The following is a 55904-nucleotide window of genomic DNA, read 5'->3' on the forward strand; positions in this document are numbered from 1 at the left end:
CGGGTTTGCAATGCTTTGAACATCAGCATCCCCGCCAGCATGGCGATGACGAATATCCAGGCCTGCCAATGCCCCGTGGGTAGCAACACCAGCGCCGGGCCGGGGCAGATGCCGGCAATGCCCCAACCGACTCCGAAGAGCAGGCTGCCCCCGATCAGACGCCGATCCAGTTCTCGGCTGATGGGCAACTGCATAGGCGCCCCCAGCAAGGACCTCGGCTGTTTCATGGCCCAATGAAACGGCCCCCAGGCCACGGCAATGGCCCCGATCATGACCAGCGCGAGGGATGGATCCCACACACCGGCAATGTCCAGGAAACCCAGCACTTTGGCCGGGTTTGCCATGCCAGCCAGCAACAGGCCGATGCCAAACAGCAGGCCAGCGAGGAATGCGATCAGTTTGCGCATGTTCAAAACCCCAGCAAATGACGCAGGACGAACACCGTCACGAAACCGGCGAACATGAAGCTCAATGTCGCCGCAATGGAGCGTGGCGACAGTCGCGAGATACCGCACACGCCGTGGCCACTGGTGCAGCCGGAGCCATAACGAGTGCCGACGCCGACGCACAATCCGGCGACGATCAGGCCCAGGGTACCGGTTTTGAATTCGATGGCCGGCCACACATGAAACAAAGCCCACAACAACGGTGCCGCCAATAGTCCGAGCAGGAACAGGGCTTTTTCGCCCCGTCCCGAATCATTGCGCTCAAACAGGCTGCCGATCAGCCCGCTGATTCCGGCCACCCGTCCGTTGGCCACAACCATGACGCTGGCCGCCAGACCGATCAGTACACCTCCGGCTAAAGCGGACCACGGGGTGAAGTGAAGCGAATCAAGCATCATGGCAACTCTCCAGACGGGCAAAGAACGGCACTAAACCACTCTTTTTTGTTTGAGCATAGGGCTGCTTTTGGGTACCCGCGTCACAAAACCGAATCCTCAATCGTCATCCTGTTGAATCCCTCAAATTACGGAGCAACACGATGTCGTCCAACACCCAACCGGTCAATCTGCTGCAGTCCATTCCTCAGGTTTTCGAAAGCCTGACCCAGGTTCATGCCACCCTTGTCAGACATGACCTGGACCCGACCCTCAAACACCTGCTGCACCTGCGTGCCTCGCAGATTAACCAATGCGGTTTCTGCGTGAAGATGCACACCCGCGAGGCGCGCGAGGCCAATGAAACCAACGAGCGCCTGGATCGCCTGATTGTCTGGCGCCATGTCAGCGATTTCAGCGCCTCGGAACGCGCAGCACTGGCCTGGACCGAAGCCCTGACCGTACTCGATGAGAAGACCGATTACGCCAGCCTGCGCGGCGACTTGCGCGAGCATTTCAACGACGCGCAGATCGGTGCCTTGACGGCCGAGATCGGCATGATCAACCTGTGGAACCGTTTGCAGGTGTCGAGGCACTGATCGATGAACTCCGCTGAAAACGCCGCCGCTGTATTCGAGCAGCGCCGGCCCTTTTTGCTTGGTCTGGCGTATCGCATTCTCGGCTCGCGCACCGAAGCCGAGGATGTGGTGCAAGAGCTGTTCATCAAATGGCTGGAGGCCGATTGGGCTTCCATTGCCACGCCAGCCGCCTGGCTCACCACAGCCTGCACCCGGCACTGCATTGACCTGCTGCGCTCGGCGCACACGTCACGAGTCGACTACATCGGCACCTGGCTGCCAGAGCCGATTCACACTACCCACCAGCATTCACCCGAACACATGCATGAACTGGCCTCGTCTTTGTCCACCGCGCTCCTGCTCTTGCTGGAACGGCTGACACCCAAGGAACGCGCCGCGTACCTGCTCTACGAAATTTTCGACATGGATTACGTGCAAGTGGCCGAGGCGATTGGGGTCCAGGAAGCGGCTTGTCGCAAACTGGTGTCCCGGGCCAAGGCTGGCCTGGGGAGCGGGCAAATCCGCTATCAGCCGGAGCTGGCGCGTCAGGATCAATTGCTGAGCGCCTTTCACAGCGCCATCGCCAGTGGCTCAACCGCATCCCTGACCGCGCTGCTGGCCGAAGACGTCGAACTCTACGCCGACGGCGGCGGCAAGGCCTCGGCCATCCGCGAAACCCTTTTGGGCACCAACAGTGTGCTGGATTTCATCGGTCAGTCGCTGCATGCCTACTGGCAGACGTATGAATGGCTGCCCACGCAAATCAATGGCGCTCAAGGCGTGATCATCAAAGCTGACGGCGAACTCGTCGCGTCGCTGAGTTTTGGTTTTGACGCAGCGGGGCAGGTGAACCGGATTTTCATCATGCGTAATCCGGATAAGTTGGCGGGGTTGGAGGATTTGTTGGATGTGCAGTGATGCAGTGAAGCATCGTTGCCAACTGATCAACCGGGTACACCCGCGATCACGCGGATACATGCAACCCCTGTAGGAGCTGGCGAAGCCTGCGATCTTTTTATCTTGTGGTCCCGGCACCCGCTTGATTCGCACTATCAGAGCCCCCAGCGGTCGTAATCTTCACAGGGCCGCGCGTAACTGCGCCCCCGCAACCGTGGAGCTCCAATGAGCCAGGACGTCCTGACCACCGAAACCAATCGCCGCCAGTTGCAGCAGATCATTGCCGGTCTGTCCGACGGGGTGATTCTGCTGGAGCTCGACCAGACGATCCTGTGGGCCAATGACGCCGCGCTGACCATGCACGGGGTCAGCCGGATCGGTGAGCTGGGCGCCAATGCCAAGGAATATGCGAAGCGGTTTGCCTTGCGCTATCGCAACCATCATCCGGTTGCGCCGCAGAATTATCCGATCAGCCGCGTTGCCCGCGGCGAGGTGTTCAGCGAAGTACTGGTTGAATTGACGCCAGTCGAAAACGACGAACGCACCTGGGTTCACAGTGTGCGCAGCATGGTACTGACCGACCGCGTCGGCGAGCCGGAGTCGTTGGTGCTGATCATGAATGACGTCACCGAATGGGCCAGCGCCGAGCAACGTTTCGAAAAGACCTTCAATGCCAACCCGGCCCCGGCGGTGATCTGTCGCCTCAGCGATTTGCGCTACATCAAAGTCAATCAGGGCTTCCTGGAAATGACCGGTTATGCCCGTGAGCAAGTAATCGGCGCTTCGACCTATGAACTGGATGTGCTGGAGCGGGCTGAAAACAAGGAACTGGCCAAGCAGCGTTTGCGTGAGGGGGCAACCATTGCGCAAATGCAGGCCGAACTGCAATTGCCCGACGGTGGCAGCAAACAGGTGATCGTTGCCGGGCAACCACTGGAGCTCAACGACGAAGCTTGCATGCTGTTTTCCTTCGTCGACATGGAGCTGCGGCACAAGGCTGAAATTGCCCTGCGCCAGAGTGAGGAACGGTTTGCCAAAGCCTTTCGCCTCACCCCGGTGCCGATCCTGATATGCAGCGCCAACGATCAAGTGGTAATGGATGTAAACGAAGCCTTTCTCGATACCCTCGCGTGCCCGAGTGAAGAGGTGCTCGGCAAAACCGTGGCGCAGCTTGGTTTCATCGATGATGCAGGCGCTCGCACGCAATTGTTTGCGGCCCTTCAGAAAAACGGCAGCGTGGATCGCGTCGATGTCCGAGTGCGCAGGACAGAGGCCGGGCTGATCGATTGCGCAATCTCGGCAGACACCGTGAAGATTCAGGACAGTCTTTGCTACCTGCTGGTGTTGATGGACATCACGGAGCGTAAACGCACCGAGCTGGAATTGGTGTCGGCCATTGAAGAGGTGATGAAAGATGCCTCCTGGTTCAGCCGCACGCTGATCGAAAAACTCGCCAACGTGAAGAATGTCAATTCACCGCAGTTGCCCACGGTGTCGTTCACCCAACTGACCGCGCGAGAGCGCGATGTGCTCGGTTTGATCTGCGAAGGCCTGGCCGACAAGGAAATCGCCGCACGCCTGAAACTGGCGCCTAATACGGTGCGCAATCATGTTTCGACGGTGTATTCCAAACTCGACGTGCACAGCCGCAGCGAAGCGATTGTATGGGCTCGCGAACGGGGTCTGTTCTCCAGCGAGAGACAGCCCAAGGGGCAACGTTAAGATGCAAATGCACTAGTTGGAATGGTGCATTTTGATGTTCTGCTCAGGGGCTGGTTTTTTTAGGCTGTGAAGGGGCGATACGTGGCTTCGGGTCGGTATCGCATCTTTTTCGATGCAGCTAAAGGAACAGCCACATGGGTGCGAACAGTTCAAGCGTGGAGTCGATTTCAGGTCGTGGCCAAGGTGAATCGGGATGAATCATCTGGCGCAATTGCGTACGCAACTGGAGCAGAGTTTTTCGCCGTTGGCCTGTGAGTGCGCGCTCACCGGGGATAATTCGTTGACAGTGAAGCTTTATCATCGGGAGACGGGGCAGGTGGATCTGGTGGTCAGCGGCTTGAACATGGCGACTCTCAGGACGCCGGAGGCGGTGACGGCGTTGATTGAAGAGTTGCAGTACGAGCTTGAGAGCATTGGCCTGCATCGGTCCAGTGCGTTGTAGGCGCAGGCTTGTTTCCCGCTGCTTTTCCTGGCATTGGCGGCTGGCTGGGCTATAAGGAATGCGAGGTATTTCTTTTCTGTGACGGGGTCGCCTTTGTGCGGTGTGGTTTTTGTGTCGCGGAAAATGTCGATTACTTACCGCGGGTCAGCCTATGAACAGTCTTGGGATACGTATTTTTTCGCCACTGTCACTCTTACTCTGCGCGGCAATTCTGGGTGGTTGCGCGAGTCCGCCGCCACCGCCACCCGCTGCGCCACCACCGCCACCGGTTCGCACCTGTCAGACCTCCGAAAACACCGATGTACAGGGCGACATGAGGGCTGAAGGTCAGGTGACGAGGACCACGACTCTCACCCGTTGCGTCACTCAGTAAGCAATGGCGTGTACCGCCAGTTGCCTATTGCGCGACTGGCGTGTGTGACCCGAGCGGCGATTCAGACTTCCTCGATCCTGACCCACCGCGACTCGCGTGCCGCCAGGCGAATCGCGGTTGCCAGGCGTTCGACTTCCCACGCTTGCTCGAAATCCGTCCCGTTCTGACCGAGGCCCGCCAGCGCCATCACCAACTCATGCACTTCCAGAGTCTTGAGTTCGTTGTAACCCAACTGATGCCCCGGCGCCGGGCTGAAAGCGGCATAACCCGGTAGATCCGGCCCTGCCAGCAGCCGTTGGAAACCACCTTGCCCTGCGCGATACATCCGCAGTTCGTTCAAGCGTTCCTGATCGAACGCCAAAGTGCCCCGGGTGCCGCTGATTTCAAAACTCAGGTGATTCTTGTAACCGTGTTTGAGCCAACTGCTGCTGAACGTCCCGCACACGCCGTTGGCGAACCGTAGCAACGCGTGGACCTGATCGTCGACCGCGACCTCGCGTCGTTCCTGGCCACCTAACGTAACGGGGCGTTGCGCATGCACGGTCTGGGTGTTCGCGCACACCGCCTCGATTTCGCCCAGCAGATGACGGGCCATGGCCAGCAAGTGACTGCCCAGGTCCGCCAAGGCACCGCCTGCGTAATCAGCGTCACAACGCCAGGACCAGGGTGAAGCGGGATCGGCCATGAAGTCTTCGCTGAATTCGCCCTGGAAACTGATGATCTGTCCCAACGCTCCGCTTTGAATCAAATCCCGAGCGAGGCCGATGATCGGGTTGTGTTGATAGTTGTAGCCGACCCGCGTCACCACGCCCGCGGCTTTAGCGGCCAGACGCATGGCGCTGGCCTGTTCGAGGTTCACCGCCAGCGGCTTCTCGCAATACACCGGCTTGCCGGCGGCGAGGGCGGCCATGGCCATGGGGTAGTGCAGATGATTGGGGGTGGTGATGGCGATCAGATTGACCTTGGGGTCATTGATCAGCTGTTGCCAGTCGCTGTGGGCGGCATCGAAGCCCCACGCGTCGGCGCAATGTCGGGCGCGCTGCGGATCGGCGTCGGCGAGGGCGGCGAGATTGAGCTTCAGCGGCAATTCAAAAACGGCGCTGACATTACGAAAGGCCAAGGCGTGGGCGCGGCCCATGAAACCTGTGCCGATAAGTCCGATACCGAGTTCGCGCATAGCCGAGTCCTTTGGATTTTTATTTTCAGGAGGGCTATTTATGGAATAAATATTCCCAATATGCAAATCATGGAATAAATATTCTTGTGTTGGCTCCGGCACTGCCTGATCCCACTGTAGGAGCTGCCGAAGGCTGCGATCTTTTGATCTTTAACGATTCAACTGACGCCATAGATCAAAAGATCGCAGCCTTCGGCAGCTCCTACACGGGGTTGGTGTGCTCACGTGAGAAGCAAAAAAGGCAGCCATTTGGCTGCCTTCGGTTTACTCGCAGAACCCAGTCAGGACAAAAACCCACCATCCACATTCAACGAAACCCCAGTCGTGTAGCTCGACGCCTCACTGGCCAGGTACAGCACCGCGCCAGCCATTTCACTCGGGTCCGCTACACGCTTGAGCGGAATCTGCTGCAGCGCCGTTTGCAATATGGCGTCGTTTTTCACCAGCGCCGAAGCGAACTTGGTGTCGGTCAGACCCGGCAGCAGGGCATTGCAACGGATGCCGAATGGCGCGCATTCCTTGGCGAAGACTTTGGTCATGTTGATCACCGCTGCCTTGGTCACCGAGTAGATGCCCTGGAAGATCCCCGGCGAAACACCATTGATCGAGGCGACGTTGATGATGCTGCCGCCGCCGTGTTCGCGCATCAGCTTGCCGGCTTCCACCGACATGAAGAAGTAGCCGCGAATGTTCACGTCGACGGTTTTCTGGAAGGCGCTGAGGTCGGTGTCCAGTACGTTGCAGAACTGCGGGTTGGTCGCCGCGTTATTGACCAGAATGTCCAGGCGCCCGAACTGTTCGCGGATGCCGGCGAAGACCTGGGTGATCTGTTCCATTTCACCAATGTGGCAAGCGATGGCGGTCGCTTTGCCGCCGGCGGCGATGATCGCATCGGCGACGTGCTGACAACCGTCGAGCTTGCGGCTCGAAACGATGACATGGGCGCCTTGTTGCGCCAGCAGTTTGGCGATGGCTTCACCGATGCCACGGCTGGCGCCGGAGACGAAAGCGATCTTGCCGTCGAGGTCGAACAACTGAGTCTTGGACATGATTTTTCCTTGTTATTGGGCCCGATCAGCGGCCGTGATCAGAGACTGGATTTATCAATGACTTGCAGGCTCATCTGCTCCAGCAGTTTGTTCATGTGAATGAACTGTGCGAAGCGTTTGTCCTGGGTCTGACCATGGAAGAAGCGGTAGTAGATCTGCTGCACGATGCCGGCCAGACGGAACAGGCCGTAGGTGTAGTAGAAGTCGAAATTGTCGATCTGGATGCCCGCGCGTTCGGCGTAGTAATCGACGAACTCACGGCGGGTCAGCATGCCGGGAGCGTGGCTCGGCTGACGGCGCATCAATTGCACCGGCGCCGGGTCGCCGGCTTCGATCCAGTAGGCGAGGGTGTTGCCCAGGTCCATCAGCGGGTCGCCGAGGGTGGTCAGCTCCCAATCCAGCACACCGATGATCTGCATCGGGTTCTCGGGGTCGAGAATCACGTTGTCGAAGCGGTAATCGTTGTGGACGATGCTCGATGTCGGGTGATCGGCCGGCATCTTGTCATTGAGCCAGGCCTTCACCGCTTCCCACTTCGGTGCATCCGGGGTCAGGGCTTTTTCGTAGCGCTCGCTCCAGCCTTTGATTTGCCGCGCGACATAACCTTCGGGCTTGCCGAGGTCGCCCAGGCCACAGGCCTTGTAATCGACCCGGTGCAGTTCCACAAATTTGTCGATAAAGCTTTTGCACAGGGCTTCGGTCTTCGCAGAATCAAGGCCCAGTTCCGGTGGCAGTTCGGAGCGCAGGATGATGCCCTTGACCCGTTCCATCACATAAAACTCGGCGCCGATCACTGACTCGTCGGTGCAGTGCACATAGGCTTTGGGGCAATAGGGAAAGCCATCTCGCAGCTGATTGAGAATGCGAAACTCGCGGCCCATGTCGTGGGCGGACTTGGCCTTGTGACCGAACGGTGGCCGACGCAGGACGAATTCCTGTTCGGGGTATTCCAGCAGGTAAGTCAGGTTCGACGCACCGCCCGGAAACTGGCTGATTTTCGGCAAGCCGCTCAGGCCCGGAATGTGCGCCTTGAGGTATGGATCGATCAGGCTGGCATCGAGTTCTTCGCCGGAGCGGATACGGGTGGACTGGTCAGTAAGCGCCATGCTTATCCCTTCTGCTTATTTTGGAGGCCAGACATCATTGGCTAATCTAATGGTGCGCCGGGATGGCCACAAGCGCGGCACGGTCTTATAGGTTAGCGTGTTGCCGGACAATCAGCGTTCCTGATGTGCGCGAACCGGCTCGGCGGACTATGGTTCAGGGAAGTCGCTTCCAGGAAGGAGATTCGACATGGGCTGTCCGCAAGTTTGCGCCACCGCGACCCTGCAATGCAGTTTCGGCGCGGCACCGGCGGTACTCAACGTGCTGCCGGTGAATCGCACGCTGACCGGGGGCATGCCGGCGGCGAACATCATGGATCACATCCCGTTGGTGAACATCATGCCGTTCGGTACATGCATGAGCATGGCCAATCCCATGGTTGCGGCCGCCACCGCCGCGGCGCTTGGCGTATTGACGCCGATGCCCTGCATTCCGGCCACCGCCACCCCGTGGATCCCCGGCGGCGCGCCGACCCTGCTGCTGGGCGGCATGCCGGCCATCGATGCCAACAGCACCCTGATGTGCAACTGGGCAGGGGTAATAAAAATCGTGATGCCGGGGCAAATGCAGATGCTCATTCCCTGACCGCAAACAATCCTTGTAGCAGCTGTCGAGCCCCAGGCGAGGCTGCGTTCGGCTGCGGAGCAGTCGTAAAACCAGAGATTGCGGTGCGTCAGGCAGACCGCATTAGCCGGGTTCACGACTGCTCCGCAGCCGAACGCAGCCTCGCTGGGGCTCGACAGCTGCTACAGGGGTCAGGTCTGCTCGGGATAACTCCAGCGCCTGAACCACCAGCGAATCCTGGAAATCGGCTTGCCCTCGGCATCCAGCGGTCGCCCATCGCTGGCAAAACCCTGTTCCGGTTCGAGCAACTGACCATTGAGGTATCGAGCCTCGACGGCGGGTTTGCCGTTGGGATGAAAGCGCTGATACCGCCCCTCGCGCACACCATCGCGGTAAAACTCCGCCTCCGCCAGTTGCCCGTCGGGAAAGTAATTGAACGCCTCCCCATGCAGCAGCCCTCGGCGGTAGGTCGCCTTGCGCTGCAACCAGCCTTGCGGCGCATAGAAACTCGCGACCCCCTGCAGCTTGTCCCGGACAAACGGCAACTGCGCCGAGACCTTGCCGTTAGGGTGATAGAGCAGGGTAGTGCCCTGCAGTTCGCCCTGGCTGTAGTGCAAATCGGCCTGCGCGCGCCCGTCATCCTTGATGTGCAACGCACCGTCGAGCTGGCCATCGAGCAAGCGACCTTTGAGCTGTTTATCGTTCTGCTGCAAATCCAGCGGCGTGATGGCCATGGGTTCTCCTTGTCAGTTGACCTGCACCAGACCACCCTTGATCGTCAGCATGCCGCCACCGTCCACGGTCTGCGACGCGGCGCCTTTGTTGGTCAGGCTGATCCCGGCATCGTTGGTCATGGTCGTGCCCGCCTTGTTCTCCAACGAAGTGCCGGCCTGATTGCTCAGGGACGTACCGGCCTTTTGGCTGATCGAGGTGCTGGCCTCGGCCGCCAGATCCGCGCCACTCTTGATCGCAAAACTGCCACCGCTTTGCAGGGTCAGGGTACCGGTCACCTTGATGGTCAAATTGCCGTCCACCGTCAGGCTGTAATCGCCGGTGACCTTGTGCGTGTAGTTGCCACCGGTGCTATGGGTCTGGTCCGCGCCCACGGTCACCGTGCGACTGTCCTTCACATCCAGAGTGTCGCTGCCCGTCTGAATGGTCACGCTGCGTTTGCCTTTCTCCAGGGTCACGGTCTCGTCGCCTTCTTTCACCGTGCGAGTGCGGGCGTTCTGTACGGTCAGGGTTTCGTCATGGCCGACCGTGGCGGTGGTGTCGTTGAGCACATTGATCTTCAGATCTTTCTGCGCCTGCAGAAACACTTCTTCAGCGTCCTTCTTGTCCTCGAATCGCAGCTCGTTGAAACCGCCACCGCCTTTGGACGATTGAGTCTTGATCCCGGACTGGGTCTGATTCGCTGGCAACGCATAGGGCAGGGCATTGTCGCCGTTGTAGACGCAACCGGTCACCAGCGGCCGATCCGGATCGCCATCGATAAACGTCACGATCACTTCCTGGCCGATCCGTGGCACGAACTGCATGCCAAAACCCTTGCCGCTCCAGGGCAACACCACCCGCACCCAGCAGGAACTGGCTTCGTCGTTCTTGCCATCGCGATCCCACGGGAACTGCAACTTGATCCGGCCGTATTCGTCGGTCCAGATTTCTTCGCCGGACTTGCCGACGACGATGGCGGTTTGCGTGTGCATTCGCGGCTTGGGTGTGGTTCTCACCGGGCGAAAAGGTGTGGCCTTGGGGATGGCTTCGAAGCGATTGCGATAGTTGTCATGGCTGGCTTCGTGAGTCACCGCCGTTACCACCCAATCGATATTCAACGTCGAATCATCGTGCCCTGCGAGCGTGAACCAGTGCCCGGGCACCAGCCAGCGGCAGTCGCTTTCGCCGACAAAACGCTTCTCCTGACTGCGCAAGCCGTCGACCCGCTGCTTGGTCAACGCATCACCCCGGGCCTTGGCGTTATAGCCGCCCGGATGCTCGTACATCGAACGCGGCCCGGCCACCGCCTCGGCCTGGCCGTAAAGCGAAGTGGTCGGCGTGGTGAACTCGTAATCCGTTGCCCGGTACACCCCGGCCACCGCCTGCACGCAGACCTGCCCGGAGCGAATGCCGTGCAGTTCTCGCTCACCCAACTGCTGGCCGAGATAGTTCACCTTGGGTCCGTTGGGGATCGGCACAAAGGCATCGTTGCTATCTCCAAGCACCAGTGTGTGCTTGCCGTCCTCGTGGGTGAAAAACCAGAAAATCCCTTCCTCTTCCAGCAACCGTGAAACGAAGGCGAAATCGGTTTCGCCGTACTGCACGCAGTACTCGCGCGGGGTGTAACTGCCGCTGAGTGATAGCTTGAAGTCGGTGAAGGCGTGGGCGTTGAAAATGGTGGTGACGATGTCTGAGGTGCTGAGGTTCTGGAACACCCGGTTGTTGCTGGCCAGGGTCAGCCACCAAAGCCATGGCCGCAGAACAAGCTGATAGCGCTCGGCAGTGGCGTCGGCGGGGAGTTGGCGGATTTCGGCGATCAGCGCGTCCATTGGACGGGTCAGGGCGTCGTTGTGCAGGGTGGCGGTGACGTGGGTGGCGACGGCGGTGGTCAGGGTGAGGGAGGCGCCGTCGTTGAGGCCGTTGAGGGTTTGCGTGCCTAGCGCATTGAGGGCTTCTTCGCCGGACAGCGACTCAGGGTAAAGCGCCGACAGCGAAGTGGCGGTGAGGGAGAGGCTGGTGTTGCTGTCGGTGGTACGGGGCATCGTTTAACCTTGGTTTTTGGTTTTTGGTTATTGAAATGCAGCCGTTGAAAAAAATGTTGGTCAGCCAAACGTGCCAAACTCATTAATCGCATGAACTTCATCGGGCTCAGTCGTTGAGATGGATGCCATTTATCCAATAGCCGTAAGTCATTCCGATCCAGGTCTGGCAGTTTGAACAGGGCGGCTTTAGATGAGGCAGATAATTATGGTGCTTCTTGTAGGGGCCGTCGTCTGGATAGAAAGCCATGAGGAACAGCCGATCTACGCGTTCGTCATAGGCCAAGGCGATAGAGACAGCATTTGCTTCCGCGCAGTTAGCCAAGGGCCTCCGCAATGGGTTGTCGCCGCTACTGATGGCTGGACTGGCAATGTATTCGCTCAATCGATGCAAACGCCGATACGCCATTTCTGTATCGAGTGTTTCGTGTTGTTTTTTTTGTTTATCAAGCCGGGTGATACCTCCTGCTTCTCCGTTGTAGCCGAAGTAATAGACTCCAGAGTCCCGTGAGTAAGCGATGCACAAATCAGCATAGGCCCTGACCCAGACGTTGCCTCTATCATTGGTTTGCTCTTTGGCAGGGTCTTCCGCTCGTTGTTGTGCCGCTATATCGATAACGTGAGCTATAAACTGTTCATCCGAATAGTCACTGTGTATAGGCATTTGCTTTCTCCAAAATAGGAGTAAAACGATCGATTTACTCCGGAAAAGGGGACAGATTTTGAGTAAAAATAAATCTGTCCCCTTTTGGTCCTTTTTGTATTTACCAATAGGCGGTAAAGGCCGGAAGCGTGGGGAAACCGGCGGGTGCATCCGCCACATCGCTGCCCGCGACCATTTTCGCTGTCCCGGCAGTGGTGCCTGGGTAATAGAAGGTGTAGGGCACCGTCACTGTTGCTACGCCCAATTTTTTCTTGTGATCCAGACTGTACGAACCTTCGTCGGCCTGAATATTGATAATGACTTTGCACGTCGCGCTATTGGCGATCAGAAAGTCATGACAGGTTTGACAGGGAAATGCGTTTTGCGCCAGGTAGATAATGTTGGCACCTCCTCTTGCATTGAAGGCCAGCATTTCAGCGTGCTCACAGGGCTTTTTTTTATTTCCCGTTCCATAGGTTGTTTTGTCCTGTTTCCAGGTGGGGGGCGTTTTATTTATAGCCGTTAACGTGTGAAGTACCACTTGAACTGTCATGTCTGCTCTCTCGAAATTCAGTGTTCGAAACAGGGGGCTTTTGACTTATTCCAAAACCCACTCCGCCAACTTCCCCGTCACCTGCGTCATCAACACATTCTCAACATCCCTCGCACCCGCCGCACTGCACTTGGCCAACACCGCCTGCACAATCCCGGCATCGAACTCAAACTGTTTCCCGGTCGCGGCCTTATATCGCCCGCGCAATTTTTCCAGTTTCGCCAGCACAATCCCTTCCAGCGTTGCCTCATCCAGCGGCCGATACGCCACCACCGTCATGCGCGCGAGAAACGCCGGGCGAAACGCTTTCAGCAGCACGTGATGCAGCGCTTCGTTGAAGGCATCGGTGCCCAGTTGCGTGGTCGGCGTATCGAGCAGCAACTCAGCGCCAACGTTGCTGGTGGCGAGCATCACAGTGTTCTTGAAGTCCACCACCAGCCCGGTGCCGTCCTCCATCACGCCTTTGTCGAAAACGTTGTAGAAGGCTTCGAGCACATCCGGGTGTGCCTTTTCTATTTCATCCAGCAGCACCACGGAATAGGGTTTGCGCCGCACCGCTTCGGTGAGCACGCCGCCGCTGCCATAACCGACGTAGCCGGGCGGGGCGCCTTTGAGTTGGCTGACGGTGTGGGCTTCCTGGTATTCAGAAAGGTTGATGCTGATCAGGTTGCGTTCGCCGCCGTAGAGCGCATCGGCCAACGCATAAGCGGTTTCGGTTTTGCCCACGCCTGTAGGGCCGACCAGCAGGAATACGCCGACCGGTTTTTGTGGGTCGGTGAGGCCGGCGCGGTAGGCTTGCAGGCGTTGGGCGATGGTGTTCAGCGCGGTGCTTTGGCCCATGACCCGTTGGCCCATGCGCTGGCCGAGGGTGCGGACGGCGTGGACTTCGTCGGCGAGCATTTTGCCCACCGGGATGCCGGTCCAGCCGGCAATCACGGCGGCGACGGTTTTGGCGTCGACCTGTTCCGGCACCAGCGGATCGTCCTGGCGAATGGCGTCCAGACCGGCCTCCAGGCGTACCAGTTCAGCGGCCAGATGATCGATGCGGCTGTCGGTGGCTTCGTCCGGTTTGTCGTTATCGGCGCGCTCGCTCAAGGTGAGCAGCTCGCGGCGGGTTTGCAGCAGTTCGCGCACGGCAATCCGTTCTTCGTTCCAACGGGTTTCCAGGTCGCGGATGGCTTGCACGTTACCGACGGATTCGGTTTCCAGCAGGGTGATGCGTTCGCGGTGATCGAGCCCGGTGGCTTGTTCGCGACGCAGGCGTTCGACTTCATCCTTGAGGCTGTTCTGGCGATGGCGCAGGCTTTCCAGCGGCGGTGGTACATCGTGCTGACCGAGGGCGACCCGGGCGCAGGCGGTGTCGAGCACGCTGATGGCCTTGTCCGGCAACTGGCGCCCGGAGATGTAGCGATGGGACAGTTTCACCGCTTCGTGAATCGCCGCGTCGAGCACCTGCACGCCGTGGTGCTGTTCCAGTTTCGCGGCCACGCCACGGAGCATTTCCACGGCGGTGGTTTCGTCCGGTTCCTCGACCTGCACCAACTGAAAACGCCGGGCGAGGGCCGGGTCTTTTTCGAAGTATTTTTTGTACTCAAGCCAGGTTGTGGCGGCGAGGGTGCGCAACTCGCCACGGGCCAGCGCTGGCTTGAGCAGATTGGCTGCGTCGCTTCCGCCTTCCGCGCCGCCCGCGCCAATCAGGGTGTGGGCTTCGTCGATAAACAGAATGATCGGTTTGTCGGCGCTGCGTACCGCATCGATCACACCTTTGAGCCGCTGTTCGAACTCGCCTTTGACTCCCGCGCCGGCCTGCAACAAACCGAGGTCGAGTACCCGCAGGCTGACGTCCTGCAGCGACGGCGGTACATCGCCAGCGGCAATGCGCAACGCCAGGCCTTCGACCACGGCCGTCTTGCCCACCCCCGGCGCGCCGACCAGGATCGGGTTGTTTTGCCGACGCCTGAGCAGGATGTCGATGCACTGGCGAATCTCGCCGTCGCGCCCGACAATGGGGTCGATGCGCCCGGCGTGGGCGTCGGCGGTCAGGTCCTGGGTGAACTGATCGAGCACCGAATCCTGTTTCGGCTGCGATCTTCCAGCGGCATTGACAGGCCGCGTGCCGCCGACGTGTTCGCGAGAGTTTTCGGTCCACTCCAGCAGGTTACTGCGCAAGGCTTCCCGCGGAATTTTCAATAGCGACGAGGCGCTATTGAGCAGCAGGCTGCGGCGTTCATCGCGGTCGAGCAAGGCCAGCAGCAGCAAGCCGGACCGGATGCTGTCCAGACCGAGCACACTGGCCTGAACCACCGCGTCTTCGAGCAGGCCGATGGTTTGCGCCGAGAGCGCCGGGGTGCGGGTGCTGCCGGATTTGAACAGTTCCAGGGCCTTGTTGATTTCCGCCGTCAGGGCATCACGCTCCAGGCCAAAGCGCGGCAGCAGCCAGGCGAAGTCACCGCCCTCGATATCCAGTAACTCAAGCAGCAGGTGTTCGATTTCGACGTAATGATGACCCCGTTGCAGGCAGCGTTGCGCGGCGCGTTCGAGGGCGCGGCGGTTGTCCGGGTTGAGGCGTCCGATCAGGCTGGCCAGTTCCATGTTCAGGTGATCTCCAGCTGACGAAGGCGGGTTTCGATCTGTTGCACGGCGAGGCTGGCCTGGCGTTGCAGGCCACCGTTCCAGCTGAGCAAGGGCGGGGCCTGGTGCCCGAGTTTCATCGGGCTGGCACCGCGCACCAACAGCACCAGGGTGCAGTCCAGATCGGGGCCGAAATACAGCGCGCTGAGGCTGGCCAGTGCCGGATGGGATTCGCCATCGGGCAGAAACCGCGCCGCCTGCGCCGAGGTCAGCGGGCCGAGGGTCAGGCGGATGCCGGCGTGTTCATCCCAGACCCGGGTGCCGGCCACGGCGCTGCGGCCCAGTTGCAGGTTGCGGCCTCCCGGTTGCAGGCGGCTGCGACTGGCAGGCGGGATTTCCCGCCAGGCACCTTCATAGGCGCTGAGTGCGACCGGCAGTTCGAAGTGCTCGCGCACGATGGCGGCGAAGCCGGCGAGGGAGCGACGACCGTCGGCAAACAGCGCGCTGCACGCCAGTACGGCGGAATCGGGAACGGCCTGCCGTTCCTGCAAGGCTTTGGGCAACAACCCGGTCAGCGCCCGCAGTTGCGCCAGCACCGGGGACGCGCCGGGGGCCGTGAAGCCAATGGCAATCCGGTGTTTGCGCATCACCTTGTACAGCAGACTGAGCAAGCGATGCTGGAACAGATCGAGGAACTCGGCCGGTGCATGGTCCTTGGCGCGGGCCCGTTGTTGCAGCCATTCCTGATAGGCGTAGGGCAGGGGACCGTCGGGTCCGCCAAGACCAAACACCGGTGTGCTGAGCATCGGTGGCTGGCCGGGTTCCTGGGTCAGGCTTTCGATTTGGCTGGCGGAAAAAAGCGCCGTCAACGGCCCGCGCAGGCGCAGGGCTTCCGCTTGAGGCGCGGTGCCGCTGCCCAGGGATTCGGCTTGCGGGTGTTCGCGTTCCAGCAGCAGCAATGCCTGCAACAATTCGAACGCCTGCGGCTCGCGCCGCAGCTTCTGACTCAGGCTCGGACTCAGAGGCTCAGTGGCATGCCGGCTTGGGGTTGCCATGTCTTGACCTCCTTGTCTGACTGGACCAAAACCGTGCGCACAAAGCGATTGGCCGTGGCATAGAGTGAAAAGAACTGCGCCAGCACCGCTGAAAACAACACGGCGCTGCTGCCGACGAAATGCTGCGGATCGAGTCGCAACTGAACTTCCAGCCCATTGCGCCAGCCGCGCCAGGCATCTTCGCCGACATGGGCGATCACCCGTTCACAGCCAAGGCCGAGCAAGCCTTCGATTTGCCGCAGAGCGCTGGCCTCATCGCGCAGGTTGTGCAACTGGAGGATTTCCTTGAGGGCATCCAGCGCCTGCGGCCCCTCGACCAATGACAAATGATTGAGGGTCAGTTGCGACACCAGCCGCCAGCGGGATTCGCCATCCAGCCGCGGCAAACTCTGTGGGCTGGGCGGATTACGCAGACGAGCCCACGCCACGGGACCGGGTCGTTCGAAGCCCAGTGGCGTTCCGGCCGGAAGGCTCTGGGCCAGGTGTCGGTTGGTGCACAGCAGTTCGGCGGTCAGGCTGTATTCGGTGGCCTCGGACACTGGGTCGAGCCGGGTGTCCACCAGGCTCACCATCAGGTCGGTGCCCAGACGATTCGCAGTCATGCCGCTGACCCGTCGTGCGTGCCAGTAGCATTGCTTTTCACCGCCGATATGCTGGCTGCCGTAATAAGCGGGAACGCGCAACACACCTTGACTGGAACTGGCACGCATCGCCCGGATACTGTGGATCTCGACGCTGTTTTCCCGATGACTGTCGGCCACTAGGCGGTACTCGCTGCGGGTGCCGTCCGGGCGCAGGGGCTCCGAGGTTCGTGGAAACAGATTGATCACCGGCGTACAGCCCAAGGCGAAATCGCTGGCCTGAAGGTGCAGGCGGTTGGCCGGGGCGCGGTCGAAGACGATGTACAGGTAAAGCGTCTGGCTGTCGCTGCTGGCGCCGGCCAAGGGGATATCGAAGAAACTGAATTTGTCCGCAAAGGCGAAATATTCGGCGAGCAGGCGCATGCCCGGATGCACGCCGTCTTCGTCCGGCAACAGCATTTCGTCGTTGGCAAAACCGACGATGCCTGGCAGCCCCGCCAACACTTTCGGCACGCTGCCGATGGGGCCGGCCAGCACCTTCACAGCGTGGGCGCCGAGCAGGTCATACAGGCAGGCGTTGATCACCGGGGAGGCGGCAAGATGCACGCGCAGCTGTTGGATCGCCAACGTTGACCATTGGCTTTCACCCAGGCAACGCAGGCTCAGGCGCAGGGCCGAGCGCGCTTGCGCCACACCGGTCAGGGCCTGGGCTTCATCGCTGCCCAGCAACAGCGCTTCATTGATTTCCAGCGGCCACAAGCGAACCGCGGCGCTGGTGCGAAAATGGATGCTTTCACCTTTGCTTGTGGTGACGAACAGCGGCGTGTCCCTGGGCAACGGGTAACCGCTGGCGAGGTTGCCTTTGCTCGGGTCCGGCTCGAACTGCACGATCGCGCAGGAGGGCAACGGCCGCATGGCCAATGGGTAAAGCTGTTCGAGCAAGGCATCGCTGAATTCGGCGTAATCGTCATCGAGCCGCCGTTGCAGGCGCGCCGCGAGCAAGGCGAAACCTTCGAGCAGGCGTTCGACATGCGGGTCGGGGCATTCCCCCGGGGACAGTTCCAGGCGTCTGGCGACCTTGGGGTAACGCTCGGCGAAAAGGCTCCCGGCGTGCCGCAGCCAAGTCAGTTCGCGCTGATAGTAATCGAGCAGTTGCGGGTCAATCGAGTCGCTCATGACGCACCTCAAGGCCATCGCCGGCCTTCTCGATGACAAATGCCACGGGCCAATGCTGCTGGCCACTGCGCAACTCGCCCAGTAGCCGAATGCTCAGTTGCTGCGGATGGCCGGGGACCGGATTGACCTGAACCTCGCCCAGTTGCAGGCGCGGTTCGAAGTGGGTGATGGCCTCGCGCACTTCCCGCGCCAACTGACGACGGTCATCGCTGCGCTGCTGTTGCAAGGCGGTCCAGTCAGCGATGCCGTAGTCGAGAATGCTCGGCGGGGAGGTCAGTGGACGTTGGCCGCGTCGGGTGTTGAACAGGCGCAGCAATTCCGTGTGCACCGACTCGAGCAGCCCCTGGCGATCGAACACCTGCACGGTGTCGACCTCGCTTGAAGCGAGGCGCTCGAACAACGGTGGGAGCATGCCGGTGCCTGCCATGGCCGACGCGTCCGCTTACTTGACGAGCTTGTTGGCGGCCATGTCCCAGGTCGAGGCGGCCGTGCCTTCCTTGGTGCCGTCGTCTTTCTGGGCAGTGAGCTCCCACTTGATCTTGGTGAAATTCAGCGACAGGGTTTCCACCGGTTTGCCACCGGTACCGCCACTGACGCTGACGTTGGACAGCACGACGTTGGTCAGGGTGTAGATGATGAATGGCATCAGCTGACCGCTGCCTTCGGCGGCGTTGCGACCAATGGTGATTTTGGCTTCCGGGATCGGTTTGCCGGCGCAGCAATATTCGTTGAGAGAGGGCGTCGAGCTGTCGACGAATTTGGTCAGGGTGAACTCGCCGATGTGCGGCTTGCCGGAGGTCCGTTCCGAGTTGCTGACGTCGTTGGTCACCTGCATCGCCACGTTGTGGCTGTAGGACATGACCTCGATCTTGTCCTTGTAACCCTCGAGCAGGCTATCGCCTTTGATGTCGCCGCCGAGGTCGAGAATGATTGCATCCATCGCATGAGACTCCTGAAAGTTAATAGTAGGCCAATGCCCTGTAGGAGCTGCCGCAGGCTGCGATCTTTTGATCTTGATCTTTCGCTCACGACTCAATTGTCCGGGGAAAGATCGCAGCCTCGTTGCACTCGGCAGCTCCTACATGGTGTTCGGCATTACATGGGGCTAGCGGTCAGGCGGCGACCGGTGGCGGCAGTGTCGCGACCAGGCGGATCGATGCGGTCAGTTCTTCGAGCTGGAAGTGCGGCCGCAGGAATACCGTGGCTTTATAGGCACCCGGTTTGCCGGCGACTTCGGTCACATCCACCCGGGCTTCACGCAACGGGTACTGCGCCTTGATCTCTTGCGGCGCGTTGTCGTTGATCAGCACGTAGTCGGCGATCCAGTTGTTGAGGTAGGTCTGCACGTTATCGCGGGTCATGAAGCTGCCGACCTTGTCGCGCATGATCACCTTCAGGTAGTGGGCGAAACGCGAGGCCGCGAGCACGTATGGCAACATCGCCGAGATCCGCGCGTTGGCGTTCGCCTCGTTGGTGTTGTAGAGCTTGGACTTGTTGGTGGTCTGGCCGCCGAAGAACACTGCCACGTCGCTGTTTTTCTTGTGGCACAGAGCGATAAAACCGAGGTCGTTGAGTTCTTTCTCGCGACGGTCGGTGATCGCCACTTCGGTCGGGCATTTGAGCGACAGATCGCCAGAGGTGGTGCGGAAGGTATGGGCCGGCAGGCCTTCCACCGCGCCACCGCCTTCGGCACCGCGAATCGCCGCGCACCAGCCATACTTGGCGAAAGCTTCGGTGATTCGCTGCGACAAGGCCCACGCGGCGTTGCCCCACAGGTATTTGCTGTGGTCGCTGCCATTGACGTCTTCGACGTAGTTGATGCCTTCCACCGGCGACGTGTCAGGGCCATAAGGCAGACGCAGCAGGAAGTGCGGCAGCACCAGCGACACATAACGCGAGTCTTCGCTTTCGCGGAACGAGCGCCACTTGATCAGCTCCTGGCTCTCGAAGACTTTCGACAGGTCACGGGGCACGGCCAGTTCGGTGAAGCTGTTCATGTCGAACAGCCGAGGGCTGGCGGCGGCAATGAACGGCGCGTGAGCGGCCGCGGCGACGTTCGAGAGTTTCTCCAGCAGGCCGATGTCTTGCGGGTGCCGGCCGAAGGTGTAGTCACCCACCAGCAGGCTGAACGGGTGGCCGCCGAAGGTGCCGTATTCCTCTTCGTAGATCTTCTTGAACAGTGCGCTCTGGTCGAACTCGACGGCTTTTTCCAGATCGTTCTGCAGCTCTTTCTGGGTCACGTTGAGCAACCGCAGTTTCAGCCGGGAACTGGTTTCGGTGTTCTGCACCAGCAAGTGCAGGCCGCGCCAGGAGGCTTCGAGTTTTTGCAGGTCCGGGTGGTGCAACACTTCGTTGAGTTGAGCACTGATCAGTTCGTCAATCTGGCTGATGCGGTCGTTGATCATCGCCACGGTGTCCTTGTCGATGGCCATGCCTTCGTCGAGTACCTGGGTGGCGAATTCCGCGAGCATGTCGCGGGCGTAATCCTGTTGGCTGTCGTCATGGGCCATGCGGCCTTTGGCGATGATTTCATCGAGCAGAGACAAGGTCTGGGCGGTACTGTCGCTGGCTTGGCTCTGGGCGGCGGATGAGGCGGGCATGGCAGATTCTCCCTAAGTGGATGAACGATCAGGCTTGCGGTTCGGCCGGTACTTCTGCATCGCCAGCGGGGGCGGGGGGAGCGGCTTCCGGGCGGGCCGACTTGATCTCTTGCAGGCCCTCGGTGTTGGCAATGACGTCGCGCAACAGCTTGTCCAGATCATCGTTGCCATCGAGCTTGGTCAGCAGATCGCGCAGACGCTGACGGGCTTCAAACAGACGCCGCAGCGGCGTGACCTGCTCAACCACCTTGACCGGATCGAAGTCGTCGATGTGTTTGAAGTTGAGCTCGATGTTGAGTTTGCTGTCGTCGCCGCTGAGGGTATTGGTGACCTGCAAGGTGGCGCGCGGGCCGATCGAGGCGAGCACTTCGTTGAAGTTGTCGCGGTCGATTTCGGTGAAGCGCCGTTCATTCAGTTTCGGGAGTGGCTCCAGAGGCTTGCCGGAGAGGTCGGCAAGAATGCCGACCACCAATGGCAATTCTTTCTTCTCGATGGCATTGCCGATTTCGACGTCGTAGGTGATTTGCACGCGGGGCGGGCGGACCCTGTCGAGCTTGTGCTGAGTACTTTCTGCCATGGTGGCTGACTCCGATGCATGAGGCGGGCGCAATGCATCGGGAGGCCCGTTTCATCGCATTCCCTTACTGGACCGTAGGTTAGAAAGGGAGGGCAGAGGACCTGTCATTCCTTTGACGAACCTTCCACATTCGTCGTGCTGACCGAACTATCCAAGACGCTAGAACAGGTCTATAAAAAAGCAAACAAAAAGCATTTTTGGACCGTATCCAGAAAAGGAAAATTCATTTTGTACACGCGTTTTTTTTCTGTGGTGCTGCTCCTGTCACTCGCCGGGTGTTCGTTGTTCGGGCCTCGTGTCGACCTCGATAACCTGACGCTGGACGTCGCGCCCCGCGCCAACGATGACACGCCGATCGCGGTGGATTTCATTGCGGTGAATGACGCGGATCTGCTCAAGCAATTGTCGGGCATTACCGCCCGCCAGTGGTTCGCCGAACGCGAGCAGTTTCAGCGCGACTATCGGCAGCTGATGACGGTCTGGGGACTGGAGCTGGTGCCCGGCCAATTCATCGACAAACAACCCTTCCCGCTGGAGGGCAAGCGGGCGGCTGGACTTTTAGTCTTCGCCAGCTATAACACTCCCGGAGCACACCGGTTAAGGCTGGACGATCAGAGCAACGCCTGGCTCAAGTTCGACAGTCGCGAGATGACGCTGGTCAGCGACCCTCCGAACTGAACACAGGATTGTGGCGAGGGGGCTCTGTGGCGAGGGGGCTTGCCCCCGTTTGAGTGCGTAGCACTCACAAGATTGTTGGTGCATCAGCGATTTTGGGGCCGCTTCGCAGCCCAACGGGGGCAAGCCCCCTCGCCACACAGCTCGCTCCCACAGGGGTTGTGGTGTTCAAGTCAGGCCGCCCATTTTTGTGCGGCAATAAGTGATGTCGAAGGGAGTCGTATGAGTCTGCTACCTGACGCGGTTTGCTGGCATGAGGGCATGCAGTTATTGCCCCAGCATTTTCAGTTGCAAGGGCTGCGGGCCGAGGCGCTGGTGGCGCATTTTGCCCAGGCCTGTAATCCATGGTTCTGGGGCGTGACTCGCGTCGAGTTCGATCCTTCGGCACTGAGCGCCGGACTGGTACGACTGATCAATTTACAGGCGACCTTGCCGGACGGTTTGCCGATCAATCTGCAGGCCGGTGTGGGGCCGATGCTGGAGCTTGACGTCAGCGAGGCGATCGACGCCACGGACAACGCCACCGTCACCGTTTACCTGGCGATCAGTCCACTGTGGCGCGCCGGGCAGTTGCTGCCGCTCAAGGGCCGATTGCAATCGGTGGTCGGCGATGCGTTGCCGGATCTCACGAGCGGCGAGTACCCCGAATCGATCACGGTCTGGCGTCCGAACCCTCGCTTGTGCACGCAACTGAACAAGGCGGATTCCATTTGTCTGCCACTGCTGAGAATTCGCAAGGAGGGCGGCGGCTTTCTTCAATTGCCTTACACCCCGCCGACCCCGTGCCTGTTGCCCGAGTCGGCACTGGGGCGGCGTGTGGCCGGGCTGTGTGCCCGGGCGCGGGAGAAATGCATGTTCCTCGCCGGTCGTTTGCGCCAGGCGCAGCAGGCCGGCAATCAAGACGATGCGCTGGAAATTCGCCGCCAGTTGACGGCGCTCTGGGCGCGGCTGCCGGAAGTCGAAGGCCTGCTGAACAGTCGAGTGGCGACGCCTCAGGCACTGTATGGCTTGCTGCTCGGGCTGGCCGGCGCCTGGTCGGCACTTGATCCATTGGCCGGTGTTCCGGCGTTCGCTCCACTGGATTTTCTGGAGTTGCAGCGCGGCTATGAAGCGGTACTCGACTGGCTTGAAAAAACCCTCGAACTGATCCGCGCCGGATACCGCAGCCTGGCGTTCGAATGCAATGAACAAACGTTCTCGATTCAACTGCCCGACGATCAGCCGAGCCAACGGCTGGTCATCGGTTTGCGCATGCCCAACGGTGCCAGCGAGCAAGCCGCGAGCGAATGGCTGCGCGGGGCGATCATTGCCTCGCAGCCGCACATCGCGTTGCTCAGTCGCCAGCGCATGAGCGGTTTGCCCCATCAGGTCATGAGTCGCAACGAGCAAGTGGCTTACAGCGTCGGCGACGATACGCGGCTGTTCGTGGTGACGGCCGAAGGCCCATGGTTCGACGGGCAGTTGCCGTTGCTGATTGCCGCCCCGGCTTCCAGGCTGGCCAGCAGTCCATGGCAAGTGGTGTTGTTTGTCGCCCAGGCGAGTGAAAGTGCTTGATCAAGGAAGGAACGTCCTATGTCTGAGGGCAATGTCGGGTCGGGTACACGAGGCCTCCATGAAGCGCCGCTGAGCAGTGCTTTTCGCCAGGCCTGGCAGCAATGGTCCCAGGACTGGAACCAGTTGCCCAAGGACAGCGAGGACGAAGCGCTGGTGGAGGCGGTGGTCGAACTCTCCACGCAAATCTCCCAGCGACTGTGGCGAACCGCATTCGCCAAAGTCGGTGACGCCGCCACCGAGCAGGTCAAGGCGCTGGTCTATGCCTTTGTCGCGCTGGTCGATGAAACCTTGCTGTTTACGCCCTGGCCCGGCCAGTCGGCCTGGCAGGAAAAACCCCTGGAGTCGAGGTTGTACGCCAGCCGTCAGGCCGGTGAGCGGATACCGTTGGCGATCAAGGAACTGCTGGACGAGCAAATCCCCACTACCCGCGATCTGGCCAACGTCTATTTGCAGTGTCTGGTGCTGGGGTTTGAGGGGCGTCTGCGCGGCGAACCGAATCAGGCCCAGCATGAAAAATGGCGTCTGGCGCTGTTTACTTTCGCTTGGCAGCACGAGGCGGATTATGCCGACGTCAGTGCCCGACTCGAACAACCTTCGGCCGCGCCGCCGCTGCAAATGCCAGTGCGCCTTTCGTTGCCCGACGGTTTTCGCCTGGGCCTGGGGATTGTCGCGATGGTCCTGCTACTGACCGGGTTGGGGCAGTTGTTCTGGCGTGACATTCGTCTGGAGCTCGAACCGGTGTTGCAACTGACCGATTCGGTGTCCGCCTCGGAGCAAGACTCATGAGCACGCTGGGGATTATCGGCCTCGTGATCGCCGTTCTGTTGCTGCTGGCGATTGTCGGGGTGGCGGTCTGGTGGTTGCGCACGCAAAGCGGGGCGGCGATTCGCAGTTTTTACCTGGCGGTGCGGCACATGGAGCAGGAGCAGGGCGCCCAGGACCGCTACCAGATTCCATGGCTGCTGATGCTCGGCAACGAAACCCAGGGCACGCAGTTGTGTACTCAGTGGCGCTTGCAGCCCACCGACAAACCGGCCTGGTTCGGCCGCTGGTGGTCGGACCCTGAAGGGGCGGTGTTGGTGGTGCCACAGGCGCTGTTTTTGCCCGATGAAGGCATGCACCTGCAACGCGGCGGCTGGTGGCGGTTGCTGGGATTAATCCTGCGCTTGCGCAGCCAACGTCCGCTGGACGGAGTGATCTGGACGGTGCCGGTCAGTCGGCTAGGCAACGTCGAGCATGCCACGACACTGGGGTTGGCGGCGCGTCGACGCTTCATCGATCTGTTGCAACGGTTCGGGCTGAGCCTGCCGGTGTACGTGGTGATTACTGGCATGGAAGAGTTGCCGGGGTTTCAGGAGTTGATCACCGCGCTGCCGGTCGAGGCCCGCGAACGCACGCTGGGCTGGTCGTCGACCCACGGACCCGATGCAGTCTGGCAAGCGCAATGGAGCGATCAGGCGCTGGATCAAATGATTCGGGCCCTGGCGGAATCGATCATCGAAATCGGCGCTTTGTCCGGGCAACTGAGCACTGAGCTGTATGGCTTGCCGGAACGTTTCGAAGCCTTGCGGCGCCACCTGCAATCTTTGTTGGAGCCGGTTTTCCAGGGCAATGCGCAAGGTGAGGCGCCGCGCTTTCGCGGTATTTATTTCACGGCCAATCAGCCCTCGGAAGACAGCACCGACGGCTTTTCGGCCTATGACACCGGGTTGCAGCAGAGTGCTTTCGCCCGGCAATTGTGGCAGCGGCGAGTGGTCGCCGAGCGCGGTCTGGCCCAGGTGGTGCCGCGTTTGTTACGCCTGCGTCAACGCTGGCAACGAGTGACTGGCGGGGTGGCGCTGGTGGTCGCGGTGTTGTGGGGCGTGGGCATGCTGTGGGTCTGGCAGGATTCGGTCAAGGAGGCTCAGGAACTCTCGCGCTTGCTGCAAGGGGCGCAGAAAAACTACGCAGCGGTCACCGATGAATCTCATCGGCTGGAGTCGACCCGGCGCAACGTCCAGGGTTTCTGGCGGGTGCTGGAAAAGGCACCGGGCTGGAGCTTCACCTCCGTGGTATTTCCGACGTCCTGGTTCTCTTCGCTGGATGCCCAGGTGGCGAGCGAGTTGCGCCTGACCGCCCAGCGCCATTGGTTGCTGCCGTTGCACGACCTGTTGAACGCGGAGCTGGCGCAACTCAAGACCCTGCGCAACACCGAACGACGGGGCAACGTCGAAAGCGAAGACCCGGCTCAATGGCAAAACTACGTCAAGGCCAAGGATCTGGTGGAGCGCGCGCTGAATCTGGAACAGCAGAACCAGTGGTTCAGTCAGGCGCTGAATAACCACAAGGCACCCCTTGAAGACCTGGTGTTATTGAGCAACAACGCATTGTCGCTGAACCTCAATGTCGGCACGTTGCACCGCGCCGGTTTTTACAACCGGGCATTGTTCGATGCTGATGGCAGCGACTTGCGCCCGCTGGATCTGACCGTCGAGCGCCCGCTGATCGAGGACAATTTTCTCGGGTTGATGGAGCGCTGGCTGGATCAGTATTTCCTGGCCGACAATTTCGTGCGTCAGGCCGGTTATCTCAAGCTGCATCTGGAACGTCTGGAAGCCGGCAGTGGCAATTCCCTCACCGAGCTCGAAGATTTGCGGGCATTGATCGATGACCTGCAAACGGTCATCGGCTTGACCAATTCGGCGTGGGGACGGGGCAAGGGTCAGGACCTGGTGCCTGGCTATCGCGAGTTGCTGGACAACGTGCGCAAAAGCGCCTTGCTTGGGCCGCAACCGGAACAGCAGTTGGACATGCAGGCGGCCAAGCTGCAACAGAGTTTTCGCGATCAGTGGATTGTCCAGGCCGGCTCCCGGGACAATTTATTGATTCAGCAAGGCAGCGGGCAACTGGTCTTGCAGGAGCATGTGGTGCAACTCAACAACGCGGTGCAGGCGCTGTTCAAGCGTGACTTTGTGGCCATCGCCTTACAGGCGGATCGCTCCGAAGCCCCGAATGGGCAAGGGCAGGGCGTTGATGGCGACGACCTCGACAGTGCGTTGAACTATTTCGCCAGTTACAAGAGTTACGCCGCCGAAGAGTTGCCACGCATTCCCCCGGCGTATCGCGCGGCCTTGTTGCAAGCGGCCGAAGGCGCAGTGGTCAAGGCCATGTTGTCGAGCCTGCGCGAGCACAATGCTCAGGTCCATGGCGGAGTTTTCAATGTGCAGGCCTCCCAGGCGATTGCTTTGCAAAAAGCCTTTATCGAGGTGCGTCGCAGTGACCTGGCCACGCGTTTTCAAACGGCCTTGAACCGCCGCGCCCTGGCAGAAATCGCCAGCGGCCTCGACGAAATCGTCGCCCAGCCGCTGTTCAGCGGTCGCGCCGAAATCAGCCAGTGGGACGGCTCGAAAAACCTCGGCCTGCAACTGTATGGCGCCCACGATGTGCAGGATTTGAAACTGAGCCTCAAGCAGCAATTCAACACCATGCTCGGCATCACCGAGCGCCGCACCTCGGCACTGGAATGGCTCAAAGTCCAGCAACAGAACCTCTCGGCGCTGGATTATGAGCGCGTCACGCAGTTCAATGCGCTCAACGACGAACTGTTCAAGTACAAGGAGCAGAACCCCGCCAGTTCGCCGGCGCAGATCGAGCAATTGGTCAGCCGCGACTTCATCGAAATGGACGCCACGTCCTGCGGCCAGATCCTGCAAACCGCCAACCTGACTGCCGGGCGCGGAACACTGGCGTTGCGGGCGGTGGATCTGCAACAAACCGCCATGCAACGCTGCCAGTTCCTGCAACAACAACAGGCAGCGGCGGCGTGGAACGACCTGGCCAATTATTTCAATCAGTACCTGGCGGAGCGCTTTCCGTTTGCCAATGGCTTTCAAGCCGCCGACGCTGATCCGGCCAGGGTTCAGCATCTACTGGAACTGATCGACAAGCGTTTGCCGGTGGCACAGGCCGGATTGCTGCTGAGCCAGACCCCGGAACGCCTGGCCGCCGAAGACTTCCTCAATCGTCTGAAGCAAGCCAGCACCTGGTTGGGGCCGATGTTTATACGCGACAAGAGCGGTGTGCTGGGGCTGGAGGTTGACGTGCGCTGGCGCACCGATAGAGAGGAGGAGCGCGGTGCCGACCAGGTGATCGCCTGGAGCTTGAATGCCGGCAATCAACAGCTCAGCTATCCCGGTGAGCCGCAGCCGAACCTGCGCTGGATGGTCGGCCAACCGATCCGGCTGACCTTGCGTTGGGCCCGAAATGGCTACCAGCGCCCGGCCAGCGATCCGTTGCAGCCGAGCCTGGTGGTGCGGGATCTGGAAGCGGGTTGGGAATACAGCGGTCCGTGGTCGTTACTGCGCTTGATGCGCTCGCACGTGTCGGTGCAGCGCCAGCCAAACATGGACTACACGGATTTTCCGTTGACCTTGCGCCTGCCCGTGACGACGCAGTCCAGCACTACCACCGCCGAGCAAACCCTGATGTTCGTGCGGCTGTCGTTGATGACCCAGGGCTCGAAATTGCCGCTGTCCATTCAGCCCTTGCCAACCCGCGCCCCACGCTCACCGTTCATGGTGACGCGATCGACCGCAGGCATTGCAGCCCATGACATCGAATCCCAAAAGGAGGGCCTGTGAATCAACCTTCAACGCCGTTGCCGGAACTGATCAGCCAACTGCTCGAGCCGATCAGCGAGCAGGCGCCCTGTGGCCAGGATTTGCGTTACGAGCCTGAGTTCGACCGCTTGCGCGAACTGCGCCGTGAAGACGACACCAGTTTGCCCACGGGGGTGTGGCAGTCGTCGATCAAGCGTGCCCAATGGCCGGAACTGGAAAAACTGACCACCAGCCTGTTGCTCGAACGCAGCAAGGATTTGATGCTCAGCGCCTGGCTGGGTGAGGCCTGGCTGCATCAGGACGGGCTCGAAGGTTTGCCGGGTAGCCTGGCGCTGGTGGCCGGGTTATGCGAACGCTATCCCGAGCACTTGCATCCCCAGGCGGAGGATGGCGATCAGTCATGGCGGGTGATTCCGCTCGAATGGCTGGCCCGACGCTACGCTGAAGTATTGCTGACCCGCGTGCCGTTGTTCGCGCCGCGCAACAGTGAATTCGATAATTTCTGTCTGGATGGCTGGCGCCGGTTGCAACTGCAACAAGTACAAGCCAGCGACACTAAAACGGCCAAGACCTCGGCGGAGAACGCGCGCAACGAACAGAAAAAACTCACCGAACAGATTCGCGCCACCCCATTGGCATTCTGGTTGCGCAGCCAGGGCACGCTGCTGCTCAGCCAGCAGCACCTGCAACGTCTGGAGGTATGGAGCGACGCTTATCTCGGCGATCAGGCCCCGGGCTTCAAGGCGTTGCAGGATGTGATCGAAGCATTGTCGACGCTGGTTCAGGAGTTCATCGCCATGCACCCACGAAAGCCGACCCCGGCGCCTGTCGAAATTCCAGCGGTCGCGGCATCGAGCCCGGCCGACGTGCCGCCCGTCATTGCGGCACCTCAGGTGTTCAGCGAACCGGCGAATCGTGAAGAGGCGTACCGGCAACTACTATTGATCGCCGAATACCTGGCGCGCACCGAACCCCACAGCCCGGTGCCCTATTTGATCAAACGGGGCGTGGAGTGGGGCAACAAGCCCCTGAGTGAGCTGCTTGGCGAACTGATCAGCGCCGATGCCGAATCCCGGCGACTCTGGACGCTATTGGGCGTCCTTTAGGCATCCTTTATTGAATGTTCCGGGCAGCTGTTGACGGCGGCGGCAAAGCAATGGGGGTCAGGACCGGTTGCCCGGCAAAAAACGCCGTCAGGTTTTTGCCGACCAGTTCCACGGTGCCTTGGGTGGCCTCCGGCGACAACCCGGCGACATGGGGGGTCAGAACCACGTTGGCCAGCCCCTTGAGGGCGTCCGGCACGTGGGGTTCGTTATCGAAGACATCCAGCGCGGCGCCAGCGATCCGTCGTTGTTCCAGCGCACTGATCAGGTCAGCCGTAACGATCACGCTGGCCCGGGCGATGTTGACGATAAATCCGTTAGGCCCTAAAGCGTCGAGTACCTGCCTGTTGATCAAGTGCTGAGTACCGAGCCCGCCAGGCGCGGCAACGATCAGAAAATCCGAATGGCGTGCCAGTTCGGTCGGCGTCGAGCAAAAGCTGTAGGGCACGTCGCTGCGATGCTGGCGATTGTGGTAACTCACTCGCATATCGAAGCCGTTGGCGGCACGTTTGGCGATAGCGAGGCCGACGGCACCGAGGCCGAGGATGCCCAGGCGTTTGCCGGCCAGGGAAGGACGCATGATTTTCGGCCACTCGCCCCGACGAACGGCAGCATCGGCCCGAGGAATATCGCGCACCAGGGCCAGCAGTAACGCCATGGCGTGGTCGGCGACGGAAGAGGCATTGACGCCGGCCCCGTTGGTGACAGTGATGCCCCGGTCGGCAGCGGCTTGCAGGTCGACGTGTTCGTAACCGGCACCGATTACACAGATAATTTTGAGATTGGGCAGGGCGGCCATTTCGTCGGCACGCAGGCCCAATGGACCGCGCGTCAGCACTGCATCGATCTGGCTGCCCTGGCGGGCAATGGCAGCGGCGCGCTCGGCCGGGGTCGGGGCCAGGATCAAATGAAACCCCTGATGTTCGAGGATCGGCAGGTATTCGTTGATGGTTTCAACCAGTACCAGAACAGTTGCGGTCATGCTGGGCTCCTGTGGGCAGCGGAATGTCGGGGGGTGAACGTCGCTTCAGGTTGTCTGACTCCAAAGCAATGGCCAGGGAGGCTCCCGGTGTCCGGAGCTGGCGAAGCCTGCGATCCTTCTAATGACAACACTAGATCATTTGCGCGATTCGTAGGAGCGAGGCTTGCCCGCGAAGAACGATTACCCGGTATTCCTGATGGACCGCGGCGACGGGTTCGCGGGCAAGCCTCGCTCCTGCGGGAGCGCGCGTGTTGCGCCAGCTGCATCTGATCTGCATAACCATTGCTCAGCTAAGTCTTTGCTTCTGTTGCTTAATCCCGGACAATCGCGCCCCTGTTTCGGTCAGGGCGCTGCCTGTCGGGTTTTCCGACTCGTCCTGGCCGGGTGGCAAGTGACCGGAAAGCGGAGATCCGACCGGATGAATGATCAGGCCAATAGCGTCGACGAACGCTATGTAACGGCGACACCAGCGAGCCTAGAAAGCTGGAATCGCCACGACACCACCTGGATGCTGGGCCTGTTTGGCACGGCAATCGGGGCGGGTACCCTGTTTTTGCCGATCAATGCGGGGCTGGGCGGCTTCTGGCCGCTGCTGATCCTCGCGGTACTGGCATTTCCTATGACGTTTTATGCCCACCGTGGCCTGACCCGCTTTGTGTTGTCTGGCCGTGAAGGCGCTGACATCACCGAAGTGGTGGAAGAACACTTCGGCATCAAGGCCGGCGCGTTGATCACCTTGCTGTATTTCTTCGCGATCTTCCCGATCCTGCTGATTTACAGCGTAGCCCTGACCAACACCGTGGGCAGTTTCCTCGAACATCAACTGCACATCATGCCGCCACCGCGCGCCGTGTTGTCGTTCGTATTGATTCTCGGCCTGTTGGCAGTGGTGCGTTGCGGGGAGCAGGTGATCGTCAAGGCCATGAGCCTGATGGTCTATCCGTTCATCGTTGCGCTGCTGTTTTTGGCGGTGTTCCTGATTCCGCACTGGAATGGCGGCATCCTCAGCACTGCCTCCACGCTGCCTGAGCCGTCGGCGCTGCTGCACACCCTATGGCTGGCGATTCCGGTGATGGTGTTCTCGTTCAACCATTCGCCGATCATTTCGGCGTTCGCGGTGGACCAGAAGCGTCGCTACGGCGCGCATGCCGAGGAACGCAGCTCGCAGATCCTGTCCCGCGCCCACCTCTTGATGGTGGTGATGGTGCTGTTTTTCGTCTTCAGCTGTGTGCTGACCCTGTCGCCGGCGCAACTGGCGGATGCCAAGGCGCAGAACCTGTCGATCCTGTCGTACCTGGCCAACCACTTCAGCAACCCGACCATCGCGTTCGCGGCGCCGTTGATTGCCTTCGTGGCCATCTCCAAGTCGTTCCTGGGCCATTACATTGGCGCCAGCGAAGGCTTGAAGGGCCTGATCGTCAAGAGCGGCAAACGCCCGGCACCGAAGACCCTGGACCGCATGACTGCGGCGTTCATGCTGGTAGTGTGCTGGATCGTTGCGACCCTGAACCCGAGCATTCTCGGCATGATCGAAACCCTCGGTGGGCCAATTATCGCGGCGATCCTGTTCCTGATGCCGATGTACGCCGTGCGCAAGGTTCCGGCGATGGCACGTTTTCGTGGTCAAGCCTCTAACGTCTTTGTGACGGCAGTGGGCCTGGTGGCGATTTCGGCGTTGATCTACTCCCTGACTGCCTGACCACCACTCTGATCGTTCCCACGCCGAGCGTGGGAACGATCATCTATAACGCGGTCTTCCTGAAGGCATAAAAAAACGCCGCTCATCTCACGATGGGCGGCGTTTTTTATTGCGTTGCAGCGTTAGGCTTGAACGACCGGGATGTTGGCGTTCGCAGCAGCTTCACGGAACTCGGCGATCTGGTCGAAGGACAGGTAGCGGTAAACGTCGGCCGCCATGCTGTCGATCTTGCCAGCGTATTCCATGTACTCCTCGACGGTCGGCAGGCGACCCAGGATGGACGCAACGGACGCCAGCTCGGCCGAAGCCAGGTAGACGTTCGCGCCGTCACCCAGACGGTTCGGGAAGTTACGGGTCGATGTCGACACAACAGTCGAGTTCGGCTCTACACGTGCCTGGTTACCCATGCACAGCGAGCAGCCCGGCATTTCCATGCGTGCGCCGGCCTTGCCGTAGATGCCGTAGTAGCCTTCTTCGGTCAGCTGGTGAGCGTCCATTTTGGTCGGTGGCGACAGCCACAGACGGGTTGGCAGCTGACCCTTGACCTGATCCAGCAGCTTACCGGCCGCGCGGAAGTGACCGATGTTGGTCATGCACGAACCGATGAACACTTCGTCGATCTTCTCGCCAGCAACGCTGGAGAGCAGGCGGGCGTCGTCCGGGTCGTTCGGCGCGCAGAGCACAGGCTCCTTGACGTCGGCCAGGTCGATCTCGATGACTTCGGCGTATTCGGCGTCCTTGTCCGCTTCCAGCAGCTCAGGGTTGGCCAGCCAGGCTTCCATCGCTTGAGCGCGACGCTCCAGGGTACGCGCATCGCCGTAGCCTTCGCCGATCATCCAGCGCAGCAGGGTGATGTTCGACTTCAGGTACTCAGCGATCGATTCCTTGGACAGCTTGATGGTGCAACCGGCAGCCGAACGTTCGGCCGAGGCGTCGGACAGTTCGAATGCTTGCTCGACGGTCAGGGTTTCCAGACCTTCGATCTCCAGGATGCGGCCGGAGAAGGCGTTCTTCTTGCCCTTCTTCTCGACAGTCAGCAGACCTTTCTGGATGGCGTAGTAAGGGATGGCATGAACCAGGTCACGCAGGGTGACGCCCGGTTGCAGTTTGCCCTTGAAGCGCACCAGGATCGACTCAGGCATGTCCAGCGGCATGACGCCGGTGGCCGCTGCGAACGCGACCAGGCCGGAACCGGCCGGGAACGAGATGCCGATCGGGAAACGGGTGTGGGAGTCACCACCGGTACCCACGGTGTCCGGCAGCAGCATGCGGTTCAGCCACGAGTGGATGATGCCGTCGCCCGGACGCAGGGAAACGCCGCCGCGGGTCATGATGAAGTCAGGCAGGGTGTGGTGGGTGGTCACGTCGATCGGCTTTGGATAAGCCGCGGTGTGGCAGAAGGACTGCATCACCAGGTCGGTCGAGAAGCCCAGGCACGCCAGGTCTTTCAGTTCGTCACGGGTCATTGGACCGGTGGTGTCCTGGGAACCTACGGTGGTCATCTTCGGTTCGCAGTAGGTGCCCGGACGGATACCGGTCACGCCGCAAGCCTTGCCGACCATTTTCTGCGCCAGGGTGTAGCCCTTGGTGCTTTCAGCCGGTGCTTCAGGCTTCTTGAACAGGTTCGAAGGTGGCAGGCCCAGCTCGGCGCGAGCCTTTTCGGTCAGGCCACGGCCGATGATCAGCGGAATACGGCCGCCGGCGCGAACTTCGTCCAACAGGACCGGCGTCTTCATTTCGAAGGTGGTCAGGACTTCGTCGGTGCCGTGCTTGCAGACTTTGCCAGCATGCGGGTACAGGTCGATCACGTCGCCCATGTGCATGTTGGAAACGTCGAATTCGATTGGCAGTGCGCCGGCATCTTCCATGGTGTTGTAGAAGATTGGAGCGATTTTGCTGCCGAAGCAGAAACCACCGGCACGCTTGTTCGGCACGTAAGGAACGTCGTCGCCGAAGAACCACAATACGGAGTTGGTCGCCGATTTACGCGAAGAACCGGTACCCACCACGTCGCCGACGTAGGCGATCGGGAAGCCGGCATTGCGCATTTCTTCGATCTGCTTCATCGGGCCGGTAACGCCTTGTGCGTCAGGCACGATGCCGTCGCGAGCCATTTTCAGCATGGCCAGGGCGTGCAGCGGGATGTCCGGGCGGGACCAGGCATCTGGAGCAGGGGACAGGTCGTCGGTGTTGGTTTCGCCGGTGACCTTGAACACGCGCAGGCTGATCTTGTCGGCCAGGGTCGGACGCTTAACGAACCACTCGCCGTCAGCCCAGGATTGCAGGACGCCTTGAGCGTGGACGTTACCGTTCTTGGCTTTTTCCGCGACGTCGTGGAAAGCATCGAACATCAGCAGGGTGTGCTTGAGTTCTTCGGCCGCGACGGCGGCCAGTTCGGCGTCGTCCAGCAGGTTGACCAGGGTCACGATGTTGTAGCCGCCCTGCATGGTGCCGAGCAGTTCAACCGCGCGCTTCTTGTCGATCAGAGGGGATTTGGCTTCGCCCTTGGCGATGGCAGACAGGAAGCCGGCCTTGACATAGGCAGCTTCGTCCACGCCAGGCGGAACGCGATTGGTGATCAGGTCAACGAGGAAGGCTTCTTCGCCAGCCGGGGGATTTTTCAGCAGCTCGACCAGGCCTGCAGTTTGTTCGGCGTTAAGCGGCTGGGGAACGATACCCAGTGCTGCACGCTCTTCGATATGTTTGCGGTAGGCTTCAAGCACAGTTATTACCCTCATCAGTGGTCCCAAATGGGTGTCCGGGACGCTCATCCCGAAATTGCCGTACTCATGCGCTGCGTGGCGTTGTGGGCCGCTTAGCCAGAATTACCGACAATTCCTTACAGAAGCTGCTTTCAAAGTTTTACGCCTGCAGAACGGGGAGCTGATGAGGGTTGGCGTCAGGTTTTTCACCGCTGAAAAACCCTTCGCCAACACCGCTCTGAAGGAACGACTGTGCTCGTGACGCTTTGAAAACAGCTTCTAACGGACATTGGCGCCTTAAAAGGCTGGCTGATTCTACGGCAAAAAAAAATTAAAGGTAAGTCAGGGTTCTATTGAACTTTGGTGGCGAGCCGAGTTGCCGGGCCAACGTGTGCGAGGCAAGGCGCGGGCATCCGTCGCGGTCCTCACCAACGTCCAGTAGACCCTGGGGCCCTGAATTTTGAGGGGTGATGAATGTTGGACAAAGGGCTAACATGCCGATCTGTTCTGCTTTCCCGTGTTTTGCCTACCTATGCCCAATCAGACCATCAAGACCCCCTGCATCGGCCTCTGCTCCACTGTTTACGGTGATCTGGTGTGCCGTGGCTGCAAGCGATTCCACCATGAAGTGATTCACTGGAATGGTTACAACGAGGAAGAAAAACGCGCGGTGTGGCTGCGTCTTGAGCAACTGTTGTCGCAGGTGATGGCCAGCAAGGTAGAAATTTTCGATCCCGCGTTGCTGCGTTTGCAGCTGGAGCAGCGCAAGATCCGCTTTGTGCCCCATCAGTCGGAATATTGCTGGGCTTATCAGCTGATCGCCCGGGGCGCGCGGGTCATCAACAATCTGGAAGCCTACGGGATGGTGCTGCTGCCGGAGTTCCGCGACTGGAACCTGCCGGAATTGCGCGATGCCATTGATCGGGAATTTTTTCTGCTGTCCGAGGCGCATTACCAGCGCTACATTGCGCCTGGTTTCCTCAAAGACGCTTTCGGCGCCTAAAAGCATCGCGGGCAAGCCCGCTCCCACAGGTTCTTCATCGACCTTGTGGGAGCGGGCTTGCCCGCGATGGCGATCTACTTGACACCACAAATCTCAATGCTGGGTCACGATCTCTTCCAGATGATCCATGATCGTATCCGGCTTGAGCACCAGCACATCGCTCTCCAGCGCATCCAGCACCACTTCCGCCGTATTGCCGATCAACGCCCCGGACAACCCGGTCCGCGCCACGGTGCCGATCACTGTCACCGATGCCCCCAGTTTATGGGCCGTGTACGGAATCAACACATCCGCCGGGCCTTCCTCGATATGCAGGTGTGCATCATCGATATCGAACTCGGCCTGGAACGCCTTGCATTGCTCACGGTAACGGGCCTCGATGGTTTCCTTGAGCTGGAACGTCGGGTCGGCCGCCGACAGCATCGGCGAGGGGTGAGCGCTGATCACGTGTAAATGGGCCTTGGCCAGGCTGGCGATGTCGTAGCCATGATCAATGATGCTGGCGTGCAAGGTGCGATGTTCGCCGTCAATGTTGCCGACATCGATGGCCGCCAGGATCACGCCGCCGGTCCAGGGTTTGGCGGTTTTCACCAGCAGCACGGGAGTAGGGCAGCGGCGCAACAGTTTCCAGTCCGCCGGGGTCAGCAGGGCTTTTTTCAGCGGGCTGTCCGGGAAATGCTGCTTGATCACCAGCCCGCAGCCTTCGGCTTGCTGCACATCGACGATGGTTTCATGCAGGCTTTCGTTCCAGGCCTGTTCGGTGGTGACGCTGTAGCCGTCCGCTATCAGCGCAGCCTTGAGCACGCCAAGCATGCCAGCGTGATCATGCTTTTTATCGCAAATCAGCAGGTGCAGATGGGCCTGGGTCACACCCGCGATCAGCTTGGCCCGTTTAAGCGCCAGACTTTCCGAGTGTTCGGGTTCGATGACCACCAGGATGCTGCGAATGGCTTGCATGAGCGGATCTCCATGAAGAAAAAAAGCACGGCGTTGGACAACTATAGTTGCTGGCCGGCATTCAGCGACTTGATGCATATCAACGGTTGGCGTCTGGTGGTCTGTCGGCAGGCCGGTATAATCGGCGCCTTTCGTTCTGTACCTTTTATCCGTGAGCCCCATGATCCTTCCCGAAATTCACGAGTTCCTCGGCTGCCGCACGCCGGATGGCTGGATCCAGGCCGCGCTGGCCGATCAGGAAACCTTGCTGATCGACCACAAAAACTGCGAATTCAAGGCGGCCAGCACGGCATTGAGCCTGATCGCCAAATATCACTCCCACGTCGATCTGATCAACCTGATGTCGCGTCTGGCCCGGGAAGAGCTGGTGCACCACGAACAGGTCATGCGCCTGATGAAAAAGCGCAAGATCGAGCTGCGTCAGCTGTCCGCCGGGCGTTACGCCTCGGGGCTGCGCAAAGTGGTACGCAGCCACGAACCGGTGAAGCTGGTGGACACGCTGGTGGTCGGCGCCTTCATTGAAGCCCGTAGTTGCGAGCGTTTCGAGGCGCTGGTGCCGCATCTGGATGACGAACTGGGCAAGTTCTATTTCGGCCTGCTGAAAAGCGAGGCCCGGCATTTCCAGGGTTACCTGAAACTGGCCTATCAGTACGGTGACGCTAAGGATATTGCCCAGGTGATCGACAAGGTTCGTGAGGCCGAGCAGGCGCTGATCGAGTCGCCGGATGTGGAGTTTCGCTTTCACAGTGGCGTGCCAGTCGCGGCATGAGATCAAAAGATCGCAGCCTGCGGCAGCTCCCGCAGAACCGGGGTATCTACACGGTCGGCGTAGGAGTTGCCGCAGGCTGCGATCTTTTGATCCGGCTTTAGCGGCTCAAACCCAGACGCTCATGCCACTGGGCGATGGACTCTTCAGGCCACCCGTCGCACCGTCGATCAGCGGGCTGCATCTGGACTTCTACCCATGATGCTTTCGAACCGAGCATCACGTGCGTGTTCTCAGGTGGCACTGGCAGAGCTGTATCGATGACCGAGGCGAATGGGTGCACAAGGTCCGGCCATTCAGGGCTGAACACCCATAATCCCGAGCCGCAAACGGAACAGAAATGCCGCTCGGCGGTGCTGCGGTGGGCGCGTTTGTCACCTTTTTCCTTGAGCCGCGCATGGTAAATCGAGATGTGTTTGCGACCGCGTACTTTCAGGCTGGCGGCATCGCCAGCGATGTTGATCGCATAACCGCCGCCGCCCTGGGTCTTGCGACAGATCGAGCAATAGCAGCGTTGATAAGGGTAGGGGTGGGCGCTGGTCAGGCTGAACGATACCGCGCCGCAATGGCAAGAGCCTTCGAGTTGCATGGGAACCTCCGACGGGTCTAGACAGCCTGGACTGTCCGCATTCCTGGACCTGGATTTATGCTGGATGTGCCGGCACTATCGCGAGCCTGCTCGCGATGAACGACAACCCGGTCTAACGGTTGGGCACCCGCCACAAGTACCAAGCCGCCACTGTCCGATATGGGCTCCACGCCAACCCGATGTCAATCATCTGCTTGCGAGTCGGCTGCACCTCCAGCCCCTTCAACCGCCGATAACCCTCGCGTACGCCAAAGTCGTCCGCCGGCAAGATGTCCGGTCGCTCCAGGCTGTAGATCAGCAGCATTTCCACCGTCCAGCGACCGACTCCGCGCAACGTGGTCAAGCGCTCGATCAAGGCCTCATCGTCCATGGCCAGGGCTGTGGCGTAATCCGGCACCACGCCGTCCAGAGCCGCCTGAGCGATACCCTGAATGGTCGCGATCTTGCTGGCGGAAAACCCGCAACCGCGCATCTGCTCGAAGTCTGTCGCCAGAATCTGCTCAGGCCTTGGGAAGGTGTTCGCCGGAAACAACGCCAGCAGCCGGCCGACAATCGCATCGCCGGCCTTGGCGTGCAGTTGCTGATAGGCGATCGCTCGCACCAGCGATTCGTAAGGATCGCGGGCCGCATGGGGTTGATGCAGGCAGGGGCCGATGGCGTTGACGTGGCGTTGCCAGTCGGCATCGAGGGCTGAGAGAAATTCGCTGGCCAGTGGGTAGGTATCGAGCATGGAGCATCCTGAGGAAATGGCGGCGTGATCAGAACGCGAGTTGTTCGGTGATTTGCACCGCGGCACTTTCCAGCCTGAGCAGAAACGCCTTGCGCGGTTGTCCTCCACCATAGCCGGTCAACGAGCCGTCTGCACCGATCACGCGGTGACAGGGCAGGATAATCGCCAAACGGTTTTGGCCGTTGGCCAGGCCCACGGCGCGACTGGCGCCGGGATTGCCCAGTTGCGCGGCGATGGCGCCATAAGTTGTGGTCTGGCCATACGGAATCTTCATCAGCTCGGCCCACACTTGCCGGGCGAAAGCGCTGCCGGGCAGGTGCAATGGCACATTGAATTCGGTCCGTTTACCAGCGAAGTATTGCGCCAGTTCTTCTTCGATTTGTTGCAAATGTCCGTTGTGACCGGGCGCCACGGCGTAGCCGTAACGGTTCTGTAGCTCTTCGATTTCCTTGGTCAGTGCCGGTCGATCAAGAAACTCCAGCAGCACCAGCCCACGCTGTTCAGCCATGGCGATCATCGGCCCCAGTGGCGTGGTCAGTCGGGTGAACAGCAGTGGCTCGCTGTGGGCGGCGCGGCCGGGGGTGATGTGGAATGACTTTTGAAACGCATCGCGAAAACCGCTCAGGGATTCGTAGCCGGAGTCGAAGGCTGCGTTGTCAATGGATTCGCCCTGTTTGATGCCACCGAGGGCGATGCCCAGGCGCCGGCTGCGTAGCCAGGCGTGAAAGGTCATGCCGAAATGCTGCTTGAACCAGCGGCGCAATTTCAGCGGTTCGATGCCCTCGGCCAGCAACTGGGCGTCGGTCCAGCGCAGGTCAGGGTCGGCGTCCACGGACTTGAGCAGTCGCTGCACCCAGTCCGGCGCGATGGCGGCGGCGTCCAGTGGCTTGCAACGCAGACAGGCCCGATAGCCCGCCGACATCGCCTCATCGGCATGGGCGAAAAACTCGACGTTTTCCGGCTTCGGTTTGCGCGCCGTACAGCCGGGGCGGCAGAAAATGCCAGTGGTTTTGACCGCGGTAAAGAACACCCCTTCGTAGGCGGTGTCGCGTTCGAGCATGGCGCGAACCATCTCGGCGTGGGGCGGAAGCACAGCGTTTTGTAGGTTCATGGGCTGAGCATATGCGGTGTCGTCGGGGGGGCTCCACCGGAGAATCGACAATGAATTTTTATGGTTGTGAGCTACAGTCATCGGGTCGGGGGTAATGCTGTAAACGATATTTTCAGGAATCATCCTATGCAACCGTTCACGATCAAACACATCGATCACATCGTCCTGCGCGTCAAGGATCTCGAACGAAGCATCACTTTCTACGGCGAAGTCTTTGGCGCCGAACTGATCAAGCGCCGCGACGATCTGGGCATGGTGCATTTGCGTGCGGGCACTTCGATGATCGACCTCGTCGACATCCAGGGCGAACTCGGCCGCAAGGGCGGTGCCGCCGCCGGCCACGAACGGCGCAACGTCGATCACTTCTGCCTGCGTATCGAACCGTTCGACGAGGAAGCGCTGGTCAGTCACTTGCAGTCCTTCGGTCTGACACCCGAGAAAGCCGCCGTGCGTTTCGGCGCCGAAGGCCACGGGCTGTCGATCTATTGCTTCGATCCGGACGGCAACCAGGTCGAACTGAAAGGGCCGTCCCAAGGGTAATGTTCAGGCCCGTTTCGCCATCAACAACACCGAGGCCGCTGCCGACAACAATCCCGCGCAGCAACGGTTGAATATCCGCTTGCCCCGTGGTTCGGCGAACCAGCGGCGCATGTGCAGGCCCATGTAGGCGTAGGCGCTGATAGCGATCCATTCCAGCAGCAGGAACAATGCGCCGAGCACGACGAATTGCGCGGCAATCGGCCGAGTCGGGTCGACGAATTGCGGCAGGAATGCGGTGAACAGCAAAATCGCCTTGGGATTGCCCGCGGCCACCAGAAACTCCTGCCGCGCCAGAGCGACAATGCCAATTGGCGCGCCGGTCTCAAGCTGTTCGGCCTCGGGATTGGCGCGCCACAATTGCCAGGCCAGGTACAACAAGTAAGCGGCGCCAATGATTTTGATCGCGTAGAACAGCCATTCCGAGGTTTGCAGCACCACCGACAAACCGGCGGCGGCCAGGGCGATCATTCCGGCAAACGCCAACAAGCGACCGACGCCAGCCACACAGGCGCGACGATACCCATAGCGGGTGGCGTTGCTGACCGACAGCAGATTGTTCGGGCCCGGGGCCATGTTCAGGGCGAAGCAGGCCGGGAGAAACAGCGTGAGGGTGGCGAGGTCCATGACGACGGCTCCAGTAACGAGAACCGTATTTTTATCATGAGTGACAAGTGGCCTTGCCCATACAGCGGTGAACGTAAATCGCCATACACTTGTGCCGGTTTGGTTAAGGCATGCGCAATCCATGTAGGCGCCAGGCTTGCCGGCGAAGGCGTCCTTAAGAGTACCTTCGCCGGCAAGCCTGGCTCCACCTAACGTAAGATCAACTGGAATGGCGCGCTACTTGATCTGCACAATGACCGGACCTTCCGTCACGATCGGCGGGTTTGCGTTAATGTTCGAGGCATTTTTTTGAATCCAGTCGCGGGCGACTTTCAAGCTCGCATCGCTGCCGGCCTTGTCCGTGCAAACAGTCACCGACGTACCGCCATCACCCGTATTCAGCAAGGTGTAACTTACCAGGCCAGGCACTGTGCGCAGCGTCGCTTCGACGTCGGCCTTGCGCTCCTCTAAAAGCTCGAAAAGCTGCTTTGCTCCAGTACCCAGGTAGGTTCTTATAACCGCATACATGGTCGTCTCCTTTGGGAGTTACCGTCTTGATGCCAATCCTGATCCATTGATGGCTGTCCAATTACTCAGCTTAGCCAAAGGCTGGCGAGGAGCGAAGCGCAACGACCATCGGCCACTTTTCTGTGGGCTGACGGGGCGGGCAATCTGGAGGGAAAAACAGGGACAGACCACGATTTCAAGGCATGCCTTAACGGGTGGCTTGTCCCTTTCATGCTGTTTTTAAGCGGGACGCGGTGCTTCAACAGGCGGAGTACCGTCGTGAAACATCGTCTTCAGTTGCGCACGCAGTTCTGGTGAGTCGGTGTGTTTGTGAACGCTGACCGCATGCTGGGCGGCGGCCTCGAGCAATTCGTTTTCAGAATCTGCGCACAGGGCAACCGAGCATTTGGAATCGCTTGGAAACTCACGACAGTCGATGTATTTACGGGCCATGATTGTTCTTCCTCCCTACGATAAAGGCAGGTTGTGGCCTGCGTGAACGATCACTCGACGCGATGCCCCCTACATCAAACACGATTGCAGGTCGCATCGCGTGTGCCAACTCTTAGAGTATAGGCCTCGCTACACGGCGTATCGTGGCAGGCGTGCAATGACGCAGAGGGGAGTTTTCTTCAATACGGCGTTCAGGCTGCTCATTACCTTGAAGCCTGGTCAACTGAATTGAAGAAGGTATGCAATGAGTCTGATTCTTTCCATGGCCGCGTTTGCGCTGGCAGCTTCGATTACGCCAGGACCGGTGAACATTGTGGCATTGAGTTCCGGAGCGCGGTTCGGTTTCCGGGCCAGTCAGCGCCATGTGGCCGGAGCGACCTTGGGGTTCGTGCTGTTGTTGGTGTTGATGGGGTTGGGTTTGCATGAGGTGCTGAAACTGTGGCCGTTCATGACCCGGATCGTGCAAGGGGCCGGCGTGGCATTCCTGTTATTCATGGCTTACAAACTGGCCACCGACGACGGACGTCTGAATGCGCAAGAGCCGGGGCGGGCGCCGTCGATGCTGTATGGCGCGGTGATGCAATGGCTCAATCCGAAAGCCTGGCTGGCTTGCGTGGCGGGGATGGGGGCGTTTGTCGCCGACGGCGAGGCGCGGCTGGTTTGGCAGTTTGCGGCGGTGTATCTGGTGATCTGCTACTTGTCGGTCGGTTGCTGGGCGTATGCCGGGACGTTTTTGCGCGGCTACCTGAGCAATCCGGCGGGAATGCGCCTGTTCAATCGGGTCATGGCATTGTTGCTGGCGGTGAGTGCGGGGTATTTGTTGTTGCCATAGACACAAACCAGCCCGGTTTTTGTGGCGAGGGGGCTTGCCCCGTTGGGTCGCGAAGCGGCCCTGCTTTTTTCTCAGTTATACCGCATCCAATAGATTACGACGGCTTCGCCGCCGAACGGGGGCAAGCCCCCTCGCCACAGGGGATTTTGTGTTGGCATCAACCGCGATACTGCCCCGGTGTCGCCGCCAGATGCTGTTTGAATGCGCGCTGAAAGTGCGCCTGGTCGGCAAACCCGGCTTCCAGCGCCACATCGGCGATCAACTTGCCGCTGCGCAGTCGATCCCGGGCGAATTGAATGCGCCGATTGACCAGAAACGCATGGGGCGTCATGCCGTAATGCTGCTTGAAGGCGCGGATCAGGTAGGACGGTGACAATTGCGCCGCCTCGCAAATATCCTCGAGCTTGAGCATCTGTGTGCAGTTGTCGCGAATATAGTCGGCGGCCCGCTCCAGTTTGAAATTGAGGTCGCGCAGCGGTTGCTCGACGGGGTTGAGCCGCTGTTGTACGTCGGTGAAAAACTCCACCGCCGCGCTGTGCTTGCACAGCACGTCTTGCTGCGGATCGACCAACACCTCGTACAAATTGTTCAGGCCGGCGAACAGTTCAATGTCACGATTGTGGGTGATGGAAAACCGGCGAAACGTCGAGTCCTGGCTGAAGCCGAGTTGATGTTGCAAATCGGTCAGCCAAGGCGTTTCGACGTACAGCATCAGGTATGACCACGGCTGGTCGTCGATCGGATTGCAGGCATGCACATCGCCAGGATTCATCAGCACCACGGTGCCAGCACTGACCTGAAACTCCGATTGCTCGTGAATATAAATGCTCTGCCCGGCGGTGATCGCGCCGATGGAAAAGTGCGCGTGAGAATGCCGGCTGTAGCAGACCTCGCGACCGTCGGTGATGGAGCGGGCTTCGATGAAGGGCAGGGCGTCATCACGCCAGAAGCGCGGGGCTTTGTCTGCATCTTTGGTGACGGTGTGCTTCATCTCGGTGTCCTCGGCAGGCCAGAGCCCGAGTGTATTAGCTCTGGCCGGCAAAGGCTCGTTCCAGTTCAGCAATATCGAGCTTTTTCATCTGCAACATCGCTTGCATGGCACGCTGGGATTTTGCCGTGTCGGGGTCTTGCATCATGTGCATCAGCGCCACCGGAATGATCTGCCACGACACACCGAATTTATCCTTCAGCCAGCCGCATTGCTGCGCTTGCACCGGGCCACCGGCCGACAGGTTGCCCCAGAAGTGGTCGACCTCTTCCTGGTTCTGGCAGTTGACCTGGAACGACACTGCTTCGTTGAAGGTGAACACCGGTCCGCCATTGAGCCCGGTGAAGGTCTGGCCATCGAGCTCGAAACTGACGGTCATCACCGAACCTTCCGGGCGCCCATGGATTTCCTGACCGGCCTTGCCGTAATGAGTGATGGCGGTGATTTTCGAGTGATCGAAGATCGAGCAATAAAACTTCGCCGCCGTTTCAGCCTGATCGTCGAACCACAGGCAGGGGGTGAGTTTGGGAAAGCGTTGCATGGCGGTTGTCCTCGGCAGGTTGAACACGCTGGATTATCAGCGTAGTCAGTCCGCGACCGACCGGTGACGCCGTAGATCGACAAGTCCGTAGCAGCTGCCGAGCTGCGCGAGGCTGCGTTCGGCTGCGAAGCAGGTCGTGAAATCAGCAAATGCGGTGTGTCAGGTGAACTTGCAGGTAGGGTTTGCGACGGCTGCGCCGCCGAACGCAGCCTCGCGCAGCTCGGCAGCTGCTATGGGACGGGAGTGACCGGTGGTCGATGAAGGTGGCTTGCGGAGCAAATTGCGCTTAGCTGTAGGGATAACCCAAGGCGCGCGTAACGCCGACCTTGTAAGAGCGAAGCTTGTGGCGAGGGGGCTTGCCCCCGTTGGACTGCGAAGCTGTCCTGAAACCTGCAATCTCGTTCTGCCAAGCACACCGGTATGCACTGGATTTGCGACTGCTTCGCAGCCGAACGGGGGCAAGCCCCCTCGCCACGAGGCGCCCCTTCAGAGCACCGTGAGTCTGAGGAAATCCGCAATGCTGACTCTTAATATCAATGGCAAGGACCAGGAACTGGATGTCCCCGCGGACATGCCGTTGCTCTGGGTACTGCGTGATGTCGCGCATCTGACGGGCACCAAATTCGGTTGCGGCATGGCCCAGTGTGGCGCATGCACCGTACACGTCGACGGCGCGCCGCTGCGCTCTTGCATTACGCCCGCCACGGCGGTGGCCCACGGGCAGAAAATTCTCACCATCGAAGGCTTGTCCGCTGATGGCTCGCACCCGGTCCAGCAAGCCTGGGCCGAGCTCGACGTGGTTCAGTGCGGTTATTGCCAGTCGGGGCAGATCATGTCGGCGGCAGCGCTGCTGGCGAAGATCCCCAAGCCCACCGACAGCGACATCGACCAGGCGCTGTCGGGCAATATTTGCCGCTGTGGCACTTACCCAAGAATCCGTGCCGCGGTCAAACGCGCCGCCGAAATCGGTTGATGCCACGTCGAAAGGAGCCTGAGTCATGGACCACCTCAATCCTGTCTCGCGTCGCGGTTTTCTCAAGGGCAGCGCAGTGCTGGGCGGCGGCCTGGTGGTGGCGTTTGTCATCCCGGGTGCCAATCGCTTTGCCCTCGGCGCCGAGAATCAAGGAAACGTCTTCGCGCCCAATGCCTTTTTACGCATTGGCAACGACAACAGCATCACCGTGCTGCTCGGTCATTCGGAAATGGGCCAGGGCATCTGGACCGGCCTGACCATGTTGATCGCCGAAGAACTGGATGCCGACTGGTCGAAAATCCGTGTCGAGCATGCGCCGGCCTCGGCGGCCGATTATGGCCTGCCGGGATTCGGCGGGATGCAGATTACCGGCGGTTCGACGTCGACCTGGATGGAATTCGACCGCTATCGCCAGGCCGGGGCGGCGGCGCGTTTGATGCTGATCGAGGCGGCAGCCAAGCGATTTGACGTGGCGCCTTCGCAGATTCGCACCGAGTCGGGCGTGGTCATGGCCGGCGACAAACGAGCCACTTACGGCGAATTGGCAGATGACGCCGGCAAGTTACCGGTGCCGGACCCGGCCACGATCAAGCTCAAAGAGTCCAAAGACTGGACGATTATCGGCAAACCCACCCAGCGCCTCGACACCCCGGAGAAAATCACCGGTCAGGCAAAGTTCGGTATGGACGTGCAATTTGATGGGCTGATGACGGCGATGGTCGCACGCCCACCGGTGTTCGGTGGCAGCGTCAAATCCTTTGAAGGCGCCGAGGCGCTGGCGGTGCCGGGCGTGCATAAAGTGGTGCAGGTGCCCACGGGAGTGGCAGTAATTGCCGATCATTATTGGGCGGCGAAGCTGGGGCGCGATGCGCTGAGGGTCGAATGGGACCTTGGGCCGAACGCCGGGCTCGACAGTCAGCAACTGCTGGAAAGCTTCCGTAAACTCGCCGCCACCCCCGGCGCTTCCGCCAGTCAGGCCGGGGATGCGACGGCGACGCTAGGCAAAGCGGCGAAGACGATTGAAGCAGAATACAGCGTGCCGTACCTGGCCCACGCGCCAATGGAACCACTCAATTGCACGGTGAAACTCTCCAAGGACAAATGCGAAATCTGGACCGGCACGCAGTTCCAGACGCTGGATCAAATGATTGCGGGGAAAATCACCGGGCTTAAACCCGAACAGGTCGAGATCCATACCCAATTCCTCGGCGGCGGCTTCGGACGTCGGGCCAATCCGACCTCGGATTTTGTCAGCGAAGCCGTGTACGTCGCCAAAGCGGCGGGCGCGCCGGTGAAAACCGTCTGGGCTCGAGAAGATGACATTCGCGGCGGTTATTACCGCTCGGCGTTCCTGCATCAAGCGCGCATCGGCCTGGGTACCGACGGCATGCCAGTGGCCTGGAAGCATGTGCTGGTCGGGCAATCGATTCTGACGGGCACCTCGTTCGCGGCGACCATGGTCAAGAATGGCGTCGACAAAACCTCCGTCGAAGGCGTGGCCGACAGTCCTTATCTTGTGGGACTGGCCAACCATCAGGTTGAACTGCATTCACCGCAAACCGGCATCAGTGTGCTGTGGCTGCGTTCGGTGGGGCATACCCATACGGCCTTCGTCATGGAGTCGTTGATCGATGAACTGGCAGACGCGGCCGGCAAGGATCCGGTGGAATACCGACGCGCCTTGCTCAAGGCGCATCCGCGGCATCTGGGCGTGCTGAATCTGGCGGTGGAAAAAGCCAACTGGAAAGCCCCCTTGCCGGATGGTCACGCATTGGGCGTGGCGGTGCATGAGTCTTTCGGCAGCTACGTCGCCCAAGTGGCGGAGGTGTCGCAGGAGAATCTGGCGATTCGTGTGCATCGGGTGGTGTGCGCGGTGGACTGCGGCATTGCGGTCAACCCGCAGGGTATCGCCGCGCAGATGGAATCGGGCATTACCTTCGGCCTCGGATTTACCTTGCACAGCAAACTGACGTTCAAGAACGGTCAGGTGGAGCAGTCCAATTATCACGATTATCAGGTGTTGCGCCTGAACGAGATGCCGGTGGTCGAGGTGCATATCGTCCCCAGCAGCGACAAACCGGGCGGTATCGGCGAAGTGGGTGTGCCTCCGGTGGCGCCGGCCGTGGCGAACGCGGTGTTTGCCCTGACCGGACAGCGTCTGCGGGAACTGCCGCTGCAACTGTCGGGGGTGTGAGATGAGACGACATGCATTGGTTGGCGCGATCATGCTGATCGGCCTGGCGGGTTATGCCTCAGACCTGTTCGCTGATGATACCGAGGCGGTAAAGGCGTTCGATACGGTGCAGAAAGTGTTTCAGAGCCCCCGTTGTCAGAACTGTCATATTCCGGGCGATTCACCGTTGCAGTTCGACGCCGGTGTTCCTCACGCAATGAATGTGGTTCGCGGCCTGGATGGCAAGGGCGCGGCCGGTTTGCCTTGCGCTACCTGTCATGCCGAAAGCAATCCACCGGCCAGTTATGGCCCCAACACGCCACCCGGCGCACCGCATTGGAGCCTGCCGCCGGCCGCGCACAAAATGGCCTGGATTGGCCTGCCGGCCGACAAGTTGTGCGCGATGATCAAAGACCGTTCCAGCAATGGCGATCGTGATTTTGCGGCGCTGATCAAGCACGTCAGTGACGACAAGCTGGTGCTTTGGGGCTGGAATCCAGGTGAGGGGCGGGCGCCAGTGCCGGTGCCCCACGATACCTTCGTCACCCGGTTCAAACTCTGGGCCGATGCCGGTGGGCCGTGTCCGGTGGCAGGTAGCTGACCAGCGGCACGTTTATTGGGAGTCATACCGGGGGTGAGCGACTCTAACGTTTATACCCCTCAAAGGAGTGAATGATGTTAACCCCGGGCAAACCGTTCAAAGGCGCTGGCGCAGATGCTTTGCGCACGCCGAATATTCTCGACAGCGCCGCGCAGGATCGCGATGTGTTACGCGACCTGGCGCGACAGGCCGAGCAAGAGCTGACGGGCGTGCAGATGGCGAGCATGGACGAATTGACGCTGCTCTCCAATCGTCATGGCTTCGAGGCTTTGGCCCGGTTAGGGCTGGAGGCCTGCCAGAAATTGGGCATACCCGCGACGCTATTGTTCTTCGACCTTGATGACTTTAAACACATCAATCAGCTCTACGGCCGCGCCGAGGGCGACAACGCCCTGAAAACCTTTGCCGATGTGCTGCGCATAGCCTTTCGTGAAAGCGATGTGATTGGCCGGCTGGGCAGCGATGAATTCGCCGCCTTGTTGACCGGCGCCAGCTCGGTGGAGATTGGCGCGGTCAGAGCGCGACTTGAAGAAATACTCGATGAGCGCAATGCCACGGTGCATCGTGGCTACGACATTCGTTTCAGTGTCGCGCAAATCGAATTCGATCCCGACTATCACAAGACAGTCGATGGCCTGATGCTGGCGCTCGATGAGGTTCGGCATCAAGGCCAGGCCGAATTTTGAGGGCTTCCCTGCAGATCTGCTGCAACCCGGGATGCCGCTCGCAGTAATTCGCCGTCGCGCCTGAACCGCCCGATCATCTGTAGTCCGATCGGTAATTGCGCGTCAGCGCGAGGCAGCGGGATATTCACTTGCGGCCAGCCGAACGCCCCCCAGAATTTGATGAAGTCCGACGGTCCGGTGCTTTCCAGGCCCACCGGCGCGACCATCCCGCAGGAGGCGCCGAGCATGGCGTCGAAGGGTTGGCAACGCTCATTCAGTTGCGGAGCGAGGACTGCCAGCCGGTGTTTGGCGGCGGACTCCTGTTCCCAGGTTGTCGCCGCCGCTCGTTCAAACATTGCCAATGTCGAAGGGCTCAATTGTGTGCGGTGTTGTTGAAATTCCTTCATCAGCGAGCGGGCTCCTTCGCAATCGTTGATCAATTGATGATCATCGAACACGCCAGAAAACTCATCCGGCAACTGCACTTCGCTGACGTGATGGCCGGTGCTACGCAACTGATCCAGCGCCTGCTCCAGCGCGTTAGCCACCTCGGGTTCCACCTGATCCCAACGTGAGGTGCGGCACATACCCAGGTGCAGCGGACGCCGTTCCACGCCAGTGGCCACGAACCCGGGAATCAACACGCTTGCCACGAGCTGCAGGTCGCGCACCGATCGTCCATACCAACCCACGGTGTCGAAGCTGGGTGCCAGCGGCTTTACGCCTTCCAGCGACACCAGCCCCAATGACGGCTTGAAGGCGAAGAGACCGCAGTAGGATGCTGGCTTGAGCAGCGAGCCAGCGGTCTGGGTGCCCAGCGCCAAGGCAAAGAAGCCCGCGGCCATGCCGGCCGCCGAGCCTGCACTGGAGCTGCCCGGCGTGCGGGCGAGATTGTGGGGGTTGCGGGTGGGACCGGTGTGCATGTACGCAAACTCGGTGGTGTGAGTCTTGCCCATGATCAGTGCGCCGGCCTGGCGCAGCAGTGTCACCACATGAGCGTCCCGGGACGGCTGATGGCCGGCGTAAATGGGTGAAAAAAACTGGGTGGGATGGTCGGCGCTGTCGAAGATGTCCTTGATGCCTACCGGCACTCCGACCAGCACGCCTTGGCCGGGGCATTGTGCGGCGGCGGCACGTACTTGGTGGGCATCGAACGAGACGAAGGCCTGGATGTCCGGCTCCAGCGTTTGAATGCACTCAAGAAAGTGTTCGGCGATGGTGGCAGTGCTCGTCTCGCCACTGGCCACCGCCTCGCTGAGTGCGGTGGCGTCAGGGACTCGGCCGATCATTTGGCGAACAACTGGTCGATGTTCTTGAATGCCTTGAACTCCAGCGCATTACCGCAGGGGTCGAAGAGAAACATCGTGGCCTGTTCGCCAACCAGCCCCTGGAAGCGAATCCCCGGCTCGATCACAAATCGCGTGCCCCGAGACTTCAAGCGCTCGGCCAGGTTTTCCCATTCCTCCATTCCCAACACGACGCCAAAGTGCGGAACCGGTACGTCATGCCCATCCACGGCATTGGTGTGGGCAGCTTCCTGAGACGCGTTTTTCGGCGCGAGGTGTATGACCAGTTGATGACCGAAGAAATTGAAGTCCACCCAATGATCGCTGGAGCGACCTTCTGCCAGGCCAAACACTTCACCATAGAAGCGCCGGGCCGCGGTCAAGTCGTAAACCGGGATAGCCAAATGAAAAGGAGATAGTTGCATGGGATGTAACCTCGACGAATTGGGTGTTGAGGAGTTTAGCCCTGTGCTTTTTGATTGAAAGACGATAGTTTTTGCAGCGAGATCAAATTATTTCGATCAATTGGGGCGCCATATGCTGCGGGAACTGAAAACCTTCATTGCCGTGACACGTCACGGCACGTTCGCTGCCGCAGGCATGCACATCGGCCTGACCCAGTCAGCGGTCAGCGCGCAGATCCGCAATCTCGAACAGACGTTGGGCATTCGCTTGTTCGATCGCACCGGACGTCAGGCGATTCTCAACGCGGCGGGGCAGCGGGCGTTGCCGATGGCTCGGGACATTCTTGAGACCTTCAGCCGCATGGCCGTCAGTGACAGCGTCGGCGAGTTTCGTGGCGAATTGAAGATCGGCGCGGTGGCCACCGTGCAGACCGGGTTATTGCCGCGTGCGCTGTTGCGACTCCGGCAGCAGGCGCCATTGCTGGAGGCGAAACTGGTGCCGGGCGTATCGCTGAATCTCTTGAGTCAGGTGGACACCGGCGAAGTGGACCTGGCGATTCTGATCAAGCCGCCGTTCGAATTACCCAAGGAATTGTCGGTGCAAGTCATTCGCCGCGAGCCGTTTGTGCTGATCGTGCCGGCGGAGCTTGAGGGCGACGACCCGTTGCAGATTCTCGCCAACCATCCCCACGTACGCTACGACCGCAATTCGTTCGGTGGGCGCTTGATCACGCGATTTTTACGCGAGCAGCGGATCGACGTGCAGGTCGCGCTGGAACTGGATGAACTGGAAGCCATCGTGAAAATGGTTGAGTGCGGATTGGGGGTATCGCTGCTGCCCAAGGCCGGACTGTGGCTTGAACACGGCGCCAGGGTGAGGGTGATCGAATTGGGCGAACTGACGTTCTATCGGGAGATCGTGTTGCTGCAGCGTTACAGCCAGCGTATGCAGCCGATCCAGCAGTTGTTTGCGCGGTGCCTCACACAGATCCCTGACTAAACTCAAACCCTGTGGGAGCGGGCTTGCCCGCGATAGCGGTGTATCAGTCAACATCCATTTTGAATGTTAATCCGTCATCGCGGGCAAGCCCGCTCCCACAGGGAATTATGTCTGGCCTTGAATTCCGAGCATTAAAAACCCGCCTGAAGAGGCGGGTTTTTAATGGCTAACCGAAGATCACTCTTCGATGTTGCCCATGGCGGTGGTGTTGAAGCCGCCGTCTACGTACATGATTTCACCGCTGATGCCGGATGCCAGGTCCGAACACAGGAAGGCGCCGGCGTTGCCGACTTCTTCGATGGTGACGTTACGACGCAGCGGAGTTTGCGCTTCGTTGGCCGCCAGCATTTTGCGGAAGTTCTTGATGCCGGAAGCGGCGAGGGTGCGGATCGGGCCGGCCGATACGCAGTTGACGCGAGTACCGTCCGGGCCCAGGGAGCCAGCCAGGTAACGCACGCCGGCTTCCAGGGAAGCCTTGGCCATGCCCATCACGTTGTAGTTCGGCATGGTGCGCTCGGCGCCCAGGTACGACAGGGTCAGCAGGCTGCCATTGCGGCCTTTCATCATTTCGCGGCCAGCCTTGGCCAGGGCCACGAAGCTGTAGGCGCTGATGTCGTGAGCGATGCGGAAACCTTCACGGGTGGTGGCTTCGGTGAAGTCGCCGTCCAGTTGGTCGCCCGGGGCGAAGCCGACGGAGTGCACGATGCAATCCAGGCCGTCCCACTTCTTGCTCAACTCTTCGAAGACCTTGGCGATTTCTTCATCGCTGGCCACGTCGCACGGGAAGCACAGCTCAGGGCTCGAGCCCCAGCCTTGTGCGAATTCTTCGACACGACCCTTGAGTTTGTCGTTCTGATAAGTGAAGGCAAGCTCAGCGCCCTCGCGATGCATGGCGGCAGCGATGCCGGATGCGATGGACAGCTTGCTGGCGACACCGACGATCAGTACGCGCTTACCGGCGAGAAAACCCATGTGTTGCTCCTCTTTTCAGGTTTATTGCGCAGTGGCTGGTGCCAGAAAAGCGGCTTCCAGCAACTGCTGTGTATACGGATGTTGGGGGGCGGCAAAGATACTTTGCGCGTCTCCCTGTTCGACCACTTGGCCATGCTTGACCACCATCAGCTGGTGGCTCAGCGCTTTGACGACAGCCAGGTCATGGCTGATAAACAAATACGTCAGGTTGTACCTGGTTTGCAGTGAACGTAGCAGCTCCACCACTTGGCGTTGCACGGTGCGGTCGAGGGCCGAAGTGGGCTCGTCCAGCAAAATCAACGCCGGTTTTAGCACTAATGCCCGGGCAATGGCGATTCTCTGCCGTTGCCCACCGGAAAATTCATGGGGGTAGCGGTGCCGGGATTCCGGGTCCAGACCTACCTCCTTGAGTGCTGCAATAATCGCTTGTTCCTGTTCTGCCTCGGTGCCCATCTTGTGGATCCGCAGGCCTTCGCCGACGATCTGGCTCACGCACATCCGTGGGCTCAGGCTGCCGAAAGGGTCCTGAAACACCACCTGCATCTGCCGCCGTAGTGGTCGAACTTCGCTCTGCGTCAGGCAGTCTAGCTGCTTGCCTTCAAAACGGATGGTGCCTTTGCTACCGATCAGCCGCAAAATCGCCAGGCCGAGCGTCGATTTGCCAGAACCGCTTTCTCCCACAATCCCCAGGGTCTGGCCCTGGGGCAGGCTGAAATTGATGCCGTCGACCGCTTTGATATGGTCCACGGTCTTTTTCAGCAAGCCTTTCTTGATCGGGAACCAGACTTTCAGGTCCTCGACCGCCAGCAATGGCGGGCCAATCACATTGCTCGCCGGTTTGCCGCTGGGCTCCGCTGCCAGCAGTTCCCGTGTGTACGGATGCTGCGGCGCGCGGAACAATTCTTCGCACGATGCCTGTTCGACGATGCAACCGCGCTGCATGACACATACCCGATGCGCAATTCTTCGCACAAGGTTCAAATCGTGACTGATCAGTAACAACGCCATGCCCAGCCGGGCCTGTAATTCCTTGAGCAATTCGAGAATTTTCAGTTGAACGGTCACGTCCAGGGCCGTGGTCGGTTCGTCGGCAATCAGCAACTCCGGCTCATTGGCCAGGGCCATGGCGATCATCACCCGCTGGCGCTGGCCGCCGGACAATTCGTGGGGCAGGGCCTTGAGACGCTTCTGCGGTTCGGGGATGCCGACCATTTCCAGCAGTTCCAGCGTGCGCTTGGTCGCGACTTTACCGGTCAGGCCTTTGTGGATGCCCAGGATTTCATTGATCTGTTTTTCGATCGAATGCAGCGGATTGAGCGAGGTCATCGGCTCCTGGAAGATCATCGCGATCCGGTTGCCGCGGATGTGACGGATGGTTTTCTCCTGCAGATCCAGCAGATTGCGGTCGGAGTAGGTGATGGTGCCGGACGGATGTCGGGCCAGCGGGTAGGGCAGCAGTCGCAGGATCGAGTGAGCGGTCACCGATTTGCCGGAGCCGCTTTCGCCCACCAGCGCCAGGGTTTCGCCGCGCTTGATGTCGAAGCTGACGCCCTCGACCACGCGCTGCACGCGTTCACCGACGACAAATTCGACGGCTAGGTCGCGCACTTCGATCAGATTGTCCTGATTCATTTCACTTCCTCGGGTCGAAGGCATCGCGAGCGGACTCGCCGATGAACACCAGCAGACTCAACATCAGCGCCAGCACCGCAAACGCACTCATGCCCAGCCACGGCGCTTGCAGATTGGATTTGCCCTGGGCTACCAGTTCACCCAAGGACGGCGCACCCGGCGGCAGGCCGAAGCCAAGGAAGTCCAGGGCGGTCAGCGTGCCGATGGCGCCGGTCAGAATGAACGGCATGAAGGTCATGGTCGAGACCATGGCGTTGGGCAGGATGTGGCGGAACATGATCGCACCATTCTGCATGCCCAGCGCACGGGCCGCGCGCACGTACTCCAGATTCCGGCCGCGCAGGAACTCGGCGCGCACCACATCCACCAGGCTCATCCACGAGAACAGCAGCATGATCCCCAGCAGCCACCAGAAATTCGGTTGCACGAAACTGGCGAGAATGATCAGCAGGTACAGCACCGGCAACCCGGACCAGATTTCCAGAAAGCGCTGGCCGGCCAGATCCACCCAGCCGCCATAAAAACCCTGCAAGGCCCCGGCGATCACGCCGATGATCGAGCTGAGAATAGTCAGTGTCAAAGCGAACAGCACCGAAATCCGGAAGCCATAAATCACTCGGGCCAGCACATCGCGGCCCTGATCGTCGGTGCCCAGCAGGTTATCGGCCGAAGGCGGCGCGGGGGCCGGGACTTTCAGATCGTAATTGATGCTCTGGTAGCTGTAGGGGATCGGCGCCCACAAGACCCAGGCGTCCTTGGCCTTGAGCAGTTCGCGGATGTAGGGGCTCTTGTAGTTGGCTTCCAGCGGGAATTCGCCGCCGAACGCGGTTTCGGGGTAGCGCTTGAGGGCCGGGAAATACCAGGTATTGTCGTAGTGCACCACCAGTGGTTTGTCGTTGGCGATCAGTTCGGCGCCCAGGCTTGCGCCGAACAGAATCAGGAACAGCCACAGCGACCACCAGCCACGCTTGTTGGCCTTGAACAGCTCGAAACGTCGGCGATTGAGAGGGGACAGGTTCATCTCAATGCTCCCGGCTTTCGAAGTCGATGCGCGGATCGACAAAGGTGTAAGTGAGGTCACCGATCAGCTTCACCACCAACCCCAGCAGGGTAAAGATGAACAGCGTGCCGAAAACCACCGGGTAGTCGCGGTTGATCGCCGCCTCGAAACTCATCAAGCCGAGGCCATCGAGGGAGAAAATCACCTCCACCAGCAACGAGCCGGTGAAGAAGATCCCGATGAACGCCGAAGGGAAACCGGCGATCACCAGCAGCATGGCGTTGCGAAACACATGGCCGTACAACACGCGGTGACGGGTCAGGCCCTTGGCCTTGGCGGTGATGACGTATTGCTTGTTGATTTCATCGAGGAAGCTGTTTTTGGTCAGCAGGGTCATGGTCGCGAAGTTGCCGATCACCAAGGCGGTCACCGGCAGCGCCAGGTGCCAGAAGTAATCGAGGATCTTGCCACCTGTACTGAGCTCGTCAAAGTTGTTCGAGGTCAGGCCCCGTAGCGGAAACCAGTCGAAATAGCTGCCGCCGGCGAACACCACAATCAGCAGGATGGCGAACAGGAACGCCGGGATCGCGTAACCGACGATGATCGCCGAACTGGTCCAGACATCGAAATGGCTGCCGTGTCGCGTCGCCTTGGCGATCCCCAGCGGAATCGACACCAGGTACATGATCAGCGTGCTCCACAGCCCCAGTGAGATCGACACCGGCAGCTTTTCCTTGATCAGGTCGATGACCTTGGCGTCACGGAAGAAGCTATCGCCAAAATCCAGGGTGGCGTAGTTCTTGATCATGATCCACAAACGTTCCGGCGCCGATTTATCGAAGCCGTACATGTGCTCGATTTCCTTGACCAGCGCCGGGTCCAGGCCTTGCGCCCCACGATAGGCCGAACCTGCCACCGACACTTCGGCACCGCCGCCGGCGATGCGGCTGGTGGCACCTTCGAAGCCTTCGAGCTTGGCGATCATCTGTTCCACCGGCCCGCCGGGGGCGGCCTGGATGATCACGAAGTT

The 55904-nt window shown here is 60.1% G+C and carries 53 protein-coding genes (1 of these 53 running past the window's edge); 20 read left to right on the top strand and 33 right to left on the bottom strand.

Annotated features, from left to right (window positions below; translation table 11 throughout):
• The coding region (locus tag BZL43_RS26415; protein ID WP_095634996.1) for a DUF6691 family protein at positions 1-407 on the bottom strand (407 nt) is incomplete at its 3' end.
• Positions 408-409: 2 nt separating this feature from the next.
• On the bottom strand, positions 410-844 hold the full coding sequence (locus BZL43_RS26420; RefSeq protein ID WP_095634997.1) for a YeeE/YedE family protein: 435 nt from the start codon (positions 842-844) through the stop codon (positions 410-412).
• Positions 845-984: 140 nt separating this feature from the next.
• Between BZL43_RS26420 and BZL43_RS26425 the strand changes: the two genes are divergently transcribed.
• The 4 genes from BZL43_RS26425 (at position 985) to BZL43_RS26440 (ending at position 4459) form a co-directional block, all read left to right on the top strand.
• Complete coding sequence (locus BZL43_RS26425; protein WP_095634998.1) at positions 985-1419, top strand: carboxymuconolactone decarboxylase family protein; 435 nt, start codon at positions 985-987, stop codon at positions 1417-1419.
• A gap of 3 nt (positions 1420-1422) precedes the next feature.
• Complete coding sequence (sigJ, locus tag BZL43_RS26430) at positions 1423-2316, top strand: RNA polymerase sigma factor SigJ (RefSeq protein ID WP_095634999.1); 894 nt, start codon at positions 1423-1425, stop codon at positions 2314-2316.
• Between the two features lie 204 nt (positions 2317-2520).
• Complete coding sequence (locus BZL43_RS26435; RefSeq protein ID WP_095635000.1) at positions 2521-4017, top strand: helix-turn-helix transcriptional regulator; 1497 nt, start codon at positions 2521-2523, stop codon at positions 4015-4017.
• A 193-nt stretch (positions 4018-4210) separates the two neighbouring features.
• Entirely contained in the window at positions 4211-4459 is a 249-nt protein-coding gene (locus BZL43_RS26440) for a DUF1652 domain-containing protein (protein WP_095635001.1), read from the top strand.
• 434 nt (positions 4460-4893) lie between these two features.
• Here the strand turns inward: BZL43_RS26440 and BZL43_RS26445 are convergent, their stop codons facing one another.
• The 3 genes from BZL43_RS26445 to BZL43_RS26455 form a co-directional block, all read right to left on the bottom strand.
• On the bottom strand, positions 4894-6009 hold the full coding sequence (locus BZL43_RS26445) for a Gfo/Idh/MocA family protein (RefSeq protein WP_095635002.1): 1116 nt from the start codon (positions 6007-6009) through the stop codon (positions 4894-4896).
• A gap of 281 nt (positions 6010-6290) precedes the next feature.
• The gene (locus BZL43_RS26450) at positions 6291-7058 is read right to left on the bottom strand and encodes an SDR family oxidoreductase (RefSeq protein ID WP_095635003.1); all 768 of its coding nucleotides are present in this window, start codon (positions 7056-7058) and stop codon (positions 6291-6293) included.
• Between the two features lie 38 nt (positions 7059-7096).
• Positions 7097-8164: a phosphotransferase family protein gene (locus tag BZL43_RS26455; RefSeq protein ID WP_095635004.1), complete on the bottom strand. Its 1068-nt coding sequence runs from the start codon at positions 8162-8164 to the stop codon at positions 7097-7099.
• A 187-nt stretch (positions 8165-8351) separates the two neighbouring features.
• On the opposite strand from BZL43_RS26455, the gene BZL43_RS26460 reads away from it, so the two are divergent.
• Positions 8352-8747 carry a DUF4280 domain-containing protein gene (locus BZL43_RS26460; protein ID WP_095635005.1) on the top strand — a complete coding sequence of 132 codons (396 nt, stop codon included), beginning with the start codon at positions 8352-8354 and terminating at the stop codon, positions 8745-8747.
• Between the two features lie 170 nt (positions 8748-8917).
• On the opposite strand, the gene BZL43_RS26465 is transcribed toward BZL43_RS26460, so the two are convergent.
• The 11 genes from BZL43_RS26465 to tssB form a co-directional block, all read right to left on the bottom strand.
• Positions 8918-9460 carry a toxin-antitoxin system YwqK family antitoxin gene (locus BZL43_RS26465; RefSeq protein WP_095635006.1) on the bottom strand — a complete coding sequence of 181 codons (543 nt, stop codon included), beginning with the start codon at positions 9458-9460 and terminating at the stop codon, positions 8918-8920.
• Between the two features lie 12 nt (positions 9461-9472).
• Positions 9473-11482, bottom strand: a complete 2010-nt coding sequence (gene tssI / locus BZL43_RS26470) for a type VI secretion system tip protein VgrG (protein ID WP_095635007.1) — start codon at positions 11480-11482, stop codon at positions 9473-9475.
• Positions 11483-11588: 106 nt separating this feature from the next.
• Positions 11589-12143, bottom strand: a complete 555-nt coding sequence (locus tag BZL43_RS26475) for a hypothetical protein (protein WP_095635008.1) — start codon at positions 12141-12143, stop codon at positions 11589-11591.
• A 100-nt stretch (positions 12144-12243) separates the two neighbouring features.
• Complete coding sequence (locus tag BZL43_RS26480) at positions 12244-12675, bottom strand: hypothetical protein (RefSeq protein ID WP_143517901.1); 432 nt, start codon at positions 12673-12675, stop codon at positions 12244-12246.
• A gap of 45 nt (positions 12676-12720) precedes the next feature.
• Entirely contained in the window at positions 12721-15267 is a 2547-nt protein-coding gene (gene tssH / locus BZL43_RS26485) for a type VI secretion system ATPase TssH (protein WP_095635010.1), read from the bottom strand.
• Between the two features lie 2 nt (positions 15268-15269).
• Positions 15270-16301: a type VI secretion system baseplate subunit TssG gene (gene tssG / locus BZL43_RS26490; RefSeq protein ID WP_095635011.1), complete on the bottom strand. Its 1032-nt coding sequence runs from the start codon at positions 16299-16301 to the stop codon at positions 15270-15272.
• The gene (gene tssF, locus BZL43_RS26495) at positions 16265-18058 is read right to left on the bottom strand and encodes a type VI secretion system baseplate subunit TssF (RefSeq protein WP_095635012.1); all 1794 of its coding nucleotides are present in this window, start codon (positions 18056-18058) and stop codon (positions 16265-16267) included. Before tssF ends, tssG begins: the two co-directional genes overlap by 37 nt.
• A complete protein-coding gene (tssE, locus tag BZL43_RS26500; RefSeq protein ID WP_095635013.1) occupies positions 18042-18485 on the bottom strand; it encodes a type VI secretion system baseplate subunit TssE in 444 nt (147 codons plus the stop codon). The genes tssF and tssE overlap by 17 nt, the downstream gene beginning before the upstream one ends.
• A 15-nt stretch (positions 18486-18500) precedes the next feature.
• Positions 18501-18998, bottom strand: a complete 498-nt coding sequence (locus tag BZL43_RS26505; RefSeq protein ID WP_007906301.1) for an Hcp family type VI secretion system effector — start codon at positions 18996-18998, stop codon at positions 18501-18503.
• A gap of 172 nt (positions 18999-19170) precedes the next feature.
• Positions 19171-20658 carry a type VI secretion system contractile sheath large subunit gene (gene tssC, locus BZL43_RS26510; protein WP_095635014.1) on the bottom strand — a complete coding sequence of 496 codons (1488 nt, stop codon included), beginning with the start codon at positions 20656-20658 and terminating at the stop codon, positions 19171-19173.
• A 28-nt stretch (positions 20659-20686) separates the two neighbouring features.
• On the bottom strand, positions 20687-21235 hold the full coding sequence (gene tssB / locus BZL43_RS26515) for a type VI secretion system contractile sheath small subunit (protein ID WP_095635015.1): 549 nt from the start codon (positions 21233-21235) through the stop codon (positions 20687-20689).
• 228 nt (positions 21236-21463) lie between these two features.
• Here tssB and BZL43_RS26520 point away from each other — a divergent pair, with 228 nt between their 5' ends.
• From BZL43_RS26520 to tssA, 5 genes are all read left to right on the top strand, one after another.
• A complete protein-coding gene (locus BZL43_RS26520) occupies positions 21464-21913 on the top strand; it encodes a type VI secretion protein (protein ID WP_095635016.1) in 450 nt (149 codons plus the stop codon).
• 219 nt (positions 21914-22132) lie between these two features.
• Entirely contained in the window at positions 22133-23464 is a 1332-nt protein-coding gene (gene tssK, locus BZL43_RS26525; RefSeq protein ID WP_095635017.1) for a type VI secretion system baseplate subunit TssK, read from the top strand.
• Positions 23465-23482: 18 nt separating this feature from the next.
• The gene (locus tag BZL43_RS26530) at positions 23483-24250 is read left to right on the top strand and encodes a DotU family type IV/VI secretion system protein (RefSeq protein ID WP_095635018.1); all 768 of its coding nucleotides are present in this window, start codon (positions 23483-23485) and stop codon (positions 24248-24250) included.
• Complete coding sequence (locus BZL43_RS26535) at positions 24247-28083, top strand: type VI secretion protein IcmF/TssM N-terminal domain-containing protein (protein ID WP_095635019.1); 3837 nt, start codon at positions 24247-24249, stop codon at positions 28081-28083. The genes BZL43_RS26530 and BZL43_RS26535 overlap by 4 nt, the downstream gene beginning before the upstream one ends.
• Entirely contained in the window at positions 28080-29168 is a 1089-nt protein-coding gene (gene tssA / locus BZL43_RS26540) for a type VI secretion system protein TssA (protein WP_095635020.1), read from the top strand. Before BZL43_RS26535 ends, tssA begins: the two co-directional genes overlap by 4 nt.
• 7 nt (positions 29169-29175) lie before the next feature.
• Here the strand turns inward: tssA and BZL43_RS26545 are convergent, their stop codons facing one another.
• The gene (locus BZL43_RS26545; RefSeq protein ID WP_095635021.1) at positions 29176-30147 is read right to left on the bottom strand and encodes a 2-hydroxyacid dehydrogenase; all 972 of its coding nucleotides are present in this window, start codon (positions 30145-30147) and stop codon (positions 29176-29178) included.
• 418 nt (positions 30148-30565) lie between these two features.
• On the opposite strand from BZL43_RS26545, the gene BZL43_RS26550 reads away from it, so the two are divergent.
• A complete protein-coding gene (locus BZL43_RS26550; protein WP_095635022.1) occupies positions 30566-31846 on the top strand; it encodes a serine/threonine transporter in 1281 nt (426 codons plus the stop codon).
• Positions 31847-31968: 122 nt separating this feature from the next.
• Here BZL43_RS26550 and acnB read toward each other — a convergent pair whose 3' ends face one another.
• The gene (gene acnB, locus BZL43_RS26555) at positions 31969-34569 is read right to left on the bottom strand and encodes a bifunctional aconitate hydratase 2/2-methylisocitrate dehydratase (RefSeq protein ID WP_095635023.1); all 2601 of its coding nucleotides are present in this window, start codon (positions 34567-34569) and stop codon (positions 31969-31971) included.
• Between the two features lie 511 nt (positions 34570-35080).
• Between acnB and BZL43_RS26560 the strand changes: the two genes are divergently transcribed.
• Positions 35081-35551 (top strand): DUF1289 domain-containing protein, encoded by a 471-nt coding sequence (locus BZL43_RS26560; RefSeq protein WP_095635024.1) that lies wholly within the window; start codon positions 35081-35083, stop codon positions 35549-35551.
• Positions 35552-35644: 93 nt separating this feature from the next.
• Here the strand turns inward: BZL43_RS26560 and BZL43_RS26565 are convergent, their stop codons facing one another.
• Entirely contained in the window at positions 35645-36508 is an 864-nt protein-coding gene (locus BZL43_RS26565; RefSeq protein WP_095635025.1) for a universal stress protein, read from the bottom strand.
• A 160-nt stretch (positions 36509-36668) separates the two neighbouring features.
• Here BZL43_RS26565 and BZL43_RS26570 point away from each other — a divergent pair, with 160 nt between their 5' ends.
• Positions 36669-37277 (top strand): tRNA-(ms[2]io[6]A)-hydroxylase, encoded by a 609-nt coding sequence (locus tag BZL43_RS26570; RefSeq protein WP_095635026.1) that lies wholly within the window; start codon positions 36669-36671, stop codon positions 37275-37277.
• A 97-nt stretch (positions 37278-37374) separates the two neighbouring features.
• On the opposite strand, the gene BZL43_RS26575 is transcribed toward BZL43_RS26570, so the two are convergent.
• The 3 genes from BZL43_RS26575 to BZL43_RS26585 form a co-directional block, all read right to left on the bottom strand.
• Complete coding sequence (locus tag BZL43_RS26575) at positions 37375-37863, bottom strand: GFA family protein (RefSeq protein ID WP_095635027.1); 489 nt, start codon at positions 37861-37863, stop codon at positions 37375-37377.
• Between the two features lie 112 nt (positions 37864-37975).
• Positions 37976-38593 carry a DNA-3-methyladenine glycosylase gene (locus BZL43_RS26580; protein ID WP_095635028.1) on the bottom strand — a complete coding sequence of 206 codons (618 nt, stop codon included), beginning with the start codon at positions 38591-38593 and terminating at the stop codon, positions 37976-37978.
• A 28-nt stretch (positions 38594-38621) separates the two neighbouring features.
• Positions 38622-39704: a bifunctional transcriptional activator/DNA repair enzyme AdaA gene (locus tag BZL43_RS26585; protein WP_095635029.1), complete on the bottom strand. Its 1083-nt coding sequence runs from the start codon at positions 39702-39704 to the stop codon at positions 38622-38624.
• Positions 39705-39830: 126 nt separating this feature from the next.
• Between BZL43_RS26585 and BZL43_RS26590 the strand changes: the two genes are divergently transcribed.
• A complete protein-coding gene (locus BZL43_RS26590) occupies positions 39831-40244 on the top strand; it encodes a VOC family protein (RefSeq protein WP_095635030.1) in 414 nt (137 codons plus the stop codon).
• Between the two features lie 3 nt (positions 40245-40247).
• On the opposite strand, the gene BZL43_RS26595 is transcribed toward BZL43_RS26590, so the two are convergent.
• The 3 genes from BZL43_RS26595 to BZL43_RS26605 form a co-directional block, all read right to left on the bottom strand.
• The gene (locus tag BZL43_RS26595) at positions 40248-40868 is read right to left on the bottom strand and encodes a LysE family translocator (protein ID WP_095635031.1); all 621 of its coding nucleotides are present in this window, start codon (positions 40866-40868) and stop codon (positions 40248-40250) included.
• A gap of 216 nt (positions 40869-41084) precedes the next feature.
• On the bottom strand, positions 41085-41375 hold the full coding sequence (locus tag BZL43_RS26600; RefSeq protein ID WP_095635032.1) for a hypothetical protein: 291 nt from the start codon (positions 41373-41375) through the stop codon (positions 41085-41087).
• A gap of 219 nt (positions 41376-41594) precedes the next feature.
• Complete coding sequence (locus BZL43_RS26605) at positions 41595-41807, bottom strand: DUF1059 domain-containing protein (RefSeq protein WP_095635033.1); 213 nt, start codon at positions 41805-41807, stop codon at positions 41595-41597.
• 244 nt (positions 41808-42051) lie between these two features.
• Between BZL43_RS26605 and BZL43_RS26610 the strand changes: the two genes are divergently transcribed.
• On the top strand, positions 42052-42639 hold the full coding sequence (locus tag BZL43_RS26610) for a LysE family translocator (protein ID WP_095635034.1): 588 nt from the start codon (positions 42052-42054) through the stop codon (positions 42637-42639).
• A gap of 157 nt (positions 42640-42796) precedes the next feature.
• On the opposite strand, the gene BZL43_RS26615 is transcribed toward BZL43_RS26610, so the two are convergent.
• Both BZL43_RS26615 and BZL43_RS26620 read right to left on the bottom strand, forming a co-directional pair.
• Positions 42797-43630 carry an AraC family transcriptional regulator gene (locus tag BZL43_RS26615; RefSeq protein WP_095635035.1) on the bottom strand — a complete coding sequence of 278 codons (834 nt, stop codon included), beginning with the start codon at positions 43628-43630 and terminating at the stop codon, positions 42797-42799.
• A 34-nt stretch (positions 43631-43664) separates the two neighbouring features.
• On the bottom strand, positions 43665-44168 hold the full coding sequence (locus BZL43_RS26620; RefSeq protein ID WP_095635036.1) for a VOC family protein: 504 nt from the start codon (positions 44166-44168) through the stop codon (positions 43665-43667).
• A 517-nt stretch (positions 44169-44685) separates the two neighbouring features.
• On the opposite strand from BZL43_RS26620, the gene BZL43_RS26625 reads away from it, so the two are divergent.
• From BZL43_RS26625 to BZL43_RS26640, 4 genes are all read left to right on the top strand, one after another.
• Positions 44686-45141, top strand: a complete 456-nt coding sequence (locus BZL43_RS26625) for a (2Fe-2S)-binding protein (protein ID WP_007906916.1) — start codon at positions 44686-44688, stop codon at positions 45139-45141.
• Between the two features lie 25 nt (positions 45142-45166).
• Positions 45167-47335, top strand: coding sequence for a xanthine dehydrogenase family protein molybdopterin-binding subunit (locus tag BZL43_RS26630; protein WP_095635037.1), 2169 nt, complete (start codon positions 45167-45169; stop codon positions 47333-47335).
• A 1-nt stretch (position 47336) separates the two neighbouring features.
• Positions 47337-47915 carry a hypothetical protein gene (locus BZL43_RS26635; protein WP_095635038.1) on the top strand — a complete coding sequence of 193 codons (579 nt, stop codon included), beginning with the start codon at positions 47337-47339 and terminating at the stop codon, positions 47913-47915.
• Between the two features lie 74 nt (positions 47916-47989).
• Entirely contained in the window at positions 47990-48601 is a 612-nt protein-coding gene (locus BZL43_RS26640) for a GGDEF domain-containing protein (RefSeq protein WP_095635039.1), read from the top strand.
• Here the strand turns inward: BZL43_RS26640 and BZL43_RS26645 are convergent.
• Both BZL43_RS26645 and BZL43_RS26650 read right to left on the bottom strand, forming a co-directional pair.
• Positions 48580-49869: an amidase gene (locus tag BZL43_RS26645; protein ID WP_095635040.1), complete on the bottom strand. Its 1290-nt coding sequence runs from the start codon at positions 49867-49869 to the stop codon at positions 48580-48582. The genes BZL43_RS26640 and BZL43_RS26645 overlap by 22 nt on opposite strands.
• Positions 49866-50291 (bottom strand): VOC family protein, encoded by a 426-nt coding sequence (locus tag BZL43_RS26650; protein ID WP_095635041.1) that lies wholly within the window; start codon positions 50289-50291, stop codon positions 49866-49868. The genes BZL43_RS26645 and BZL43_RS26650 overlap by 4 nt, the downstream gene beginning before the upstream one ends.
• Before the next feature lie 112 nt (positions 50292-50403).
• Here BZL43_RS26650 and BZL43_RS26655 point away from each other — a divergent pair, with 112 nt between their 5' ends.
• Positions 50404-51270 carry a LysR family transcriptional regulator gene (locus BZL43_RS26655; RefSeq protein ID WP_095635042.1) on the top strand — a complete coding sequence of 289 codons (867 nt, stop codon included), beginning with the start codon at positions 50404-50406 and terminating at the stop codon, positions 51268-51270.
• Positions 51271-51447: 177 nt separating this feature from the next.
• Here the strand turns inward: BZL43_RS26655 and fabI are convergent, their stop codons facing one another.
• The 4 genes in view from fabI to BZL43_RS26675 are tightly spaced (at most 21 nt apart) and all read right to left on the bottom strand, a layout consistent with a single transcriptional unit that may run on beyond the window.
• Positions 51448-52242, bottom strand: coding sequence for an enoyl-ACP reductase FabI (gene fabI / locus BZL43_RS26660; protein WP_003202751.1), 795 nt, complete (start codon positions 52240-52242; stop codon positions 51448-51450).
• 21 nt (positions 52243-52263) lie between these two features.
• Positions 52264-53874, bottom strand: coding sequence for an ABC transporter ATP-binding protein (locus tag BZL43_RS26665; RefSeq protein ID WP_095635043.1), 1611 nt, complete (start codon positions 53872-53874; stop codon positions 52264-52266).
• A gap of 1 nt (position 53875) precedes the next feature.
• The gene (locus BZL43_RS26670; protein ID WP_095635044.1) at positions 53876-54895 is read right to left on the bottom strand and encodes an ABC transporter permease; all 1020 of its coding nucleotides are present in this window, start codon (positions 54893-54895) and stop codon (positions 53876-53878) included.
• A 1-nt stretch (position 54896) separates the two neighbouring features.
• Positions 54897-55904, bottom strand: the 3' portion of a protein-coding gene (locus BZL43_RS26675; RefSeq protein ID WP_095635045.1) for a microcin C ABC transporter permease YejB. The gene runs 66 nt beyond the window's last position; 1008 of the gene's 1074 nt are visible here — the last part of the coding sequence; its start codon lies off the right edge, out of view — the gene reads right to left on this strand; it ends in the stop codon at positions 54897-54899.

The organism is Pseudomonas sp. PICF141 (assembly GCF_002286815.1).
In the GTDB taxonomy this organism is placed as follows: Bacteria; Pseudomonadota; Gammaproteobacteria; order Pseudomonadales; family Pseudomonadaceae; genus Aquipseudomonas.

Bases quoted from the DNA above. Each gene is read 5' to 3' on its own strand.
- BZL43_RS26420 (WP_095634997.1), bottom strand. From the start codon at position 844: ATGATGCTTGATTCGCTTCACTTCACCCCGTGGTCCGCTTTAGCCGGA.
- BZL43_RS26425 (WP_095634998.1), top strand. From the start codon at position 985: ATGTCGTCCAACACCCAACCGGTCAATCTGCTGCAGTCCATTCCTCAG.
- sigJ (WP_095634999.1), top strand. From the start codon at position 1,423: ATGAACTCCGCTGAAAACGCCGCCGCTGTATTCGAGCAGCGCCGGCCC.
- BZL43_RS26435 (WP_095635000.1), top strand. From the start codon at position 2,521: ATGAGCCAGGACGTCCTGACCACCGAAACCAATCGCCGCCAGTTGCAG.
- BZL43_RS26440 (WP_095635001.1), top strand. From the start codon at position 4,211: ATGAATCATCTGGCGCAATTGCGTACGCAACTGGAGCAGAGTTTTTCG.
- BZL43_RS26445 (WP_095635002.1), bottom strand. From the start codon at position 6,009: ATGCGCGAACTCGGTATCGGACTTATCGGCACAGGTTTCATGGGCCGC.
- BZL43_RS26450 (WP_095635003.1), bottom strand. From the start codon at position 7,058: ATGTCCAAGACTCAGTTGTTCGACCTCGACGGCAAGATCGCTTTCGTC.
- BZL43_RS26455 (WP_095635004.1), bottom strand. From the start codon at position 8,164: ATGGCGCTTACTGACCAGTCCACCCGTATCCGCTCCGGCGAAGAACTC.
- BZL43_RS26460 (WP_095635005.1), top strand. From the start codon at position 8,352: ATGGGCTGTCCGCAAGTTTGCGCCACCGCGACCCTGCAATGCAGTTTC.
- BZL43_RS26465 (WP_095635006.1), bottom strand. From the start codon at position 9,460: ATGGCCATCACGCCGCTGGATTTGCAGCAGAACGATAAACAGCTCAAA.
- tssI (WP_095635007.1), bottom strand. From the start codon at position 11,482: ATGCCCCGTACCACCGACAGCAACACCAGCCTCTCCCTCACCGCCACT.
- BZL43_RS26475 (WP_095635008.1), bottom strand. From the start codon at position 12,143: ATGCCTATACACAGTGACTATTCGGATGAACAGTTTATAGCTCACGTT.
- BZL43_RS26480 (WP_143517901.1), bottom strand. From the start codon at position 12,675: ATGACAGTTCAAGTGGTACTTCACACGTTAACGGCTATAAATAAAACG.
- tssH (WP_095635010.1), bottom strand. From the start codon at position 15,267: ATGGAACTGGCCAGCCTGATCGGACGCCTCAACCCGGACAACCGCCGC.
- tssG (WP_095635011.1), bottom strand. From the start codon at position 16,301: ATGGCAACCCCAAGCCGGCATGCCACTGAGCCTCTGAGTCCGAGCCTG.
- tssF (WP_095635012.1), bottom strand. From the start codon at position 18,058: ATGAGCGACTCGATTGACCCGCAACTGCTCGATTACTATCAGCGCGAA.
- tssE (WP_095635013.1), bottom strand. From the start codon at position 18,485: ATGGCAGGCACCGGCATGCTCCCACCGTTGTTCGAGCGCCTCGCTTCA.
- BZL43_RS26505 (WP_007906301.1), bottom strand. From the start codon at position 18,998: ATGGATGCAATCATTCTCGACCTCGGCGGCGACATCAAAGGCGATAGC.
- tssC (WP_095635014.1), bottom strand. From the start codon at position 20,658: ATGCCCGCCTCATCCGCCGCCCAGAGCCAAGCCAGCGACAGTACCGCC.
- tssB (WP_095635015.1), bottom strand. From the start codon at position 21,235: ATGGCAGAAAGTACTCAGCACAAGCTCGACAGGGTCCGCCCGCCCCGC.
- tssK (WP_095635017.1), top strand. From the start codon at position 22,133: ATGAGTCTGCTACCTGACGCGGTTTGCTGGCATGAGGGCATGCAGTTA.
- BZL43_RS26530 (WP_095635018.1), top strand. From the start codon at position 23,483: ATGTCTGAGGGCAATGTCGGGTCGGGTACACGAGGCCTCCATGAAGCG.
- BZL43_RS26535 (WP_095635019.1), top strand. From the start codon at position 24,247: ATGAGCACGCTGGGGATTATCGGCCTCGTGATCGCCGTTCTGTTGCTG.
- BZL43_RS26545 (WP_095635021.1), bottom strand. From the start codon at position 30,147: ATGACCGCAACTGTTCTGGTACTGGTTGAAACCATCAACGAATACCTG.
- BZL43_RS26550 (WP_095635022.1), top strand. From the start codon at position 30,566: ATGAATGATCAGGCCAATAGCGTCGACGAACGCTATGTAACGGCGACA.
- BZL43_RS26560 (WP_095635024.1), top strand. From the start codon at position 35,081: ATGCCCAATCAGACCATCAAGACCCCCTGCATCGGCCTCTGCTCCACT.
- BZL43_RS26565 (WP_095635025.1), bottom strand. From the start codon at position 36,508: ATGCAAGCCATTCGCAGCATCCTGGTGGTCATCGAACCCGAACACTCG.
- BZL43_RS26570 (WP_095635026.1), top strand. From the start codon at position 36,669: ATGATCCTTCCCGAAATTCACGAGTTCCTCGGCTGCCGCACGCCGGAT.
- BZL43_RS26575 (WP_095635027.1), bottom strand. From the start codon at position 37,863: ATGCAACTCGAAGGCTCTTGCCATTGCGGCGCGGTATCGTTCAGCCTG.
- BZL43_RS26580 (WP_095635028.1), bottom strand. From the start codon at position 38,593: ATGCTCGATACCTACCCACTGGCCAGCGAATTTCTCTCAGCCCTCGAT.
- BZL43_RS26585 (WP_095635029.1), bottom strand. From the start codon at position 39,704: ATGAACCTACAAAACGCTGTGCTTCCGCCCCACGCCGAGATGGTTCGC.
- BZL43_RS26590 (WP_095635030.1), top strand. From the start codon at position 39,831: ATGCAACCGTTCACGATCAAACACATCGATCACATCGTCCTGCGCGTC.
- BZL43_RS26595 (WP_095635031.1), bottom strand. From the start codon at position 40,868: ATGGACCTCGCCACCCTCACGCTGTTTCTCCCGGCCTGCTTCGCCCTG.
- BZL43_RS26600 (WP_095635032.1), bottom strand. From the start codon at position 41,375: ATGTATGCGGTTATAAGAACCTACCTGGGTACTGGAGCAAAGCAGCTT.
- BZL43_RS26605 (WP_095635033.1), bottom strand. From the start codon at position 41,807: ATGGCCCGTAAATACATCGACTGTCGTGAGTTTCCAAGCGATTCCAAA.
- BZL43_RS26610 (WP_095635034.1), top strand. From the start codon at position 42,052: ATGAGTCTGATTCTTTCCATGGCCGCGTTTGCGCTGGCAGCTTCGATT.
- BZL43_RS26615 (WP_095635035.1), bottom strand. From the start codon at position 43,630: ATGAAGCACACCGTCACCAAAGATGCAGACAAAGCCCCGCGCTTCTGG.
- BZL43_RS26620 (WP_095635036.1), bottom strand. From the start codon at position 44,168: ATGCAACGCTTTCCCAAACTCACCCCCTGCCTGTGGTTCGACGATCAG.
- BZL43_RS26625 (WP_007906916.1), top strand. From the start codon at position 44,686: ATGCTGACTCTTAATATCAATGGCAAGGACCAGGAACTGGATGTCCCC.
- BZL43_RS26630 (WP_095635037.1), top strand. From the start codon at position 45,167: ATGGACCACCTCAATCCTGTCTCGCGTCGCGGTTTTCTCAAGGGCAGC.
- BZL43_RS26635 (WP_095635038.1), top strand. From the start codon at position 47,337: ATGAGACGACATGCATTGGTTGGCGCGATCATGCTGATCGGCCTGGCG.
- BZL43_RS26640 (WP_095635039.1), top strand. From the start codon at position 47,990: ATGTTAACCCCGGGCAAACCGTTCAAAGGCGCTGGCGCAGATGCTTTG.
- BZL43_RS26645 (WP_095635040.1), bottom strand. From the start codon at position 49,869: ATGATCGGCCGAGTCCCTGACGCCACCGCACTCAGCGAGGCGGTGGCC.
- BZL43_RS26650 (WP_095635041.1), bottom strand. From the start codon at position 50,291: ATGCAACTATCTCCTTTTCATTTGGCTATCCCGGTTTACGACTTGACC.
- BZL43_RS26655 (WP_095635042.1), top strand. From the start codon at position 50,404: ATGCTGCGGGAACTGAAAACCTTCATTGCCGTGACACGTCACGGCACG.
- fabI (WP_003202751.1), bottom strand. From the start codon at position 52,242: ATGGGTTTTCTCGCCGGTAAGCGCGTACTGATCGTCGGTGTCGCCAGC.
- BZL43_RS26665 (WP_095635043.1), bottom strand. From the start codon at position 53,874: ATGAATCAGGACAATCTGATCGAAGTGCGCGACCTAGCCGTCGAATTT.
- BZL43_RS26670 (WP_095635044.1), bottom strand. From the start codon at position 54,895: ATGAACCTGTCCCCTCTCAATCGCCGACGTTTCGAGCTGTTCAAGGCC.